Consider the following 57,671-nt stretch of genomic DNA (forward strand, 5'->3'; position numbering starts at 1 on the left):
GCTCGCGCCCCACGAGCTGCAGCGGGATGGCCGCCATGTCGAGCGGCAGGTTGGCCGCCACGAGGAGCAGGCCCCGGTCCTGAAAGTGGGTGATGCCGTAGGGCGACGAGACGAGCACGTCGAAGCCCCGCACCACCTCGGGGAGCCGCGCGGAGACCGACCCCGAGGGGTGGATGGTCAGGCCGCGCCCCACGGCCTCGCCCCCGAGGTCGTGCTCCCAGAGGATGCGAGGGGTGTTGAAGCTCCCGCAGGCCAGCACCACGGTCCGCGCCCGCACGCGAAGGCCCTTGCCGTGCGAGCGCACCACCGCGCCCCGCACCTTCCCCTGACGGATCACGAGCTGCTCGAGAGTGGTCTCGGTCAGCAGCAGCGCCCCCGCGCGCAGCGCCGCGGGGATGAAGGTGCGGTCCATCGACCCCTTGCCCCCCGACGGACAGCCCATGTCGCAGGTGTTCTGGCCGTCGCAACCGGGAGCGTTACGCGGCAGCGGCCCGTGCACGAAGCCGCGCGCCTCGGCCACCCGGGCCATCCGCTCCACGCCGCGCCCCCAGTACCTCTCCGGCGTCGGCGCCACCTCGAGCCGCGTCTCGACCTCGTCGAAGAAGGGCGCCATGCGCTCCTCGGAGAGCTCGGGAAGCCCCTCCTCGACCCACCGCCGATGCACCCACGCCGGCGGACGCAGACAGGTCGCCGTGTTGATCGTCGTGGAGCCGCCTACCGTGCGCCCCGCTGGGACCGGCACGAAGAGGTTGCCGAGGACGAGATTCTGGACGCGCCAGTCGTAGACGGTGCGGAACGCGTGCAGCGCCTGCCCCTTGAAGTCCTGGCGCTGGAAGTAGCGGCCGGACTCCACCACGAGGACGGCGTGCCCCCGCTCGGCCAGCTCCTTGGCCACCACGGCCCCCGAGGCCCCCGAGCCGATCACCAGCACGTCCGTCTCGAGCTCCTCCTCGTCGAGGTCGCAGCCGCGCACCACCTGCTGCGCGAAGCGCGGGGCGGGCTCGGCCTGCCGCGGGGCCTTGTCGTGCGGGACCCCGAAGTGCTCGCAGAGCTCCGGCCCGTCGAAGTAGAAGAGCTTGACCGCCGAGGCGACGAGCCCGAGCAGCGCCCCCACCGGGCCGCCCCCCGCGAGCCACTCGGCGAGCAGGGTCTGCTGCCGGTCGCTCGCGAGCCGCGCGAAACGCTGACCGGTGCGCGCCACCGCCGCGCTGTCGAGGAGCGCGCAGGCCCCGTTGAAGAGCTGCGGAACCCGCGCGTGCAGCGCCCCGAGCTCGGCGTACATGCGCTCGACCTCGGCCTCGGTGACCCCCGCGATCGCGCGGCCGCGCGGCACGATGGCGCGGCAGACGGCGATCGCCGCAGCCGTCGGAGAAGCCGCTTTCGGGAGGGGTTCGGGCATGGGACGGGTCAAACCATATCAGGGGCCTCGGCCGTTGCAAGCGGGCAGACCGCCCGAGGATCAGCCCCAGTGGATCATGGCCGGGAAATAGGGATGCACGAGATCCGCATGCGCGGGGAGCACCCGGAGCGAGTGGCCGTGCTGCCCGCTCATGCGACACGGAATGGCCCCGGCGTAGAGGTGCTCGCCCTCCCCGAGAGACTCGAGGTAGCCCATGGTGATGGCCGACCCCTTCTTGATGCGGCCCTGCCCGTCGAGGGGCCCGTGGTAGAGCTGCACGGCCACTTCCTCGGGGGTGAGCGTCCCGAGGTGGACCACCGCCGTGACCCGCAGCGCCGCCCCCACCTCGAGCTCTCCGACGGTGTCGGAGCGCACCTGCCGGATGGAGATCTCCGCCCAGTGGGCGCGCAGTCGCCCCAGCCACTCGGCGAGGTCGCGGGCCCGTCGCAGGTTGTCCCCCGAGAGACGCAGCATGCGTCGACTCGCCGGATGGTAGAAGCGCTGCATGTAGTCGGCCACCATGCGGTCGGTGTTGAAGGCCGGACAGACGGTGCGGATCGAGCCCTTCATGCGCGCGATCCAACCGCGAGGCAGCCCGTCCCTGCCGCGGTCGTAGAAGAGCGGCACCACCTCCTTCTCGAGCAGGTCGTAGATGGCGTGCGACTCCACCTCGTCCTGCATCTGGTGGTCCTCGTAGACCTCCCCGTGGCCGATGGCCCACCCGTTGTGCGCCTCGACCGCCTCGGGCCACCACCCGTCGAGGATCGACATGTTGATGCCGCCGTTCGGCGGGACCTTCATGCCGCTCGTGCCGCTCGCCTCCATCGGCCGCCGGGGCGTGTTCAGCCACACGTCGCACCCCCGCACCAGCCTGCGCGCCACGTGCATCCCGTAGTCCTCGAGGAAAACGATGCGCCGCCGGAGCAGGGGGTCCCGCGCGTGATGGATCACCTGCCGGATGAGTTCCTTGCCCGCCGCGTCGCGTGGGTGCGCCTTGCCGGCGATGACCACCTGCACGGGTCGGTCGTGATCCCCGACGATGCGCTTCAGTCGCTCGAGGTCCCGGAAGAGCAGATACGCGCGCTTGTAGGTGGCGAAGCGTCGCGCGAAGCCGATCGTCAGCGCCTCGGGGTCCAGCACCTCGCGCGCGTGCTCCACCTCCGCGAGGGGCTCGCCGCGCCGCTGGAGCTGCGCCGCCAGCCGCCGCCGCGCGAAGTTGACCAGCCGCGCGCGCTGCCGCTCGTGGATGCGCCAGAGCTCCTCGTCGGGGATCGCCGCCACGCGTTCCCACGCCGCGGCTCCGGTGTCGAAGTCGCGCCACCTCGGCCCGAGGTACCGGTCGAAGAGCTCCACCATGTCCCCGGAGATCCAGCTCATAGTGTGCACGCCGTTGGTCACCGACGCGATCGGGACCTCGTCCTCGGGCAGGCCGGGCCAGATCCCCGCCCACATCTTGCGCGAGACCTCGCCGTGCAGGCGGCTCACCCCGTTGCTGTAGGCCGCGCAGCGCAGCGCGAGCACGGTCATGCAGAAGGGCTCGGCGGTGTCCCGCGGGTCGATGCGGCCGAGCCCGAGGAAGCCGTCGCGATCCAGCCCGAGCTTGGGCCAGTAGTCGCGCAGGTACTTGTCCACGAGCTCCGCCGCGAACATGTCGTTCCCGGCCGGCACGGGGGTGTGCGTGGTGAAGACGTTGCCCGCGGAGGTGGTGAGCCGCGCCTCGGTGAAGCTCGCCCCCGTCCGCAGCATGACCCGCCGGATGCGCTCGAGGGCCTGGAACGCCGAGTGCCCTTCGTTCATGTGGCAAACGGTCGGCTCGATGCCGAGGAGCGCGAGCAGCCGCTGTCCGCCGATCCCGAGCAGGATCTCCTGCTGCATGCGCATCTCGGTGTCGCCACCGTAGAGCTGCGCGGTGATCTCGCGGTCCGCGAGGCTGTTCTGCTCGAGGTTCGTGTCGAGCAGGTAGATCGGCACGCGCCCCACAGCGAGGTGCCAGACCTGCGCCACGACCGTCCGTCCGGCGAGCTCGACGGGGACCGTGATCGGCGCCCCCGCCTCTCCGCGCACGAGCTTGAGCGGCAGGTTGAAGAAGTCGTTCTCGGGGAAGCGCTCCTGCTGCCACCCGTCCACGTTCAGGTACTGCTGGAAGTAGCCCACGCGGTAGAGGAGGCCCACGCCGACGAGGGGGAGCCCGAGGTCGGAGCTGGACTTGATGTGATCGCCGGCGAGGATCCCGAGGCCCCCCGAATAGATCGCCAGGCTCTCGGTCAGCCCGTACTCCGCCGAGAAGTACGCGATGTTCAGCGGGTCGTCACCGTAGTGCCGTTCGTACCAGGTAGAGGCCTTCTTGTAGCGCTCGAGCTGCTGCGCAACCCGCTGCATGTGCGAGAGGAAGCCTTCGTCGTGGGCCACCTCCTCGAGGCGCTCCTGGCGAATCGAACCCAGCACCCGCACGGGATTGTGCAGCGAGCTCTCCCAGAGGTCGGGCTCGAGGCGCTGGAAGAGCGAGATGGCGTCGTGGGACCAGCACCACCAGAGGTTGAACGCCAGCGTGCGCAGGGGCTCGAGCCTCCCCGGCAGCGCAGGCACGACCACGAACTTGCGAATGGTCGACATGCCTCCTCCCCTCTCCGTCGGGGCGCAGCATGCCAGCCGCGAGGAGGTCGAGCAACCCCCCGCGCGTGCGTGCCACGCCGCGATCAGCGCCGGCGGGCGAAGAAGAGGGCGAGTCCGAGGAGGAGCGGCAGGAGCAGGCCGAGGTCGCGGCCACCGCCTGCGCCGAGACGACAGCCCCCCACGCGGTCGGCGAGGTCCGCCGGCGGGCCGCACACCGCGTCGGCACCGTCGGGGAGACAGGTCGCGCCGGCAGCGCACGCCGCGCCGCTCTTGTTGCAGCGGGCGGTGCAGTACGAGAGGTTCGTGAGCGGGTCCACCAGGCAGAGGCCCGTGCTGCAGTCGTTGGCGGTCTGGCACGCGGCGCCGAAGTCCCCCGCGTCGAGCCGCGGCCGACAGATCCGCTCCACGCAGTGGTAGCCCGCTCCGCAGGCGCTGTTCGCCGTGCAGGCCTGCGTGCAGTACCCGGCCCGCTCCTCCGAGGTGCCGAAGCAGAGCTTGCTGCCGCACTGCTGGCTCTCCGTGCACGCGGTGCCGAAGGTTCCGGCCCCCGCCGAGACGCTGTCGCCGCCGCGCACCCTCACCGTCACGAGCGCCGAGGCGACGCTGCCGCCGTGCGTCTGCACCACCGCCTGAAGGACGCGGTTTCCGCCCCGCAGGGGGCCGATCTCGAACCTGAACGGAGCCTGGCGCTTGCTCGCCGCCACCGTCCCGTCCACGAGGAGGTCCACCCGCAGCAGCGCGGGGCTGCTGGCCAGCACCGAGACCTCCACGCGATCCGCCGCCTCGAACCCGCTCGTGGGGCTCAGAATCAGCACGTCGCCGAGGTCGTGGTCCCCGGCGGCGCGGGGCGCGCGCTCCAGCGCCACCTGGCGGGTGATCCACGCGCGAAAGATGTCCACGCGCATGTCGTTCCCCTCGTCGCCGCAGCTCCCACCCTTGGTGGAGTGCACGCCGAGCAGGATGGGCCGTCCCTCGCGCAGGGCGAAGGTCGGCCCGCCGGAGTCGCCGTCGCAGATGTTTCCGGCGGAGGCCGCCGCGCCGTACACGGTGAAGAGCTGGTCCGTCACGGTCCCGACGGTGTTCGTGGCCCGCCGCTTGACGCCGAAGCTGCCCTGCCCCTCGAGCGGCTTGCCGAACCCCACGAGCACGACGCTCTCGCCCACTCGCGGCGCGCGCGTGGCGAGCTCGACCGGCTCGATCCCGCCGACGTCCTCCATCAGCCGCACCACCGCCAGGTCGGCATCGTTGCCACCCACGTAGCTCGGGTGCATCGTGACGGTCGCCGCGGCGAAGCGGGGCCCTTGCAGACCGGAGGGGTAGAAGACCACCGGCCCCTGCCCCGCCACGCAGTGACCCGCCGTGATCAGCGTGCGGCGCCCGACGAGCGTGGCCGTGCAGCCCGAGTTCGAGCCGGTCCCCGCCACGACGATCGCCCCGACCGCGGCGAAGCCCGACTCCGGCGCACCGTTAACGATGGCCGAGGTACGACTCGTCAACTGGGTCTCGGGGTGCGCGGAGTCCCCCGCGCAGGCCGCCTGGCCGAGCATGAAGGCCGCGGTCAGTAGCCGGAGCATCAGGGGACCGCTGGAGCGTCGCATCGCCCACATAATGGTGCAAAGGTCAGACCAGCCCCCACACGGGTCGCACACCACACTAAGTGCGCAATATTGCTTGTGAGCTTCGGCTCGGTGGCCCATCCCACGCTCCGGCACGACGGCTTCTCCTTCAGCCACCCGTCTCGCGAGTCCCCAGCACCGCCTGCCACCGGCGGGCGCCCATTAGCCGCGCCGCGTTATCGCCCGCGCGCCTTGGCCGGCTTCGTGCGCGCCGGCTCCTTCTTCGCAGGCCTGTTCTTCACGTGGCGTCCGTAGGCCATCAGCGCGATCCCCGCGGCCCCCATGAGCACCGCCGAGTACTGCCCCGGCGTGAAGCCGAGGTAGGTCTTGTCCTCGACCCGCAGGTAGTCGAGAGCGAACCGGACCGGCGCATAGAGCAGCATCATCAGCCCCGGATGAAACCCCGGGAAGGGACGGACCCCCTTCAGGGCGTAGAGCACCCCGGTGAGCACGATGGTGTAGAGCATCTCGTAGAGCCCGAGGTCGTGCTCGGGGAGCGCGCCGCACTTCACGCCCATGAAGAAACTCGTCGGGCGCCCCGGATGGTCGTGGACCACGGTGCAGCCCAGTCGACCGAAGATCCAGCCCGGCATCAGCCCGAAGATGATCGCGTCGGCGTACTCGAGGAGCGAGACCTTCCGGCGCCGGGCGAAGTACCAGTAGGCGCCGAGCAGTCCCCCGACGAAGCCGCCGAAGGAGGAGAGCCCGCTCCAGAAGGCGAGCAGGACGAGCGGGTTCTCCGCGATGCGGTGCGGGAAGTAGAAGACGACCGAGACCCAGTGCGCGACGACGAACCCCACCACGACGGTCCAGACCATGCCGTCGGCGCAGAGGTCGGGGTCGAGACCGGTGGCCTTCGCCCGCCGCCGCGCCAGCAGGTAGCCGACCACGAGCCCGATCCCCACGAGCACCCCGAAGGGCTGAATAGGCACCACGCCGAAGAGCGGCGGGATCTTGACGACGTCGCGTAGACAGGGCAGCACGAGCGGCTCCGACTGAGAGAAGGGCCCGGCGAACGCAAGCCTCCTGCGCCCCGGGCGCGGGTACGGTACCCAGGATGCGACGGGCAGGTCAAGGTGCGCCCGACGGGGTCGCCCGAGGAGCAGCCGCTCGGACGCGGAGCGAATCGCGTTCCGGCGCGGCGCAAGCTGGCAAACGCACGCCCCTCTTTGTAAGCTATGGCCTCGATGCTCAGACACGCTCTCATGGTCGGGGTCCTGGGCGGACTCCTCGTGCCCGCCCCCGCCGTGGCCAAGCCCGCCATCGCCGTGCTCGCCTTCGGCGGCGAGGACGGAGCGAAGGTGCGCACCGGGCTGATGCGGCTGCTTCGCGCGCGGTACAACGTCCTCGATGGACAGGATCTGCTCGACGCGTGCGACGAGCTCGGCATCGCGATGAGCCGCGGGCCCAACCTCGCGCGCGCCGCGAAGCACATCGGCGCCATCGGCGTCGTCGGAGGCACGGCCGCGGGAGGGCGCGCGGCGATCGCCGTCTACAGCGGCGAGACGGGCGAGCCGGTGCTGACCTCGACGCTCCCCTCGAAGAACCTGGCGAAGCTGCTGCAGCCCGTGGCGAAGGCGCTCCGCGGACTCGAGGCGGCGCCGGTGAAGAAGGCCGCAGACCCCTCCCAGCCGATCGACAAGGGAGGAGGAGGCGGCGGCAAGGAAGACGGCTTGACCTTCGAGCCCGACCCCGTCGAGCGTCCCGGCACGGGGACCGGGCAGCCGAAGGCGGGCACGGGCCCGGCCGCCAGCGCGGGGGGACAGGCGAGCGCCGCCGCGAACCCGATCGGGGACGGCTCGTCCTCCTCGGCCGCGCTCGACTACGACCCCGAGACGCCGGGGGGAAAGGGGGCCAAGGGCGGTCCGTCGGGTGGGGGAGCGCAGACTCCGGCGGTGGCGGACAAGCCGTCAGCCGATCGTCCGCTGCGCGTCGCAGGCACCGTCGGCTTCGGCACGTGGATGCGTGACTTCTCGCTGAACGACCCGGTGGGCACCGCGCCCCGCTACAGCTCGGGAGCGGCCTTCGCGCTGCGCGTTGGGGTCGACGTGCGCCCCGTCGCCTTCTTCACCGACGGCTACCCGGCGGGCGTCTTCATCCGGCTGCGCTACCAGGCCGCGCTGGGCCTGCAATCCAAGATCAAGGACGCGGGCGGCGACGGCTTTTCCACCTCCCTCGGCGAGCTGCTCCTCGACTTCGGCTACGACTGGAAGATCATGCAGCAGAGCGCGACCTCGCCGCACGTCGAGGCCGGGATCGGCTTCGGCATGATGAACTTCGGCATCGACTGGAAGACGGCGACGAAGACCTTGCCCGACGCGGCGTACCGCTTCGTGCCCATCGGTGTAGGCTTGAACTGGCCGTTCCTTTCCTTCATGGGGGCGTATGTGCGCGGGGACTACCGCGTGGTCCTCTCGAGCGGCGAGGTCGAGGACGAGAACAACTGGTACGGCAAGTCCGGGACGGGGGGGATCTCGGTCGCCATCGGAGTGACCGGCACCTGGAAGAAGATCATCGGCTCGGTGGAGTACGCGTACACGCGCTACTTCTACGCCTTCAAGGACGCCGTGGCGCGACAGCAGGCGGGCAAGCGCGCAGCCGGCGGCGCGCTGGACCTGCTGCACGGCTTCATCGCGAACGTCGGCTACTCCTACTGAACGTGGAGGCCTTGGCCGCGTTCAACCGCGGAACGACGCGTTTCGGTGACGGCCGGCGACGCTACTCGGCCTCCACGCAGCTCTTACGCTTCGGGTACCGCTCGCAGATCGAGAGCGGCGGCGGGGCGGGGGCCCATTCCGACAGCCCGTCGTAGCCTGGACACTCGCCGTTCGCGCGGCACCAGCGGTTGACGCCCTCGCGGAGCCGGCAGTGCCAGGACTCGGGCGTCGTCGCCTCGGGCGGGGCGGCGTCGAGGCGGCGCGTCCCTGTCGTCGCGCAACGGACCGTCGAGGAGAAGACCGCGCGGCTCGTCTCGCTCACGAAGCAACGATCCGTCGTGGAGCACGGGGCGAAGCGCAAGGGCACGCAGCGCTCGTCCTCCCAGCCCGGTCGCACCGCCTCGAAGACGCGCCCGTCGGCGTCTCCCAAGATCTGCGCGTGGCCGAGGCCGGGGAAAGAGCAGACGTAGGCGCGCCGGGCCGGTTCCTGCTCCTCGCCGCGCAGGGCGGCAAGCGGAGCGAGGAGCTTGTTCTGCACCCAGCCCGACGCGGCGCCGACGACGAACACGAAGCGCCGCGAGGTGTCTCGCCGTAGCCAGTCCAGTACGACCTTGCCGGCCTCGAGCTCCTGCCAGCCCCGCCCCTTCTCCGAGACGCTGTAGACCCAGTAGGTGTCGTAGCTGGGATCGAGGAGCAGCGCGCGATTCACCACCGCGTCCTGGCGCTGGAGCGCCATCAGCATCGGCACGCGCCCGAGGCTGTAGCCGGCCACCGTGACGTTGCGCCTCCCGTGCAGGAAGTCGTCCAGCGCGGGGATGCTCCAGGGTTGCGGGTGGTCGAGAGGCACCCCCTCGCCGTCCACGAGAGGCGCCCCGTCGGGGGCGCGCATCGGCGTGAGCCCCTGGATCATGCGGTACGAGCCGTCGCGGCCGTCCAGCATGCGCGGGGCGAGGAAGGGGATCTCCGCCCGCGCCGCTTCCGCCTCGAGAGGCCGGATCTGCGGGGCCACGACCGCCTCGGTGTTGGCCATGCCGTGGTAGTAGACCACGGCTCCGAGGGGACCCGAAGCCGCCGCGCGGAGCCCTTCGCCCGGTGGGCTCGCCGGCGCCGCGCCGCAGGCTGCGAGCCACGCGAGCGCCGTCGCAAGCCCTCCCACGCCCAGGCAGCGAGCCGACCTGCACGATCGCATCGAACCCTCCTCCGGATCGCACCACGGGACCGCTTCGCCCCGCGCGAACGCAGCCGGTGCCCGGGAGTGCCTACGCAAGAGCAGGGCCAGGGCACCGCCCGAAGGATGTCGAGGCCTTGGAGGGTCATCGGATCGACGCCTCGCCTGGCCAGCGAGGATGCCGTCTCCGAAGGTCGGTGAGCTCGAAAGAGGGGGAAAAGGTCAGCGGGGGGCGGGAGGCGCCGTCGACCCTCGGCGCGGGCTACTTAGGGCTTCACGATCGTCGGCGCGCCATCCTTCACCGCCGTCCCGAAGAAGCTCATCGACTGCTTCTTGCCGTTCGGGTTCTGGAAGATGACGAAGTGGTCGTCGTAGGTCCCGTCGGAAGCGTAGGGCACCATGGCCCCCGTCAGCTTCTTGCCCCCCACCGTGAAGTTCTCCTTCACGGGGGCCTCGATCAACTTGAACTGCGGAGGATTGGGTCCGCAGCTATCCGGCTTGCAGTCCTTCTCGCAGGTCTTGCAGCTCTCGCTCCCGCCGCAGATCCCATCGCCGCAGCGTTCGGCAGGCTGGTTCACCTGCGAGAGCCCCATCACGCGCGTCAACGCCTCGATCGTCACGGGAGGCGTGTAGCTGTCGGAGACGCCGTAGCTCAGGAACACGTGCTTGCCCCCCACGCCCTTGTTCGGGTCCGAGATGATCGAGCGCCCATAGTTGAGCGAGTCGACCTCTTCGAAGAAGAGCTGCAGCAGGTTCAGCAGCGGGTGCGAGGTGCCGACCTTCCCGTCGGCCATGGCGAGCTGCACCCCCGCCGCGATGTTTACCGGCTTGGTCTTGTACATCAGCGACCCGAGCAGATACCCGCCCGCCCCCGAGAGCAGTGTCCCCTGCACCCCTGGCTCGAAGGCCAGGAAGGGCAGCCCCTCGACGGTCCCCTGCGAGTGACCGAAGTAGTAGGCCTTGTCCGTACGCAGCTTCACGACCTCGCCGGTCGGCGAGCTCGCCTTGTCCACCGACAGCGCCCCGAGCACGCGCATGAGCTGGAACTTGTCCGCCGCCGCCTGGTAGACGTTGTCGCGCGCCGCGCGCGGATTCCGCAGGTTGAAGAAGAGCTCGTCCGGCTTGTCGGTGCTCGCGCGCCGCGGACCGTGCATGCCGCCGTCGATGCTGATCACCGCCATCTTCGAGAGGTCGGCTCCTGCGCCGTCCTTCACGTCCGCGAGCGCCGCCGCCGTGCCCCCCTCGATGAAGCTCCGATAGTGTCCCCCCGTGCCGTGTCCGAAGACGACGACGGGCCAGCCCCCCTCGGGCGTCGGCCCCTTCGGGACCGTGAGGCTGAAACAGACCTTCTCTTCGCGGTCCACGGTCGGCCGCCCCTCTCCGTCGTAGACGATCGCCCCACCGTCGGCGATGGCCTTGTACGGCGGCTTGCCCTTCTGGAACACGGGCGTCATGTACGTCCCCTGCAGCTCGTGGAACGCCGGGTCGGCCGCCTTCGGACACGCGTGCGTCGGATCCTTGCCGTCGTCGCAGGGAGACTTGTTCGTGCCGTCGCAGAGCGTCAGCCCTTCCACCTTCGGCGCCGCCTGCGCCTGCACCACGTCGCGGAAGCGCGCCATCCTGGCCTGCGGGTCCATGGTGGTGAAGACCGCCGCGTTGATCACCGACGCGGGGTCGATCGCCTTGTCCTTGAGGAAGGCCCGCAGCGGGGCGTAGGCCTGCCACGCCGCCTTCTCGTCGGCGTCCGTGGGCTCCGTCTCGCCCGACACCACCTTGAAGTCCTTGTCCGCCCCGACCTCCTCACCCTTGCTGTCCTTGACCCCCTTGCGAAGGACCAGCGCATAGGTGGTCTTCGGCGCGAGCGGCACGCCGATCGTGGGGCGCACGGCGAACCAGTTGTCGCAGATGTACTTGCCACGCGAGGTGCTCGCGAACATGAAGAGCCCCACTCCGTTGCCGTAGCCCGAGGAGGCCTTGTCGATGTTGTAGAACTGGATCGTCGGCTTCTCGCCGCTCACGGTGAGCGAGCCAAGGTCCACGGTCTTGCTGAAACGCATGAAGACCGCGGTGCTGAGCCCGAAACCCGTCACGTCCTCGCTGATCGCCTTCAGGTACTCGGCGACGATCTCCCCTAGCTCAGGCGGCAGCGCTTTCGACGGATTCGGGTGCTGCGTCACGTCCACCCGTCCGTTCTTCAGGCGGATGTTGTTCGGGAACGGGAGCTGGTAGAACTCGGCCAGCCCCTGCCCCTTGCGCGGGATCTCGAAGTACGAGCGCAGAGGCCCTGTGTCCTGGTTGCAGCTCACCCCCGCCCAGAAGGACATCGGCGCGCACTTGTCCTGGTAACAGACGAGGCCGAGCGAGCAGTCCATCTGCCCGCCGCAGGCCTCTCCCTTGAGCTTCGTCCCGGGCGCGCCGGGCTTGGCGCACTTCAGGGTGCCCGAGCAGAGCAGCCCCTTGCCGCAGCTCTCGTTCCCCTTGCACTCCTGCCCCTCGCTCGCGTTCCCCGGGTCGGCGCACTTGCCGAACGAGGCGCACACGTACTGCGCCTGGCAATCCAGGTTCGAGGCGCAGCCGTCGTCCTTGCCCTGCGTGCCGGGTTGTCCCGGCCGGGCGCACTTGCTCTCGCCGGAGCAGACGAGCGTGGGAGCGCACTCCGCCGTGGCCGCGCAGCCCTCCCCTTCCTTTCGTCCCACGCCCCCATCTCCGCCGGGCACCGTCTCGGAGTTGGTACACCCCGGAAGGAACTTCGCTCCGGCCCCGACGCACCCTAAAAACACCAATGCCGCCGCAACGCGTTTCATGGCTACGCCCCTTTAAGCTGGATAGGTCGCGGATGATAGCGCAACGCCGGGGCGGGCCCAAGGGCCAGAGCCGAGAGGCGGCGATCGGAAGGGGAGCCCTCTCGGGCCGAGGCTACGGCTGGGGCTTGCCCGCCGAGGCCGGCGCCGGCGTGGGAGCCGTCGCGCGCGGTCCCGGAGCCACGGGTCGGCTCTCGTCGGCCAGCAACTCGGGCTTGGCCTTGAAGGTCCACAGGTTGTTCGCCACGTAGTTCACGGCCGTGGCGAGCGCGATCCCGAAGAGCTGGGCCACGAGGTAATGGAAGCGCAACCCGAGGGTGAGCGCCATCGCGGTGCCGAACTGCACCGCCGAGGCCGCCGAGCAGACGAGGTAGAAGCGCCCGAGGCGGCCGAGGACCTGCCGCTCGCCCTTCGGACGGTCCCGCCAGGTCCACACGTCGTTGAGCAGGAAGTTGGTGAAGATGGAGAGGACGATGCCCAGCGCGAAGGCCGCGGCCTTGCGCCACCCCTCGTCGAGGCCGGTGAAGGCCATGCGATAGCCGAGCCAGGTGAAGACCAGGTTCACCGGCACACCGCTCGCCCCCACCAAGCAGAACTTGATGAAGCGACGCTGCTCCTTGGACAGGAAGCGGTAGACCAGTTTCCGCATGCGCTATCACCTATGGTAGCAGAGCAACGTACGTCGAGCGACTACCTTTAGCAACGATTGCGCAGCGTTGTCTATTCCAAATCCATTTCTCTTGTGGGGGTCCGGAACCTGGGGTTAACTCGGCAGAACCTGGGGAGAATACCCCTCGGCGAAAGGAGTGCCCATGCAGGATCTGCGTCGCCCGGAGCAGCGGTCGGAGCCCGTGACCTGGGAGCCGGCATTGGTCGAACCCACGCCTGCCGCGACGGACCCCGTCGCCCCGTCTCCCTCGGTCGAGACGATCTACGAACGCAACGCCGCCTCTGCCTCCGCCACCGTTCCCGCCGCCGCTCGCGCCGATAAGAAGCGCGGGCTGCCACTCTGGCTCGGCCGCGCCGACGTCCTCGGCACCTTCGGCTTGTGCACCGTCTGGGGCTACGTCCACACCTGGAGCCTGCCCATCCTGCTGCCGCTCACCAAGCGCTACCGGCGCGAACGGCTCATGAGCCGGCTCAACGACATGCCCGGCTGGGCGCGCTTCTGCCTCAAGCACCTGCTGCAGGTGGACGTCACCGTCGTGGGACAGGAGCTCCTGCCCGAGGACGACCGCGGCCACATGTACATCTGCAACCACCAGAGCTACGTGGACATCATCGTGCTCATGGACGCGCTGAACACGACGGCGTTTCTGGCCAAGCAGATGGTGAAGCGCTTTCCCGTGATCGGTCTCGCCGCCTACTCGGGCGGCTCCATCTTCGTGGAGCGCAAGGACAAGGACAGCCGGCGCCGCGCGCTCGAGGCCACGATTCGCATGTGCCGCGAGTCCACCGGGGTCATCGTCTTCCCCGAGGGGACGCGCTCGGCGGACGGCACGATCAGCGGACAGCCCCACCCGGGCGCGATCAAGGCCGCCTACGAGCACGGCATCAAGATCATCCCCATCGGCCTCGACGGCACGACGGACATCTGCCCGAAGTCCATGGACCGCGTGAATCGCGGACGCGACGTGGCGGTGACGATCGGCGCGCCGCTCGACCCGCACGACTACGACAGCGCCGAGGCCTGGGTCGCGGCGGTGTGGGATCGCGTGAGCGCGCTCTACGCGCAGAGCGCCCGTCGCGTCGCGTAGCCGCCGTCCGCCCTCCCGCCTCCGCCGTCGCGTCGCACTCCCCGCCGAGCTGAAGGGACTTCCTTTTCTGGACAGGACCGGTCACGATGATAGAATCCAAGAAAAGCGAGGAATTATAACATGATTCCAGTCCTCCGCGTCGGCCTGGCGCTCTTTCTCGTGGCTCTCGCGCCGCGAGCGGCGGCTGCCCGAGACCTGCAGGGGCCTCGGGTCATCGCCATGGGCGGGTCCCTCCGCGCGGCCGCGGCCGGCACCTCGGCGCTGATCATGAACCCGGCGGGGATGAGCCTCGCTCGCATGTACAACATCACCGCCTTCTACCAGTACCGCGCCTCCGACGCGGCGAACCTGATCAACGCGGCGGTGGTCGACTCGGTCACGGCCCGCCTCGCCGCGGGGCTCTCGTACTCCTTCGCCCGCGCCAACCCCGTGCAGACAGTGGCCCTCGCCGGCGGCAAGCTGCTCACGCTCGACGAGGTCACGAACACGCACGAGGTCGCCCTGGGGCTGGCCTACCCGCTCGGGAGCCTCGCTACGATCGGCCTGACGGCGAAGTACCTCAACCACCAGTCCACCCTGCCGAGCACCGCCCCCGCGGAGCTCGCTCCGGCGGGAATCAGCACCGTCAGCTTCGACGCGGGCGCCATCATCAAGCTCGTCCAGGGGCTGCAGGTGGGCGTCGTGGGCTACAACCTGGTCCCCGTGGACAGCTACAACTACCCCCGGCTGCTCGGCATGGGGGCCTCGTACACCTTCGCGCAGCTCATGACGCTGAGCTTCGACACGGTGTTGAACTTCAACAGCCACCCCGACGGGGTGAAGCCCAGCTTCCACGGCGGCCTCGAGGCCTTCTTCTCGCAGCGCTACGCCTTGCGGGCCGGTGCGGCGCACGACATGGTCCGCGGCACGACCTACGTGACGGGGGGCCTCGGCCTGCTCTCCCAGCGCGTGGGTGCCGAGGTGGGCGTGCGACAGATGGTGAAGGGCGGAGCCGAAACCCTGCTCGCCTTCTCACTCCAGCTCTTCATGCAGTAGCGCAGTGCCTGCTAACGTAGCGGCATGAATCTCCGGGAGCGCTGGCTCGTCCACCGGCTGCAGCAGCGGGATGAGCGCGCCTTCCGCGAGATGGTGCGGACCTACGAGGCCCAGGTCTTCAACCTGGTCTTCCGCATGCTCGGCAACCGGCAAGAGGCAGAGGACCTGGCGCAAGACGTCTTTCTCACCGTCTTCAAGTCCATCGACAGCTTCAGAGGCGACAGCAAGCTGAGCACCTGGCTCTACCGTATCGCCGTCAACACCTGCAAGAACCGCTACAAGTACCTCGCGCGGCGGCGACACAACGCCCTGCAACCCCTCGACGAGGCCAGCGAGCGCGAGGCGGCGGCGCAAGACCAGGGCGGCCCCACGATCCCCTTGCAGGCGCACCTGAGCCGCCCCGATCACCTCGTCGAGGGGCGCGCGCTCGAGGCGGCGCTGCAACGCGAGCTCGAGAATCTGGAGGAAGAACACCGCCTGCTCATCGTGCTCCGCGACGTGCAGGGGCTGAGCTACCAGGAGATCGCAGCCATCACCCAGCTGCCCGAGGGGACCGTGAAGTCGCGCCTGCACCGCGCGCGCATGGCCCTCAAGGAGCGGCTGGAGAAGTACATGTGAGCGGCCCATGGACCATCAGCGCGCAAACGAGCTGTTCAGCGAGTACCTCGAGGGAGAGCTCCCGCCCGAGGAGAAGCAGGCGGTCGAGGAGCACCTCGCCGGCTGCGACACCTGTCGCGCGGAGCTCGAGGCCTTCCGCACGACGCTGCGAGGCCTGTCGGGGCTGCACACCCTGCCGCCGCCGACGGACTTCGCCCATCAGGTGGAGCAGCGCATCCACCGCCGCTCGCGCGGGCGCTTCTTCGGCGACGACCGCACGCTCAGCCGCATCCCCTTCGAGTGGCTCTCCTTCGCGCTCATCGTCTTCGTGCTCGCCATGTACGTTCTGCTGATGCTCGATTCGAAAAAGGTGGCTACCCCGCCGAAGGGGGGCAGCGGGCCCGCCGCGCGGTCCGGTGACGGCGGGAAGGCGACTCCGCCCGCCCCGTGATGGGCCGTCTCGAAACGGTTCGACGGGTAGAGCGGGCGACCAATTGGGGGAGCGAAGGTACGGGAGGGAGGCGGAGGGGCGCGGAGGGCGACTACTTGCGGACCTGGAAGCCGAAGATCTTGTCGTCGGGCATCTTCGCCAGCTCCACGCCGGTGACCAGCATGCCGTCGGTGCGGTGCGCGACGACGTCGAGGAAGTCCACACCCACGTCGTAGTAGCCGTCGTTGCCGTAGTCGTAGACCACGTCGAACTTCAGCAGCCCCACTTGGTCGAGCGGCAGCGTCGAAGGATTGATGATCGCGACGGGCGGCGAGTTGGTGCAGCTATTCTGCACGGTGGCGCCCTGGTACTGCACGACCTTGTCCTTGTAGTAGATGCGGCCCACGCTCCCCGGACCGCCCGGCTTGACTATCTGCGGGTTGTTCCAGAATTTGGACCAATCCTGGTGCGCCACGACGATCTTGGTCACGTTGGCGTGCTTCCCTTCCGCCATGCCGACGGGCGGGTTCACGTAGGTGAAGATCGGGTTCGACACGGTGTACGTGTTGTCCCAGCCCTCGATGATCCCGCGCCCGGGGGAACCGTACGCGAGGTTCACGATGAGGTGCGAAGAGGTCATGCGCGCCTGCACGGCCTCGTCGTAGGCCTTCTGGGCCGCGGCAGCGAGCGTGGCGTCGGTGGCCGCGGACTTGGCCAGCGTGGCCGCCTGCTTCGAGGCCGTCTCGGACTTGTCCGCCTCGGCGCGACAGGTCGGCGCGTCGGCGAGCGTCTGATCGAAGGCCTTCTGCGCGGCGAGGGCCGCCGTCTCGGCCGCTTGCGCCTGGGCCTGGGCCTGGGTGGCCGCCTCGCGCGCCGCCTTGGCCTTGGCCTGCGCCTCGGGGCTGTTCTTCGCCGCCGCCTCGGCCTGGTCCGCCGCATCGGCAGCCGCCTTGGCCGCCACCTTCGCCGCGTCCGCCGCACCGCGTGCGGTCAGGCTGTCCGACTTCGCGCGGAACCACGCGCCGCTGTACTGGATGGTCAGGCCCACCTCGGACTCGCCGTCCACGCCGTCCTTGTGACCGAACGAGTGGTCGAACTTCCCGTTGCGGTCCACGTCCACGATGATGTCGTAGGGGCCGACGTTCTTGCCGGTAGGCTGCCAGCCGAGGTCGGTGGGCTTGATGATGCCGTTCTCCACCTTGGCCACGATGGGGCCGGCGAGCCAGCCCTCCTGGCCGCGCTGCGGAATGGGCTTGTTCTTCCAGACGTCCTGGTCCTTCACGAGGTAAAGGTCCACGGAGGTGACGCCCGTCGGAAACCCGCGCCCGGCGGCGTAGACGGGAGCCGCGGTCTCGCCGTTGTCGGGGAGCGCCCCCACGACGTAGGCGTTGATCGGGCGGCCGTCCGGCTTGGCGCTGTAGACGTGCGGAGGCTGGACCTCGTCGATCTGGAAGCCGTAGCCCTGGATCATGTGCAGCGTCGGCAGCACGGGGACCTCGCCGGAACCGACGAGCTTGCCCGCCTCGAGGTCGTGGATCTTGACCTGCAGGGTGTCCCGCTCCTTGACGCCGTCGAACTCGGTGAGGTCGTGGGCCACCGAAGCGAGCCCCAGCCGACCCATCGTGTCGGTGAGCAGGTCGGCCCGCGCCACCTCCTTACCGGTGTCCTTGTTCACGACGAGGACCTGGTGCATGGCGTTCGCGCGATAGAGGGTGTCCTTCCCGGTCGCGATCTGCAGCGCGCCGCCGCTTCGCAGCACGCCGTCGTCGCCGCCGGAGCTCTCGATCGCCAGCCCGCTGCTGCCGAAGCGTCCCTGGCCGTAGCCCGGGTCGGCCGTGTCAGCGCAGCCGCCAGCGACAAGACCCACGATCCCGATGGCGCGAACGAAGCGGACTGGACGCATGCGGGTTCCTCCTCTTGAGCCTGAGGCTAAGCATTTCCCAGGCCAGATGACCAGCGTTGGCACATGGGGTCGGCAGCCCCAGGGATGGCCCGTCTAAGCGCCTTGAACCAGTGACATCTACGCGGGACGCGGGGCCTTTCCACGATCGTCGGATCCTCGTCCGGACGGGGGGACGACTGTGCCCGAAGTGCCCGGCCCGCTGGGGTCATCCGTCCCCGTCCCGAGAGGGGGAACGGGCCTCCCGGTGGTGGGTAACTATCCTACATCCCCCGGAAATTTGGGAGGCGATCTCTCGCATGGTATCCAGGCTTTCCACCCCCAGAGGAGGGAGCCGACCCGTGCAGATCGCCAACGCAGACCCTCAACGATCAGATCTGGACCTGCAGAGCGCGAACGATCCCCGGGCCATGGCCCTGCGGCTGGTGGGCGCCGGCAAGAAGGTCCTCGTAGCCGGGCTCGTCGAGGAGTCGGTGCTTCGAGCCCTGAAGGAACAGCAGTGCCACCTCGTCGTCGTGGCGAAGGAGCGGCAGGCGGCGACCGCGCTGCGCAAACACTGCGCGACGGTGATTCACGGTGACCTCGCGCAGCTGAACCTCGGGCCGTACCTCCACGGGCGCAAGTTCGACGTGCTTCTGCTTGGCCAGCTCCTGCAGCAAACGCCCGCCGCTGCGACCCTCGTGCGCCGACTGCTGCCCTATCTCTCGGAGCAGGGCGCGATCGTCGCCGTCTTCCTGAACGCGGCGCACGCGAGCCGACGTCTGGCGCTCCTCGCGGGTGAGGCCGACGCGGTGCAGGAGGGGGCCGCGCTCTCGCTCGGAAGCCTGGACGAGATCCGCCGCGGCCTGGCCGAGGGCGGGCTCGCGCTCGACGCCGTGGAGCGGCTCTACAGTCCGCTCTACGAGAAGCCCGTCGGCGACGGAGATACGTGGGACACCGAGAGCATTCCTCCCGCGGTCCAGCTGCTGCTCGAACGTGACCCCGAGGCGTCGGTCGGCTTCTACGTGGCCCGCGCGGTGCGCAACCGGATCGATGCGAGCGTCGAGACGCCGCGCCCGGCTCGTCCCTCGCGCGCTCCGAACGGCCGCCGGACCCTGCTGAGCCGCGCGGAGCAGCAGACGCTCGAGGCGCCGCTGCGTCAGGCCCACGAAACGCGGATGCAGGCCGAGGCGCGCCTCGCCGCCCTCGCGCTCTCGATGCGCGAGACGGAAGAGGAGAGCGTGCGGCTGCGGGGACAGCTCGACGAACTGCACGGCGAGCTCGAGGAGCTCCGCCGGCACGCCGAGCAGCACGCGGGGGCCTCCACGGCGCAGGCGGCGAAGCTCCAGCTCCAGCTCGTGGAGCGCGAGGAGGAGCTTCGGCGACGGGCGGCGGGGCTCGAGGCGCTCGAGCGCGAGCTCGAACGCAGCGTCGAACACGGCGAGGAGGCGCGGAGGGAACTGGCGCACCTCCTCGGCGAACGGGACGGGGAGATCGCGGCGAAGGAAGCGGCGCTCCGCACCCAGCAGGCCGCGGTCGCCGAGCTCGAGGCCGAGCTCGGCCGGCTGCGAGCCCTCGCGCAGACCGACACGGCGGCGCACCTCCGTCGGGTCGCCGAGCTCGAGGAACGCGAGGCCTCCCAGGGCATCGCCGTGGCCGAAGCCGAGCGCCGGCTGGAGGAGCTTGCCGAGCGGCTGCGGCAGAGCGACGCAGCCCGGGACGCGCTCGACGCCGAGCTGCTGCGACGTCGCGAGGAGGTGACGGCCACGGAGGAGGCGCGAGCCGCGCTCGACGCGGCCCTGGCGACCCTCGCAGCGAAAGAGAGCGCTCTCGCGTCCGAGCAACACCGCTCCACGGCCAGCCTCGCGGCCCTCGAGCGTCGGCTGGAGCAGGAGCGAACTGCGGCGGAGCAGACCTCGCTCACCTTGGCGGCGCGGCTCGGCGAGCTGGAGGACCGGCTGCGCGAGGCCGAGGCCGAGCGAGCCGAGCGCGAGGGGGAGCTGGACGGGCTGCGCACCCGCCTCGAGGTCACCCGCGGGTGGCTGGCCGAGCGCGACGAGCAGGTCGCCGCGGTGACGGCGCACCTCGAGCGGACGCAGGGGCACCTCGACGAGACGACCGGAGAGCTGGCCGCGTTCGCCGCGCGTCTGGAGAGCTGCCAGGCCGAGCTGTCGCAGCGCGAAGCGTCGATCGAGGAGCTCAAGGCCCGCCTCGCCGGGGAGCGCGAGCAGGGAGAAGCGGCACGCCGGGCGCTGGCCGAGGCCGAGGGCACGCTGGCCGAGGTCGAGAGCGCGCTGGCCGCGCAGGCCCTCGAGCTCGAGGCGAGCGCATGCGCCCTCCACGGCGCGCAGGGGCAGGTCCGGGCCGAGCAGGCCCGCGCGGCGCTACTGGAGGACGATCTGGAGGCCACGCGCAACGGGGTGGGCCTCGAACGGGCGCGAGCGGAGGCGCTCGCGGCGACGCTCGAGGGGGCCCACCACGAGCTCGCGGCGGTGCGCACCCAGGGGGAAGCCACGACCCTCGCGCTCGAAACCACCCGCGACGAGCTCGCGGCGGCGCGCAACCACGGGGAAGCCACGGCCTTCGCGCTCGAGGTCGCCCGCAACGAGCTGTCGGCAGCGCGCACCGACGCAAACACCACGGCCCTCGCGCTCGAGGCCGCCCGCGACGAGCTGTCGGTCGCCCGCAGCCGCGGCGAAGCGCTCGAGCTGACCCGAGAGGAGCTGACGGCGGCACGCGCCCGCGGCGAGGCCCTCGAAGCGGAGCTTCGCGAAGCCCGCGGCGACCTGGCGCAGGAGCGCACGCGCACCGACGAGCTCTTCCGCCGGAGCTCCGAGCAGGCCGAGGAGATCCGCGGCCTCGAGCAACGACTCGCCCGCGCGGGAGCCGAGGTGGCCGCGGTGCAGAGCTCGCTCGAGGCCCGCGTCTCCTCGCTCCTGACCGACCTCGGCGAGCGCGAGCAGATCCTGAGCGCCCGCGGCGCGCGCGTGCACCAGCTCGAGGAAGAGGCCGAGACGCTGCGCCGGGCCGCGCAGCACATGCGGGCGGTCCTCGAGCTCCACGCCGCGGAGCTCCAGGACGAGCTCTCACGGCTGCGCGGGAGCTTCCTCGTGCGGATCGCCGCGCGGGTGATGGACACGCGCGAGCGGCTGCTGCCCGTGGGGACCCGCCGACGCGCGGCCTACGACCGCCTCGTCGGATACGCTGCGACGGCGACTCCGCCCACGCGCTCGGAACAGCTCAGCCGCTCCGCCCGCCCCCGCGGCGCGTCGCGGCCGGCCTCCTCCACCCCCCTCGACGGTGCGATCTCGCGCGCCACCTCCCTCTTCCGGCAGCCGTCGGCGCGGGCATAGGGACCCCCGGCGCGGGCGCACGGGCCCTACCTGACCGCGCGGCTCACTTCGCGCAGTAGCTGCAGGGCACGCCGGGGACCGGGTTGCACGTACCGCCCCCCGGACAACTCGAGGTGCAGGTGGGCCGACAGAGGCCGGTCTTCGCCGTGGGCGGCGACGCGATGCACACGAGGGTCCCGGCGCACGGGCGGTCCTCGTCGCAGGCCTTGCCCTCGCCTTCGCCCGGCATGCACACGGCCTGGCTTATGACGGTGTTGATGCAGGTCTCGCTATCCTTGCACGGGCTGACCTTCGGATTGCAGTCGGCGCGCGTGCAAGGCGACCGACAGGCGCCCTTCACGCAGAGCAGCGGGGCCTTGCAGGGGCATGGCCCGCCGGGGATCGTCGTGAGCACCGTGCTGTCGGGCTTGACGGGCGCCGCGTCGGCTCGGACGGCGGGCTGGTCGTAGTGCACGGCCAGGTCCGCCGGCGGGACGGCGCGGTCACGGAGCGGCGCCGCGTCGGCCGGAGGAATGGGGCTCGAGCTGCCTGGGCAACCGGCGGTGCAGCTGACGAGAGCGATCCAGAGCCCCGGAGTTCGGAGGAGCGCCGACGCGAGGCGAGAAGGGGTGGGTGAAGGCATTGTCATCCGTTTTGCAATCCACGTTCCGTAGGAGGCCAGTCGACGAGAGCGTGACCACAGCGTGCCACAGCCGGACGAAATGGGTGCAACGCCTCGCGCTTTCCGCCGGATTGGTCGCCCTGACCGCAAGCCAGGGGTGCCAGACCGGCACGGTGGAAAGCGGGGACGCTAGACCCCAGGGCCCCCCTCCGACCTGGAGCGATCAGGGGAGCTGGCCCGATCGGGGGGCGGAGCGAAAGGACCAGAGGCTCGCCGACCGGGATGCCGGGGCGGGGGAGGCCCGGCCGAGGGACCGCGGCGTCCGGGACGCGGGCCGAGCGGACGCACCGACGACGCCCGGGCTGGGCGGACCGTGCCCGTGCAAGGCCCCCTTGCTCTGCGTCTGGAAGACCTGCCACGCCCCCTGCACTCCCTCCGGAGGCTGCGACGAGCTCTCGGGATGCCCGTCGAACCAGGCCTGCATCGCCGTCACCGACCGCCCGGCCGGGACCTACGCCTGCGTCCCCGGGGTCGCGCTCGGTGCCACCTGCGACGCGAACACCTCGTGCCGCAGCGGGACGATCTGCGCCACGGTCTCGGGCAAGCCTTTGCAGTGCACCGCCACCTGCCCGACGCCGGGCGCGGGCTGCGGGCAGGGTGGCCTGTGCATCCCCACCTCCCGCGCGGGCTGCAACCTCTGCGCGCCGCCGTGAGCTCCGTGGGGCATGTTTTGCTTGATCCCCCGGCGAATTGGGGGCATACACGGCGGGCGTCTTACCCAGGCGGCACGTCGAGGGGCCCATGGGCCGCAGAAACATCCTTGAGATTCCGCTGAACGAGCTCGCCGAAGGCGACATCATCTACGATTGGAACACTGCGACCTCAAGTTCCAGGCCCCTCCAGCCGATTAGACTCTTCGACGAAACCCTGCGGGACGGATTGCAGTCCCCCTCGGTCGTAGACCCGCCAATCGGCGAGAAGTTGCGTCTCGTGCACCTGATGGACCAGGTCGGAATCCACCACGTCGACATCGGGTTGCCCGGTGCCGGCCCGCGTGCGCGAGAGGACGTGCGCGCGCTGGCCCGCGAGATGGCCGACGCGAAGCTGGGGATCCGGGGCGCCTGCGCCGCGCGCACCACGGCGGTGGACATCCAGCCGATCATCGACATCTCGCAGGAGGTCGGGCTCGAGATCGAGGTCATGACCTTCATCGGGTCCAGCTCCATCCGGCGCTACGCCGAGCAGTGGGACCTCGAGCTGATGCTCAAGCGCACCGCCGAGGCCGTCGAGCTGTGCCGGCGCCACAACCTGCCGTGCACGTACGTGACGGAGGACACGACGCGCTCTCACCCCGAGGTCCTCGAGACCCTCTTCCGCTGCGCCATCGATAACGGCGCGTACCGCCTCTGCCTGTGCGACACCGTGGGTCACGCCACCCCCGACGGCGTGCGGGCGCTCATCGAGTGGACGCTGCGCCTGACCGCCGAGCACGGCCCTCACGTGGGGATCGACTGGCACGGGCACAATGACCGCGGGCTCGCCCTCGAGAACGCCCTCTGGGCGGCGCAGTTCGGCGCAGACCGGGTGCACGGCACGATCCTCGGCGTGGGCGAGCGCGTCGGAAACACGGCCATCGATCAGCTCCTGCTGAACCTGAAGCTCCTCGGCTGGCACCAGGGGGACGTGAGCAAGCTCGTGCTCCTCTGCAAGACGCTCTCCGCCGCCACCCGAGTTCCCATCCCTTTCAATTACCCGCTCGTGGGCGACGACGCCTTCCGCACGGCCACCGGAGTTCACGCCGCGGCCGTGATCAAGGCCGAGCGCCGGGGCGATAGTTATTTGGCGGACCACATCTATTCTGGAGTGCCGGCCAGCGCGTTCGGCAAGCAACAAGAAATTGCCATCGGCCACATGAGTGGCGAATCCAACGTAGTCTACTGGCTTGGCAAGCGGGGTGTAGAGGCGGCGGACGAGCTGGTGAGACGCATCTTCGACGAAGCCAAGAAGTCCAACCGGCTTCTCACCGACGATGAGATTTGGCAGGTGATCCATGAGTACCGACGCAATCCTCACTAAGAACCGATTCAACGGCGTGAAGGTCTTCTCTGCGACGATGGCGCAGGAGCGGGACCGGCTCGGAGACCGCATCACCGACTGGGTGCGAGAGCATTCGAGCTTCCAGATCGTGGACACGGTGGTGACCCAGTCCTCGGACGAGGCCTTCCACTGCCTGGTCATCACGCTCTTCTACATCGACCCGCAGCACTAGGCCTCGGGCCGGCCTGGCCCTCACGAGGTCTCGAGCGACAGGCCGAGCGTCTGCTGGAGCTGGTGGTAGGTTTCCCCGAGGGCGAAGACCTCGAGGTCGCGCTGGGTACCGGTGTCCCCAGCGCCTGCCACGGCTGCGGGCACGTCGGTGCAGACGAGCAGACCGACGCGCGCGCCGGTGCGGCGCACGCCGCGCATCCACTCGGACAGGTTGATGGGCTCTTTGCGGGCCGTCAGGTCGTCGATCCGGCTGCGCAGCGACGCGAGGTCGACGAGGCCCGAATCCATCACCTCCCTGAGTCGCCCGATCGTGCCGTCGGCGTCCGGAACCTGCAGCTCCGGTCGGCAGTAGGTCAGCGCCCCGAGGAACGCGGCCTTCAGGTCCGTGCCGCGTCGCGTGAAGGCGTGGCGCCGCCCCAAGTCCAGGCTACTGAAGGCGCGCGCCGCCGCGAAGGCGATCGCCTCTTCGCTCGACGACGAGAGGACCTCCGGACTGACCAGCACCTGCGGCTGCGCGTCGGGGACGGGGACCATGAGGGGCAAGTACGCCGAGAGGTAGAGCCGCGGCAAGGGCAACTCGAGCGCCTTCGCCACGTACCGCACCGTCGCGCCGAACGGTTCGGGGAGCCGTTGCGGATCGAGCAGGTCGTCGGAGCGGCAGCCGAGCTCGGTGGCGCTGAGCGGAAAGCGCTCGCACAGCATCGGCGAGAGCAGGGCCACGATCTGCTCGATCGAACGGCTGTCCGACGGGTCGCGGAGGCGGTCGAGTAGGTTCGCCGAGAGGGGCGCACGCGCCCGACGCAGCCGCACCGGCTTGCGCGCCTGATAGACCTCGTACTCCTCCGGGGTCGCGTGGCCGCGCTCGACCAGGATCCCGGCCACGGCGAGCAGCCGATCAGTGTGCCCCGCCGCCAGGTGCAGACGGTAGAGCTCGTGCAGGGGGTCGGGCACCTCGGGGTGTGCGAGGAAGCGCTGCCGCAGCCCTTCGGCCGCCTCGCGCAGATCCACGCGCGCGGCCTCGTCCATCGAAGCGCGCGCCGCGTGCACGCGGACGTCCTCGGGGTTCAGCTTCGCTGCCACCTCGAGGGCCAGTCGCGCGTTCTCCGGTTGCGCCAGCTTGTCTCGATAGAGGTAGGCCAGATCGATCCAGAGCGGAACGGTACGTAGCGGCTCCGTGTCGCGGAGCTGGAAGATCAGGCGCCGGTAGAGCCGTTCGAGCGCGGCGAAATCCCCGAGGCGCGCGAGCACGTCCTTGGCGGCCGCGAAGAGCTCGGCCCGGGTCGGATAATGCCGCAGGGCCTCGAGCAGGAGGGGCGCCGCCGCGTCGTCGTTGCGCACCTCGCGCTCGAGGAGGCCGGCGAGCTCCAGCACCTGCGGCGAATCGGGGGCGATGTGCAGCGCGTGTTGCAGGTGGGGTCGGGCTGCGATGGCCCCCGCCTCCCCCTTTCCCCGCTGCAGGAAGAGGGCCCAGCCGAGATAGGCGTGGTAGTCCGCTTGTTCGGCGTTGTGCTCCACCGCCTGGCGAAAGGCCTCCACCGCCCCGACGAGATCGTGCGTGCGCAGCCGGCTCTGACCGTGCTGGAAAAAGAGCTCCGCGCCGAAGGTGTCCGCCTTCGGCGTGAGCTGCGGCCGCGCCCGCGAGAGGAACTCGTCGTGGCTGCGCCCCTGGAGCCGATCTGGAATCACGCGCGCGGCGGGGTCGGTCGGCGCGAGCTCCGGCGTGAGCTCCCCGAGGGTCAGCCCCGCGAGGTCCACCGCCTCGCCGTCGAGGCCCAGCCGTCGCAGAGCCGCCTGGACCTCTTGCGCGGTGGCCCCCGGGCCAAGCCCGAGCCATTCGTGATAGCTCTCGGGCGACAGACCGGCGAAGAGCTCCTTCAGCTCGCCGAGCGGGGCCACGGGTCCCGACGCGCGGCGCGCCTCCTCGGCCGGAGCCGCGGCGCGTCCGCCGGCCCGGCGCGGCTTCTGCAGCACCGTGGGCTGCGCGGCGGGCACCTCCGGGAACTCCTCCGACGGCGTGGGTTCGAGGGGTCCGGTGGCCGCGCTCGCGCCGAGCAGGGCCGTGGCCTCGGCCTCGGGCTGCTCGAGCTCGAGGTCGTCCACGTTCGCCAGGTGGAGGACCCCCGAGTCATCCGTCCGCGCGTGCACCTCCGGGGGCTGCGGCTCCTCGGCCGACGGCTCGAAGAGCTCGAGGTCCACCGCAGGTACCGAGGGTGCGGAGCGCGTCGGGTCGAGCTGCTTCAGGTCCAGGAGCCGGCTCACGCCGCCCAGATCCTCCTCGACGAACTCGAGCTTCGAGCCGGACGAGTCGGCCGCACCGGTGGCGCGCTCGGTCGGGGCGGCGACCGGGGCCGCGATCGGCACCGGAGGCCGAAAGACCACGAGCCCCGCCAGGCGCAGAGCCTCGACGCGCACGAGCAGCGGGGGCAGGTCCTCCGCGCCGGCCGCGAGCTCGCGCAGCGCGCGGGACGTGCCGCACCAGCCGAGGACCGTGGCCCCGTAGTGCTGCTCGATGAGCGGCCGCAGCCGCTCGCCCGCGGGGGTGAGCGCAAGCGCCTGCTCGAGCGAAAGGCGTCCGAGCTCCTCGGGGCGCAAGAGCCGCCGGAGGGCCGTGAGCACGAGCGGGACGACCTCCACCGGACAGCTCGGCACGCGCGACGAGAAGTCGTCCCCCGGCTCGAAGGAGAAGGTCCCGTCGGGCCACCGGAGCGCGCTCACGAGCTTGATGCCGGTCTGCGCCTGCAGGCCCGCCGCGACCACCTCCGCGGTCGCCAGTCCCAGCGCCGTCAGCACCTCGCCGAGCTTCTTGCCCGAGGTGCGCGCCTGCTTCATGGCTCGCGCGAGGTCGGCCTCGGTGAGCACGCCCTGCTGCATGAGGTGTGCGCCGAGCGTCTCGTTCCGCAGGTTCGAGTCGACGTAGATCGGCCGCCCCTGGAGGATGAAGACCACCTTCCGCACCTTGCCGCGCGCTAGCCGGAGCGTCCCCGTCGCCCGTCGGTCGGCCGCCTGCACGAGCAGCCAGGCCACCGAGGTGGCCTCGAGCGTCCCGTCCGCCTTGGCGCGAAACGAGACCTCGATCGGCGCCGCAGACGTCCCTCCTCCATCGGTCGCCCGCGCCGGAGTCGCGAGCGGCGGACTCGGGGTGAGCTGCACCGCGACCTCGGGCTCGCCGGCCGCGACCGCGGGCGTCGCCAGGACGGATACAGGGCTGGTTCCTTTCAGCCAGCGGCGGCCGATGTCGGGGGTGTCCCGCTGACGTCGCCGCAAAAGCGCTAGCACCTTCCCCGCGAGGTAGCGCAGCGGCACCGGCTTGGTGAGGACCTCGACCCCGAAGCTCTCGCGGAGCTTGACCGCCATCCCCTCGTCCCGATGCACTCCGGTGGTGACGAGCAGGGGCAGGGCTGCCCCCTCGGGGCGCTGGCGGATCGCCTGGCAGAGGGCGAACCCGTCCACCCCCGGCATGGCGAGGTCCGTCACGACGAGGTCGGGCTGCTCGCGATCCAGGACACGCAGCGCCTCGTCACCATCGGCCGCTTCCAGCACGCGCACGCGATAGACCGCAAACGCGGCGTCGTGCGTGAAGAAGGTCGCCAGCGCGCGACGGTCGTCGGCGTCGTCGTCCACTAGCAAGATTTTCAGCGACATGGGCCCCCCATTCTACCGCGACCGCGCGAACAAGCGAGTGTCGATCAGACCTCGTGACAGGCCACCTCGTGCTCCGCGCCGATCGTGCGCAGCGTCGGCGACTCCGCCGTGCATCGGACGGCGCCGCGCGCCCGGTAGAGCGGGCAGCGGGGATGAAACGAACACCCGGGGGGAGGCGCGAGCGGGCTCGCAGGTTCCCCCTCCAGGCGAACGCGCGGACTGGGGAGTTCCCCGCCCGCGGAGGTCCGGCCCGGCAGGCGCGGTGACGCCTGCAGCAGCGCCTGCGTGTACGGATGCAGGGCCCGTCGCCCGAGCTCGGAGGTGGACAGGCGCTCGACGATGCGGCCGAAATAGAGCACCGCCACCTCCTCACAGATGGCCTCGACGAGGGGCAGCTGGTGCGTGATGAAGAGGTAGGTCAGGCCTCGGTCGCGGCGCAGGTCCGCGAGCAAGTTCAGGAGCTGGGCCGAGAGCGAGACGTCGAGCGCGCTCGTCGGCTCGTCGGCCACGAGGAGCCGCGGCGAGAGGGCCAGGGCGCGGGCGACGGCCGCGCGCTGGAGCTGTCCGACGGAGAGCTCGTGGGGGAAGCGTTCTAGAAGCTCTGCTCGCAAACCCACCGGCTCGATGAGGCGCTCGAGCTGGGCCCGGCGCCGCGAACGCTCCTCCTCCAGGCGGTGCACGCGCAGCGGCTCGCGCAGGGACTCGGCGAGCGTCAGGCGTGGATCGAACGAGGCTCCCGGATCCTGAAAGACGAGCTGCAGCTCGCGCCGCAGGGGACGGAGCTCGCGCGCCGAGAGGCGCAGCAGGTCGCGGCCGCGGTAGACCACGCGCCCCCCGGTCGGGTCGACCAGGCGCAGGAGGCACCTGGCGAGCGTGCTCTTGCCGCACCCGGACTCGCCCACGAGGCCGAGGCTGCGCCCCTCCGCGATGGCGAGGTCGATCGCGTGGAGGACCGGCACCGTGCGACGACCCGCCCGGTAGGCGTGCGAGAGTCCGACCGCCTCGAGCAGCGCGCTCACGGAGGTCCCTCCCGGGCCTCGTCGAGCGGGTAGAAGCAGCGCACGCGGTAGCCGGGGTTCGGCTCTTCGAGCAGCGGGGCTTCGGCGCTGCAGCGATCCGCCGCCCGGGAACACCGGGGGGCGAAGCGGCAGCCGGCCGATAGGTGACGGAGGTCGGGCACGACCCCGGGGAGCTCGGCCAGGCGCCTTCTCGGAGCCGCGGGATCGGGGAGCGCCGCCAGGAGCGCCGCGGTGTACGGATGACGGGGCGCGCCGAGCAGCGTGGAGGTGGGCCCCTCCTCGACGACTTGCCCCGCGTACAGCACCAGCACGCGGCTGCAGACCTGTCCCACCACGGCCAGGTCGTGGCTGATGAACAGGAGAGCCAGACCCCGCCGCAGCCGCAGCTCCTCGAGCAGGGCGAGCACCTGCGCCTGCACGGTCGGATCGAGGGCCGTGGTGGGCTCGTCGGCGACGAGGAGCGACGGCCCTCCCGCGAGCGCCACGGCGAGCATGACCCGCTGACGCATTCCACCGGAGAGCTGATGCGGATACGCCGCGAGCTGCGCCTCCGGGGACGGAAGGCCCATCTCGCGCAGGAGCTCCGCGGCCCGTGCGCGCGCGACGCCGCGAGGCGCCCCGAGGTGCGTGCGCAACACCTCTCCCACCTGGGTCCCGACCCGCAGCACCGGGTTCAGCGCGGCCAGCGGCTCCTGAAAGACCAGGCCCACGCGTCCGCCCCGCACGCGCCGAAGCTCCGTCGCGCTCGCCCGCGTCAGGTCGCACCCGTCGAACTCCACCGCGCCGCCCACGATGCGCCCCGGCTGCAAACCCACCAGCGCGAGGGCCGTCACGCTCTTGCCGCACCCCGACTCGCCCACGAGTCCGACGGCCTGGCCGCGCTCCACCGCGAGCGAGACCCCATCCACCGGACGGAACACTCCCTCCTCGGTGGCGAGCTCCACCTTCAGGTCTCGCACGGCCAGCAGCGCCATCCGGCGATGGTAGCCCGCAGCCCGCGCCAGAGCCACCTGCGCCAGAGCCACCAGCGGAGCTCCCTTGCCGCCGCGCCCCTTGCGAGGGGGTCCAACCTGCCCCACCATGTACGGGTGCACCGTCTCCCTCCTCGGCAGGCACTGCTCGTGGCCCTCGCGGCTCTGGCGGCTCTGGTGGTCGCCAGCTGCGCCCCGCACCCCGCTCCGGTCACGCTGCGGGTCATCGACGGGCGCGTCGAGGAGACCTCCTTCGTCAGCCCGACCGCCTACGAGTCTTACCTCCGGGCCCAGCTCGCGCTCCACCGGGGAGACGCCGCCACCGCGCTCCCCTATCTGAAGGTGGCCCTGGCCTTCGACCCGGACTCGGCCTACCTGCACACGCAGCTCGCCCTCGCGCTGGCGAAGCTCGGCCGCCGGTCCGAAGCGCTGCACCGCCTCGGCGAAGCGCTGCGACTTGCCTCCGACTTCCCCGACGCGCTCCTCCTGCAGGGCGACCTCCACCGACGCGCAGGGGAGCTCGCCCTCGCCGAAGGGAGTTACGCGCGCTGCGTGACGGCGAACCCGGCCGAGCCCGCCGCCTACTTGCGCTACGCGCAGCTCCTCGAACGCCGCGGGGCGGTCGAGCGCGCGCGACAGGTGCTGCAGGCGCTCGTGCAGAGATCGCCACACCACCGCGCGGCGCAGCGCTACCTCGCGCGGCTGTGCCTCGGCCAGCTCGACTACCCGTGTGCGGGAGCAGCCTACGAACAGCTCCTCCAGCACGAGAGCGACGCCGATACCTTGATGAGCCTCGCGCACGTGCGCCTCGCGGAGGGGCGCCGGACCGACGCCGTGCGGCTCTTGCGCGAAGCGCTGGACCGGAGCGGTGCGCACCCGGCGGTGGCAGGGCGACTCCTCGAGGTCTTCCAGCACGCCGGCGACAGGCGCTCCGCGACCGACCTCCTGCAGATCCTCGAGCAGGAGGCGGGAGACGACGACGGAGAGCGCGCGCAGCTCGTCGAGCTGATGCTGCAGGGCCGCCACTACGCCCGCGCGCTCGCGCTACTCGAGGAGCGCGGGCCTCGGGACGAGCCGCCCATGCTGGCCGCCCTGCGCGTGGGAGCCCTCGCGGGACTCGGCCGAACGACCGAGGCGCTGAAGCTCGCGCGCTCGCTGCTGACGGGACCGCAAGGGCCGCTCGCCGCGTCGCGCTTGGCACGCCAGCACGACGAGGCGCGGGTACCGGGGCAGGGCGAGGCGATCCTGCGCGAGGGGCTGGCACGTCACCCTAACCACCCGGGCCTCATCGCCGCCCTGAGCCGCAACCTCTCCCGACAAGGAAAACACGCGGAGGCGATCGAGCTCGCACGCCGAGCCCTCGCCAAGGGGCGCGCGCCGCGGGCCCTCACCTTCGCCCTGGCCGCGGCGCTCGAGCAGGCCGGCCAGTGGGTCGAGGCGGTCGCGCTGATCCGAGCCGTCCTGCGCGAAAGCCCGAACGACGCGGCCGCGCTCAACTTCATCGGCTTCACGCTGGCCGACCGCCGCCAGGATCTCGACGGTGCCGAGCGCGCGATTCGCCGGGCGCTGCGTCTGGAGCCAACCGAGGGCTACATCATGGACAGCCTCGGCTGGCTGCACTACCGTCGGGGGCGGCTGGCCGAGGCCGAGCGCGTTCTCACCTTCGCCGTGCGCGTCTCTCCCGAGGAACCCGAGCTCCTCACGCACCTTGGTGAGGTGCACGCGGCCCTCAAGCGCTTGCCTCAGGCCATCGAACTCTTTCGGCGCGCGGCCAGTCTGAGCAAGGATGGTCGACTGACCGCCCGCATCGAGGAACGGCTCAAGGAGCTGCTCCGCGGACGCCTCGGGGCGCGGTAGGCTGCGGGACCGCTCCCCCCCGCACGAGGAAAGGATGACCCCGGCGATGAAGGGCACCGCACGCGTCGCGCTCGCGCTGGTCGGCCTTGGACCGCTGCTCGGCGCTCATTGCCTGACCGTGGTCCGCCCCTATCCCCCGCCGAAGCCCGAGGCGGTGCTCGCGGCGATCGAAGCGCGCGGACGCAGCGTGAGGACCCTTCGCGCCGAGGCGCGCATGACGCACGAAACCGCGCAGGGAAAGGTGAAGGCCACCGTGCGAATGCTCGCCGAGGCCGGCGGCAAGCTCCGCTTCGACGTGGTCTCGCCCTTCGACACGCCGCTCGCCACGCTGGTGGCCGACGGCAAGGAGTTCGCGCTGCTCGACGCGCAGCAGAACCGCCACTTCCACGGGCCGGCCGCGGCCTGCAACCTGGCCCGCCTCCTCCGCGTAGCGCTCGAGCCGAACGACGTGGTGCGGGTTCTCGCCGGCGCCACACCGGTCATAGCGCATCAGCGGCGGCAGCTCGCCTGGGACGACCGCGCCGGGGTCGAGGTGCTCACGCTCCACGGGGCGCAGCACACGCAGCTCATCGAGCTCGAGGCCGGAGTCGAGGGAGGGCGACCGCGGTGGGAGGCCCTCCGCTCCGAGGTCCGTGGAGCGAAGGGGGAGGTCATCCTCCGCATCGTGGCCAAGGAACACCAGACGGTGGGTGGGGTGCGCCTGCCGTCGCTGCTCGAGGTGAGCCAGCCCACCCTGGGCACCTCGCTCGAGCTCACCTTCAAGCAGCAGGAGGTCAACGTCACGCTGCCCGCGGCCGCCTTCGAGCTCCCCGCGGCCGGGGGCCTGCCGAGCCAGCGCGTGGAGTGCCACACCGCGCTCCGAACCCCGTGACGGCATGGCTGCCCCTTCCTCCTCGCGACCGCTCGTGACCGTCCTCGTGGCCCTCGGCTGGACGGTGGGCTCCACGGGCGTGGGCCTGACCGTGAACGCGCTGCGCGGCGATGGCCTGGCGGTGGTGGCTCCGTTCCCCTACGAGCTGGATTGCCCCGACAAGCTGAAGAGCGACGCCTCGCCGATCGCGGCCGCAGAGGCCCGCTCGCTCCTCGCGGCGGGGCGCGCACTGCTCGTCGACGCCCGCCCCGCCGAGGACTTCGCCGCCGGCCACCTGCCCGGCGCCCGCTCCCTGCCCTACAGCTTCGTCACCCCGCTCACCGCCGAGGGGCTCGGGTCCCTGCCGCGCGACCGCGTCTGGCTCGTCTACTGCGACACCCCGGGCGACCGACTCGCCGCGCTGCAGGCCGAGCAGATGCGACGAGCTGGCCACGTCGCGGTGCGCGTCCTCGCCGGCGGGCTGGAGAGCTTCGCGCAGGCTGCCGGAGCCGCACCGCGCGGCGCCGACGCAGGTGGACGGGCGCCGTGACCTCCCCTGCGTCTCCTCCCGCACCGCGAAGCTTCGACCGCGTCGCCCCCTGGGTGGCCTGGGTCTTCCGCGTCGCGCTCGGCGTGGTCTTCATCGCCGCGAGCGTGCACAAGCTCGTCCACCCCGCAGACTTCGCCCGCTCCATCGCCAACTACCGCATCCTGCCCGACGAGCTGGTGAACCTCGCCGCCATCGGGCTGCCCTGGATCGAGGCGCTCTCGGGGGCGGCTCTGGTGCTCGGCCTCTCGGTGCGCGCGAACCTGCTCGTCGTCGAAGGGCTGCTCGCGCTCTTCATCGGCGCTCTCGGCTGGGCGCTCGCGCGACGACTCGACGTGGGTTGCGGCTGCTTCTCCGCGGGGACGGAAGCGCAGGCCATGAGCCGCGGCACGCTCCTCTGGGACGTGGTCTGGTTCGCCATGGGGCTCTTCGCCCTGCGCTACGACCGCGGCTACCTGTCGCTGGCGCTTGTCAGACGGCGGCGCCTGCGCGAACCTTCCGCCTAGCCATGCGCATGCTTCCGCTCGTCCTCGTTCTCCTGCTCCCCGCGATCACGCACGCCGAGGCGATCCCGTGGCAGAAGCTGCCGGACGCGGCCAGGCTCAGCGCCTCGCAGCGCAAGAGCGCGGCCGAGGTGATGGCGCGCGCGAACTGCTACCACGGCTGTGTCGGCACGGTCGCCGAGTGCCTGCGCAAGACGCCCCGCGCGGCCGTCGCCTGGCGCCTCGCCAACTACGTCGCGTTTCTCGTCGGCAAGGGTCTCCGTCCGGCGGAGGTCCACGAGGTGCTCGAGCTGCGTCGCCTCTCCGCCCTCCCGCCGAAGACCTTCCGCATCCCGACCGTCGGAGCGCCTCGCCTCGGCCCGGAGAAGGCCCGAGTCGTGGTCGTCGAGTACGCCGATTTCCAGTGCGCCCACTGCGCGGCCCTCTCGCCCGTGCTCAAACAGGTGATCGCCGGCGAGAAGGAGGCCGCCCTCTACTTCAAGGTCTACCCCATGGGCGCGGGCGAACCCGTGATCGCGGCCCGCGCGGCGCTCGCCGCCCACCGCCAGGGGAAGTTCTGGCCCATGCAAGACCGCCTCTTCGCGGCGGCGGAGGGCCACTCGCAGGCCACCGTCGAACGCATCGCCACGGAGCTGGGCCTGGATCTCACGCGCTTCCGAGGCGACATGCTCGACGCGGGGAAGGCGATCGACCTGCACAAGATCGAAGGCCTGCGGTTCGGGATCAAGGGCACGCCCGCGCTCTTCATCAACGGCAAGCCGTATCGGCTCCGACGCGACGCCCACCACCTGCGCGAGCGCATCCGCGAGGAGCTCGAGCTGCTCGACCCGCCGGCGCGCTAGCCCCACCGCCGAAGCGGGTCTCACCGACCGCAGGTCCGGTACGCGAGCAGCAGCACCGCCCCCACGAGGACCCCCACCGCGACGACCCAGGGGGGAAGCTTCACCGACAGCTCGAACCCGCCTCCCGTCCCCGGCGCGTCTCCGTCGAGGAGCGCGCGTCCCTGGCCCGGTGGCAGGTCGAGCAACACCACGGAGGTCCCGCGCCCCTGCGCCGTGGCGTCCACCTCCGAGGCCGCCGCGTTACCGCAGAAGCAGCATCGCGCGGCCGCTTCCGGATTCCACTGGCTGCAGATGCCGCAGGTCAATGGCGCACCCCACGAAAGGTCGACCTATCGTAGCGCGTCCCGGTGAGCAGGCTCTCGAGCTCGCGCGCCCCCTCGGCGAAGGGCAGGTACCAGAGCTCCACCTCGCGGGTCGCGACCCGCAGGGTCCTCGCCTTGCGCGGCAAAGCCCCGGGCAGAAGCTGCAGCCAGAGCACGTAGGCCAGCCGGCGCGCGTCGTCCGGGCCGAAGAAACAGGCGAAGCGCTCACCGGGCACGGTGGAAACCGCCTCGACGAGTCGAGGCTGCCAGCGGGTCAGGTCCCGTCCGGCGAAATCGAGCCGCGGCGCCTGCAACGCGCCGAAGGCGGGGGCGTAGTACCGCAGCGGCTCGTCGAGCGGAGAGCTCTCCGTCGCCCCGGGAGGCAAGGCGACGCCGAGCACGCGGCGCAGGTCAGAGACCGTGCGCGCCTCGGCACCCCCGTACTGCAGCACGACCTCCACCCGCCAGTACGGCAGCCAGCGCAGGTTCTCGCCGCGGCGCGAGGACTCGGCCGTGTGCGCGACGAAGGGCTCGAGCTCGGACTCCCCGGCCACCCAGAAGCGCCCGCACCCCGTGCAGGGGAAGACGACCCCCGCCCCCCCCGGCGAGAGATCCTCCCCGCACTCGCCGCAGCGCAAGGTGAGCACCTTCAGCGAGGCGAAGCGGGCCGCCGGCGCAGAAGGGCTTTCGGGCCGCTTGGCGGGGCGAGGCGGCGCAAGTTGCTCCGGCAGACCCGTCACGGCGTCCCACAGCTTCCGCGTTCCCTGGGCCTCCCGCAGCCAGAAGGGGTAGTAGAGCAGCGACATGCTCTCGGCCAGCAGGTCGGCCCGCTGGGCATCCAGGCGCGTGAGCCCATCCCGAGGCGTCCCGAGGTCCATCGCCACGGCGAACAGTCGCTCGCGCATCTCCGTGGCCGCCCCTTCCGGAGGGACCACCCGCCCGAGCCGGCTGTGCTCCTCGGCGAAAGGCTCCATCGAGAAGAGCTGCGGGCGCAGGCGCAGGCTCTGCACGCCCAGCGCCACGCTCGCTGCGTCGGGCAAGAGGCGTTCGACGACCCGGCCGCGAAAGAGCTTCTGCGGCCCCGAATCCGTGGAGACCGAGGGCGCCATCTCGGTGGGGTCCTCCCCTCCCGAACCGCGCTCGGGGAGGCCCGAGGTGTCCGGGCGTTCGATGCGCACGCCGAAGTCCCACCCGAAGAGCAGTCCCGTCAGGCGCCAGAAGGGGAGTAGCCAGAGCTCCTCCGCCCCTTCTGGCCGGCGATCCCGAGTCGGGGGAATGACGAATCGCAGGAGCCGGGCGCGTATGAGCGCGAGCAGGGCCGCGTCGCAAAACGGGCACCGGCCCGACATCCGCCCGTCGAGGTAGTAGAAGTTGCCGGCACAGCTCGGGCACTGGAGCCGGATCAGGCGATGCCCCGCGCCCACCACGAGGCCTGCCTGGCAATGCTCGCAGCGGACCTGATCGGCCCCCGCCTCGAACACCACCGGAGCGCCGCATTCGCTGCAAAGGCTGCTGACCGTGCGTCGCTCCGCCCCCGCCGCGCGACCTCCCCGCTCGATCATAGCCCGAAGGCGCGGATCACGAGCCCGCTCATCACCACCGCGAGCCCCGCCAGAGCGTGGCCGTAGCGCGCGAAGGGGCCGAGCCGGAGCGCCCCGAGACCCAGGTGCCCGACGGCCACGAGCAGCAACATCGCTCCGACGGTCACCACGCCGAACACGAGCAGCAGCAGCGCCGCGGCACCCAGACTGTGCTTGAACGCCGCGGCCGTCAGGATCGGGATCAGCGGCTCGCAGGGCCCGAGCACGAAGACGAGAAAGAGGGCCCAGAGCGAGCGTCGATGCGCCACGAGGTGCGGCAGTCCGTCGTGCTCCGCCACCTCGCCCGCGTGGGCGTGCGGGTGCTGGTGCACCGTGCCGTCGGCGTGCGCGTGGACATGAACGTGCCCTCGTCCCGCGACGCGCAGCCCCCATAGCAGGTAGACGAGGCCGAAGCCGATGAGCACGTACGTCGCAAGCTCGCCGCGCACCTCCTGCAGGAGCGCCAGGCTTCCCATGGCCCAGCCCAGGCCGTAGCCGAGGAGAGCGAGCAGGACGGAGGCCAGCACGTGCCCGGCCCCGCAGATTCCCGTCCAGAGGAGGGTCCGTCCGAGGCTCCAGCGTTCCGCGCGCCCCAGCACCACGAACGGAAGGTAGTGATCCACCCCCACCACCGTGTGCACGAAGGCCACGGTAGCCGCGGACGCGAGAAGCACACCGAAAGAGCTGTCCATGGTCGGCCCGAGACCCCAGAGGTTGACGGGACCTCAACCTATCGTCGAAGGAGGGGAGCGGCAAGGTGGAACCCGGGTGACAAGGGCCCGTCGCTCATCCTAGCGGCCTACCTGGTCGCCGCAGGTTCTGCCCAGGCCGCCTGCTCCTCTCGACTGGAAGCCGTTGACCCGGAAGGCGCCCCAGGATAGTATTTCCGCACTCTTTTCAGAGGGGTTGATGACACGGGCCCGAAAGGACAACGTCACGAGTCTGCTGGATGACGTTCCGCCTTTCACTCGCCAGCGCGGTGGCCTGCTGAAGGTGATGAAGGGGCCGGACAGGGGGGAGTCCGTGGTCCTCGGACAGGAGCCAGTGGTCATCGGCTCCAGTCCGAGTTGCACCTTCGTCCTCACGGACAAGACCGTCTCTCGCCAGCACATCCAGGCCCAGTGGGAAAACGGCGGCGTGCTGCTGAAGGACCTGGGCTCGACCAACGGCACCTTCTACGAGGGGTCGCGCTTCAAGGAGATCACCATCGACTACGGCGGCGAGTTCAAGCTCGGCCGCACGGTGATCAAGTTCTTCCCCGAGGAGGAGGTCGTCGAACCGGAGGTCAGTCCGTCGGAGAACTTCGGCTCGCTGGTCGGCCAGGACGCGAAGATGCGCCGGCTGTTCGCGCTGCTGAGCGACATCTCTCCCACCGACGCGACGGTGATCATCGAAGGCGAGACGGGGACGGGCAAGGAGCTCGTGGCCGAGGAGATCCACAGACACAGCCCGCGCAAGGACGGCCCCTTCGTGGTCTTCGACTGCGGCGCGGTGCCGAGGGACCTCATCGAGAGCGCCCTCTTCGGTCACGTGAAGGGCTCTTTCACGGGCGCGGTGGCGGACCGGCGCGGCGCCTTCGCCGAGGCGCACGGCGGCACGATCTTCCTCGATGAGATCGGCGAGCTGAGCATGGACCTGCAGCCCGCCCTCCTGCGCGTCCTCGACAAGCGCGCGGTGAGGCGCGTGGGTGGCAATCAGTACGAGCGCGTGGACGTGCGCGTGGTGGCCGCGACGAATCGCGACCTGCGCGAAGAGGTCGCGCGCAAGAACTTCCGCGAGGACCTCTACTACCGGCTGGCGGTGATTCGCATCACGCTCCCCCCGCTGCGCGAGCGCGGGAACGACATCCCGTACCTCATCGACCACTTCGTGAGGCACTTCTCGCCCAAGGGAGGACCGCTCCTGCGCGTCACCCCGGACGATATGGGTCGTCTCCAGCGCCACGGGTGGCAGGGGAACGTGCGCGAGCTGCGCAACGTGACCGAGCGCGCCTGCGTGCTGTCGCGCGGCGACACCATCAACCTCGACGACGCGCTGATGGAGGAGAACGCGCCCGCCCTCGGCATCCGGACCGACCTGCCCTTCAAGGAAGCGAAGGGGCAGCTCGTCGAGATCTTCGAGCGCGAGTACATCGTGGACCTCATGCGCCGCCACAAAATGAATCTCTCGTCGGCAGCGCGCGAGGCGCAGATCGACCGCAAGCACCTGCGCGAGCTGATCCGCAAGTACGGCCTGGACGCGAAAGAGATCGACTGACGCGACCCGCCGGGCGCCCGACCCGGGGCGAGGCTCAGCTCCCCTTCAGCCGCACGATGGTGTGCTTCCGGGCGCGAATGACCACCTTGATGGGACGCGCGCTGTCGGCCGCGGGGTCGTAGAGAGAGATCTTGTAGCGCCCCGGCCGGAGGAAGGTCGTCGCGCGCGGACAGGCGAGACCCGTGTCCTGGCCGGAGATGAGAAGCCGGCGGCGATCCTTCGCCGCGCACAACAGCTTCAGGCGACCGCGTCCCGGCCCGAGGTAGTACGGCGCGCTCGGGGGGTCGAGCACCACCTCCACGCGCTTCCCCTCGTGCTTCGGCAGCACGAGGCGGCGACGATACATGGCCCGCCCCGGGGCGAGGAGCACCACCACGACCTCGGTTCCCGCCGAAAGCTGCTCCTCGAGCGGCGTCTGGCCGGCGAGGCGTCCGCTCAGGTAGACGCGCGCGCGCGGGGAGCTCTGCACGGAAAGCAGGCCGGGGCGCAGGCCATTGCCCGCCGGAGGCGTTCGCTGAGCCCGGGCGTCCGCGCGCACCGTCAGGTCCGCAGCGCGGCTGTCGGGGGGCAGCCCGCGGTCGGGCGACGGACGCGCGTCGGGCCGGGGGGCGTGGTGCGTGACCGAGGGGCGCTCTGCACGCAGCATCAGCCGCCGCACGAGCAACCCGACAGCGACGAGGAAGACGAGGATCGCAAAGACGAGCAGGAGGTGTGCGGGCGAGAGCCACTGCCGCATCGTCTCGCGGAGCCCGTCGCCGCCTCCGGTGTCCGTGCGGCGAACGCTCGGGGGACCGGCCGACGCCAGCGACGCGTCGTCGAAGGCGTGGAAGCTCGCGCTCTCTCCGACGGAAAGCCCCGCCTGGGCCACCGACGCCTCCTCCACGTCCACCTCGCTCAGCGCGCTCCGTTCCGCGAGGCCTGCCGCTCGCACGGGAAGCACCGGCCCGGCGGCGGGGAGGTCCAGCCCCGGCCACGGCTCGCTCTCCACCGGCTGGAGCGGGCCGCCTCCCGACGGGGACGCGCCGGCGCCGCGCGCGGAGTCCCAGGCGGGGGTGCGACGGCTCTCCGCCGGCTCCTCGGCCGCCGCGCGCCTCGGAGACAGGCTCGCGCGCACCGCACGCGCCGCGTCCTCCTCGCCCGTCCAGCGCTCCGTGCCCACCTGGCTGTCGAGCTCCACCGAGCTGTCCGCCAGATCCTCGGGCTCCACCGGCACGAGGGGCGTGGCCGAGCTCATGACCTTCGGTGGAATGGTCGGCGTCGGACGATAGGGTCGCCTCCCCGGCGGCGGTGGCGGCATCCCCTGCACGAGGGCTGCGACGGGCACCACGGCCGGCCCGAGCAGCGTGTGACCGAGAGGGGGCTCACCCTGCCGCAGCGGCCCCGTCGCGTCGCCGCGCACGGCGCGCGTCTCGTTGGTGTCCGTCGTCTCGATCGCCTCGAGAGCCGACTCCCGATGGTCCTCGGCGGTCGCAAGCGGTTCCTTCGCCAGCGTCAGCTCGCTGGTCTCGGTCGGCAGCCGCACGACCACCGAGGGCAACGCCCGTCCCGCGGGCTCCACGTCCGTCGAATCCTCGCCCCACAGAGTGCCCTGACTGGGCTCCGCGTAAGGGCGCGTCACCTCGGTGACCGTCTTCGGCCGCGCCCCGTCGGAGGGACCACCGCCCACCACCACCGACGCGGCCGCTATCGCCTCGCCAGCCAGGCGCGACCCGGGCTGCGTGGTGGGGTCCTCGGGTCCCGTCTCCTCGTTGGAGCGCGCCTCGCCGATCGTCCCCGACACCTCGCTTTGCAGCGGAACCCGAGGGGCCTTGGCGATGCGCGTCGGCTGCGCCTGGAAGCCCTCGACCTCCTCCCCCTCGCCACGGGAGTGGCCCGCCTCGCTCACCGGCGGCGGAAGGTCGGCGGACGGCTGCGTCTTGTCGGCGCTCTCCCTGATGGCCTGCGTCTGCGCACCGATCCTCAGGAGCACCGGGGGCTCGGTCCGCTCGCGCGAGAGATCGCGCAACGCGTCCGTCAAGTCGAGAGGACTGATGTTGGTCGGCTCGTCGTCCCCGGCGAAGAGCGGCGCGAGCGACGGCAGCCGTTCGGGCCCGGCTGGCGCGCGCGGCACGCTCCCCTCGAGGTCCTTGAGCAGCGAGAGCAGCTCGGCCCGCATCACGCGCGAGCCCGCCTTCGGCACGCTCGCTGCGAGGTCCGCCATCAGGGCGGCGGCGTCGCGGTGCCTTTGGCCGGGTTCCCGAGCCAGCGCGCGTCGGACGACGCTGCGCACGGCCACCGGGATCTCCTCGAGCAGTCCCACCTCCGCATGCTCGACGCGCTCGACGGTCTGCATCAGCGTCTCGCCGGCGAAGAGGCGCCGCCCGGCGAGCATCTCGTAGAGGATCACCCCGACGGCGAAGACGTCCGTGGCCCGCGTGAGCTCGTCGCCGGCGAGGTGCTCCGGCGTGCGGTAGGCCAGGCGCGACCGCATCGACCCGGCCGCGTCGGACAAGATGCCCGGCGGAACGACCCACGCGCCGAAGTCCGCGATCAACACCTCGCCCCGCCGGCTCAGGAGTACGTTCGCGGGCCAGAGAGCGCCGTGGATCACCGCCGTCGCGCGCCCCTCGGCGTGGCAGTGGTGCGCGTGGTCCAGCCCCTGGCAGATCTGCCAGGCCACGTGCACGGCGGCCGAGAGCCCTAGGCCGCTCCCCGCGGGCCGCCGCGCGAGGAGCTGCGCCAGGCTCACCCCGGGGACGTAGTCACTCACCACGCAGACGCGACCCGGCTCCTCGAGAATGTCCTGCACCGCGACGATATTCGGGTGACGGAGGCCCATCGAGAGCCGGACCACGGCGAGCAGGGCCTTCAGCGCCTCGCGGTCCTCGACCAGCTCTGCGCTCAGCACCTTGACGGCGCGCTGACCACCCGAGGGAAGGTGCACCGCGAGGTAGACCTCTCCCAGCCCACCGGCGCCGAGCCAGCGCTCGCAACGATAGGGTCCCACCTGGAAGGGCGCTGAAGGTGATCCAGTCACGGAAGCCTGCATTTTAACACAGGTGTCCGGAGCTCGCCCCTTTGCGCGACATTTTGCCCGCCCCGCCTGTGTGCTACTCTGAGGACGACATGAGTTATGAGGACTCCGGACTGGCGAGCATCGCCGAGTCTCACCTTTTTCGCTCGCTCGACGAGACGGGGCAAAGACGCCTGCTCGCGGCCTGCCGCCGGGTGAGCTTCCAGCCGGGGCAGGTCATCGTGCGCGAGGGGGACCCGGGGGAAGCGCTCTACCTCGTGAAGGATGGATGGGTGCGCGTCCACACCACGCGAGCCGGTCGGGACATCCCCCTGGCCACCCTCGGGCGCGGGGCCTGCTTCGGGGAGGTCGCGCTCCTGAGCGGTCGTCCTCGCACGGCCACCGTGTCCGCCGTGAACCGCTGCACGCTCCTCTGTTTCCAGCGCACCCAGATCGAGGAGGTTCTCGACGCCTATCCCAAGGTACGGCGCCTGCTCGAGAGCATGGTGCTGGGCCGGGCCCGGGACACCATCGAGAAGCTCACTCGACCGAGTTGACGACACCCGCCACGCTCCCCCCGGACCGCACGCCGAGCGCGCTCGAGAGTCGAGAAAGCGCCGGGAGCGACGCAGCAATATTGACTTGCCAGGCCTCCCATCAATAATATGCACAGGATCATTGGCTAAAGGACGATCGTGTCCGCCCGATCGACGCCCTACGCACTCCGCTTCATCTCCGGCAAGTACCAAGGGGGAGAGTTCCCCTTGAAGATGGAGCGCGAAATCATCATTGGCCGCTCCAGTGACCTCGACATGGTCCTGGTGGAGGACATGGTCTCGCGCAAACACGCGAAGATCTCGACCCTCAACGCACAGGTGATCATCCAGGACCTCGGCTCGACGAACGGCACGTTCGTCAACGGAGAGAAGATCAAGCGGGTCCGGCTGCGCGAGGGCGACCGCATCCTGATCGGCACGAGCATCATCAAGCTCGTGACGATGGAAGGGAACGCGGCCGACGTGGAGATGCCCGTCAAGATGGAGCCCCAGGTACCACGCGGCGGCCCCGACCTGACGGGGATTCCGAAGCGCACGGTCTCCGGCGCGCGCTCCATGTCGGGGACGATCGACGAGATCCCGCTCCCCGACCTGCTGCAGCTCCTCTCCACGAGCAAGAAGAGCGGCGTGCTGGAGATCAGCGGGCCCGAGGGCGTGGGACGCATCTACATGCGGAAGGGGCAGGTCTACTTCGCGACGATCGACGAAGCGTTCGACCTGAACCCGCGCAAGGCCGTCTACCGCATGATCGTCTGGCAGAGCGGCTCCTTCGAGCTGCAGCCGCCGGACGACAAGTCCTTCCAGCAAGAGCTCGACGAGGCGACCGAAGGCCTGCTGATGGAGGCGATGCGGCAGCTCGACGAGATCCGCCGCATGGAGGGGGACCTTCCGGCGCGTAGCTCGGCGATCAACCTCGCCAAGCCGCTCGCTGCGCCCCTGCGCGACCTGACCCGCGAACAGCTCGACCTGATCCAGCTCGTCCACAACCACGGGCAGGTGGCGCAGGTGGTCGACAAGAGCCCCACCACCGACCTCGACACCTACAAAGACCTGATCGCGCTGGTCAAGGCCGGCGTGCTGACCGTCGGTAGCTGACCGTCGGTAGCTGAGCGCCCGCGGCCTCCCGACACCTCTCTGCGGCGCTGCGCGGGGTCGCGCTCAGGCGCGGAGCGTGAGCCCCTCGTGGGCGGCGACGAGCTTCACGGCCGACCCGCCGGGCTCGCGGTCCAGGTGCTCGCGCGTGCGCGCGGCCAGCTCGTCGACCTGCCGGTCGGTGTAGTCCTGGTCGTAGTGGAACATCACCAGGTGCCTGACCTGACTGCGGGCCGCGACGCGGGCGGCGATCGCGACGGAGGAGTAGCCGCGGCTCTCGCGCTTCGCCTGGTCCTCGACGCTGTAGGTGCAATCGTGGATCAGGTACGTCGCACCGCGGTAGAGCTCGAGGACGGCGGGGTCGGGTTCGCCGCCCACGTACCCGGCGTCGGGGACGTAGACCGCGGAGGCATCCCCGACCTCGAGGCGATAGGCCAGCGCCGAGATGCGGCCGTGCGGAACCGACCGCGCCGTGACGCTCATGCCGGCGATCTCCATCGCCGCCCCTTCCACGGTCGCGCGGAACTGAATCTCCGCGCCGAGGTTGCGCAGGCTCTGGACCGGCGAGAAGTGAGGGTTCATCTGCCCCTCGAGGATCCCCTCCATCATCTCCGCCGAATCGCTCGGCCCGTAGATGGCGAAGCGGTTCCCCGGCACGTAGACGGGCGCGAAGAAGGGGATGCCCTGAATGTGGTCCCAGTGGGCGTGGGTCAAGAGCAGCGTGGCGCGCCCCCGCCCCTGCCCGAACATCCCGCCCATGAGCGTGCGACCGAGTCCGGTGATCCCCGTCCCCGCGTCGAGGATCACGAGCTGCCCCGAGAGCCCCCGCACCGAGACGCACGACGTATTGCCGCCGTAGCGGTTGAAGTCGCTTCCCGGGGACGGAATGGCCCCGCGCACGCCCCAGAAGGTGATCTCCATCAGCCCTTCACCTCCATCCGCCCCGCCCCTAGCTCGACGACGAGCCCCTCCGCCGCCGCGATCACTGGGAGCGACGTGCTGCGACGGACTCGCTCCAGGATGTCGTCCTGCGCGTCGTCGTGGCGATCCGGATGGTGGTGGAAGAGCGCCAGGCACTTGGCCCCCGCCGCCTGGCACAGCGCCACCGCGTGCTCGGGCGCGCTGTGCCCCCAGTGCGCGCAGGCCTGGTACTCCTCCATCTCGAACATCGTGTCGTAGACGACGAGGTCCGCTCCCCGGCAGAGGTCGATCACCCCGTCGCGCATCTCGGCGAGCTGCACGGCGTCGCTCGCCGACGGCCCCGCCTCGAGGTCCGGGCGCGCCGAGATGAACTCGAAGCCGAGCACGATGCGGTCGAAGGGCGCGGTGTCCGAAACGTAGGCCACCGAGGAGCCTTCAGCGTCGATACGGTAGCCGATCGCGATGTAGGGGTGATTGAGGCGCGCGCACCGCACCCGGCTGACCCCCACCTCGAAGGAAGCCCCCTCGAGAAGCTCACGGTACTCCACGGCGGCCGCCACGTCCTCCATGCTGACGGAGAAGTACGGGTCCTGGGTCTGGCTCTTGAAGAGCGTCTCGAGGTGCACGTCCCGCTGGCGCGCGTAGAGCGAGACCCGGTTTCCCGCCACATAGAGCGGCGCGAAGAACGGCAGGCCCTGGATGTGATCCCAATGCGTGTGACTGATGAGGACGTGGCACCGCCCCTCGCCTCGGCCGAATAGGCCAGCGACGAGCTCCTGACCGAGCTTGCGAATGCCGGTACCGGCGTCGAAGACGAAGACGTTGCCGTCCCCCGGGTCGACCTGCACGCACGAGGTGTTTCCGCCGTACCGGTTGGTGTTGGGACCCGGCACGGGATAGGACCCGCGAACCCCCCAGAACTTCACCTGCATAGCCTAGCCTCGGTGAACGGCCCGGCGAGGCCTAGCCTCGCTAGCACCGCGTTCGAGGGTAGCACGGGCCCCGGAGAGGGCCAACAATGTGGCCGATGACGGGACGCCGCCGGCGCGCGTTTCCGCCGTCCAGGGCGCGCGAGCTCGACGGTGGAGCTGCGTCAGAAGGCGCGACGCGAGTCGAGGAGCAACGTCACCGGGCCGCTGTTCACCAGCGAGACCTCCATCATGGCGCGAAACCGCCCCGTCTGTACGGGAGCGCCGAGCTCGCGGCACTTGCCCACGAAGAGCGCGCAGAGCTGCTCGGCACGCTCGGGCTCGAGCGCGTCGATGAAGGAAGGACGTCGTCCCTTGCGGCAGTCGCCGTAGAGCGTGAACTGACTGACCACCAGCAGGGAGCCGTTCACTTGGAGCAGGTCGAGGTTCATGTTGGCCGCGGCGTCCTCGAAGCAGCGCAGCCCGACGACCTTCTTCGCCAGATAGTCCACGTCGGCCTCGGTGTCGCCCTGCCCGGCTCCGAGGAGGACGAGCAGACCCGGACCGATCTCGCCCACGAGCTCGTCTCCGACGTCGACGCGCGCGGAGCGCACGCGCTGCACCACGGCTCGCATGAGGCCCTACGGTGTCGGGGGAAGGCGGAGCTGTTCGGCCAGCTTGCGCGTGATCTCGAAGTACTGCTCCCTCGGATAGCGCACGTTGAGGATGCAGAACTCCTGCTTGACGAGGCCGACGCAGCCGAAGCAATAGGTGCAGTCCGAGCACGACTCGCTGAGGACGAGGTAGGCCCCGCCCGAACAGCCTCGACAGGCGATGCAGTACGCGCAACCGTGGCAGTTCTCGCACTCCGCGGAGTGGCTGCAGTGACTGCACCCATGGCACCTGTGGCAGTGCGTGCACTTGTAACAGCTGACGCATCCCTGGCAGAAGATGCACGATGCGCACAGCTCGCATTCGCGGCACCCGTAGCAGCCGGGGTTCAGCCGAGCGGCGTCGTGTTCCGCTTGCAGCCGGGCGAGCTCTCTCTCGAAGTCGGCGAGGTCCACGCGGGTCTTCCTCTGGCGGAATGGAGGTCTCAGGGCCTCTGGGCGCAGAAGCGAACCTCTCCGGGGCGCCCCTCGTCGGCATCGAAGGTCACCTCGGCTCCGCCCGTCCCCGTTCGCCGGCACTCGTAGCCGGAGCGGCAATCGCTGTCCGCGTCGCACTTCAGCATGCAGAAGCGCCGCTCGAGACCGCGCTGCGCGCAACGGCCGCTGTCGAGGCAGATCTCGTCGGGCGTGCAGTGGTTCGTCGCCTTCACCTTCGGATCCACTGCGTCCTCGGTCCGCGGATCGCACGCCACCGAGAGGAACTGGGCCGGAAAGAAGCGGATGCAGGCTGCCTCGTTCGGGCACGAGGTGGCGCCGCAGCCCTCCACGGTGCAGTAGCCGCCGCGCTGCGCCGTGTCACAGATCCGGTCGCCGAGCGGAGAGCACTCCACGTTGGCCGCGCACGCGTCGCCGACGGCGTGCCCGCAGGCGGTGGAGACGGCCCAGGCCCCGAGCAGCCCGAGGGTGCCGAGCAACCCGAGGGGCCGACGACGCGCGCGGTCGAGCACGGTCCGTAGCGCGCCGCTGGGTCGGGAGGATCTCGTCATAGGGCGCGCATGGTAGCCAGGGGGCCGCCGCAGCGCAAGGTCGAGGCGAGAGGAGAGGTCGAGGGGGCCGAGGCGGTCCCGCGCCCTCCGCCGACGTGGACCGGCCGGGGCGCGTGAAGTAGACTTAGCAGGTAGCGACTTACACACTTCAGATGCGTCACGCCTCCACGACTCTTCTCCTTGGTCTTCTCGGCTGCGTCGCGGTTGCCTGCGCGGCGCCCGAACCGGCCGTCGCGGTCCGGGAGCGAGCCATCGTTCTAGGGCAGGAGGACCCAGGGCACCCCTCGGTCGGCTGGCTGCGCGTGGACCAAGGCCCCGACCCCACGGGGGGGCGCGTGATCACGGAGTGCACGGGCACGCTCGTCGGGAAGCGCACCGTCCTCACCGCCGCGCACTGCCTCTTTGACGGGAAGCCCCACATCTTCAAGGTCGGCGGCAAGACCTATACGCCGTCGAAGGGAGCCCAGCACCCGAGCTACGACGCGAACGACAAGGAGAACTACCCGAACGACATCGGCGTGCTCATCCTGAGCGCCGAGCCGGGGATCGCGCCCTCGCTCATCTCCCGCGGGGCGCCGAACCAGGGGGACAAGATCACCGTCGTCGGATTCGGCGCGACGAAGGACGACGTGATGGACGTCGGCACCAAGCGGCTGGCGGTGAACTTCATCGCCAAGGTGATCGGCACGCGCTTCGACACGTACGGCACGGGCAACGGCACGGGAGCCCCCTGCAAGGGCGATTCGGGGGGACCGGCCTTCACCACGCCCGGGGGGCAGGAGATCGTCAGCGGCGTGGTCTCGGCGGGCCGCGGCGCCTGCGGCACCGAGGCACGCTACACGCGGGTGGACGCCTACGTGAGCTGGCTCGAGCAGATCTCGGGGGGCGACCTGGCCACGGTGGACAAGCAGGCCCCGCAGGTGAGCATCACGAGCCCCGCGGCGGGCGCGAGCGTGGCGGCCAGATTCATGCTGACCGCCACGGCCACGGACAACGTGAAGGTGACCTCGGTAGTCCTCAAGGCCGACGGCAAGAGCGTCTCGGAGCGTCTCGCCGAGCCCTACCATTTCGACGTCGAGCTCACCGAAGGAAGCCACACGCTGCGGGTGGAGGCCTGGGACAGCGTCGGGAACGTGGGACACGCCGAGATCTCGGTCACCGTGGGAGGCGGTCCACCCGCCGCCGCGTTCGGCGAGAGCTGCAGAGAGCCGGCGGACTGCCAGAGTCGCCTCTGCGCGCAGGACGCGACGGGCCAGCAGTACTGTACGCAGGAGTGCGCCCCTGAGCAGAACAGCTGCCCGTCGGAGGTCGCGTGCGTCGCTGCGGCGGGCAAGAACGTATGCGCGCCCCCGAGCTCGAAGAAGACCGAGCCCGACATGTCCGGGAGCTGCGCGACCGCCTCCTCGTCGGGGCGGCCGAGCGAACGGGTGGGTGGCCCGATGCTCTTCCTCGTGGCCGTGGCCCTCGCCCTCGCCGGCCGGCGCGCGCGCCGGCGCCACAGCTGAGGGCCTTCTACCGCCCGAGCAGCTCCCAGGCCTCGACGCAGCGACGGCGCTCGGCCACGAGCCACTCATCCCCCTCGGCGAGGCGCACGCGATAGGGCTCCACGTCCAGGGCACCCGGGGCGCCGAGGTGCGTGCGCTTGCGCCAGGCCTCAGCAGGGTCGCCCGCCACGGCCGACGCGGGATCGGCGGCCACGTCCTTGTAGGCGCTCCGGAAGGGCTCGCCCCGCGCCACGCGCTCGTAGACCGCGTCGGTGGCGCCGATCGACCGCTGCAACGCTGCCCGACAGCGATCTGGACGCACCTCGAGGCGGCCGAGCACCGGGCGCATGGCCGCGACGAGGTCGCACGCGCCGATGAGTCCGTGGACGAAAGGTTCCTTCGTCAGCTGCAGGTCGCGCTGGTAGCCCGAGTAGAGCGGCCCGAAGATCGCGCCCACCTCGGCGTGCCGGCTGCGCAGACGCGCCGCGTGGGCCCGCACGAGCTCGAGCACGTCCGGGTTGCGCTTCTGGGGCATGATGCTCGAGCCGGTGGTCACCGCGTCCGGCAGGCCCACGTAGCCGAGCTCCTCGCTCGAAAACCAGATCAGGTCGTGCGCGAGCCGCCCGAGGTCCACGCACGGCGCGAGTGCGGCCCCGAGCGCGAGGTACTCGCTCTTCCCGCGGTCGTTCTGCACGGCGAGGGTATTGAGCTGCAACCGCTCGAAGCGTAGGAGGTCGGAGACGAGCTGCCGGTCGAGCGGCAGGGCCACGCCGTAGCCCGACGCGCTCCCGAGCGGGCTGCGGTTCAGGTGGGCGTACCCCTGCTGGAGCCAGGGGAGATCGTCGAGCAGTCCCTCGGCGTGCGCGGCGAAGAAGAAGCCGAGCGTGGCGGGCATCGCCTGACGCGTGTGCGTGTAGCCCGCCACCGAGACCTCCCGGTGTCGCTCGGCCAGCTCGACGAGGAGGCGGATCACCTCACAGAGCTCCGAGGCGAGGTCGAGCAGCGTCTCCCGACCGAAGAGGCGGAGGGCCGCGATGACCTGATCGTTGCGGCTGCGCCCGGTGTGGATGCGGCGTCCCGCGTCCCCGAGCCGCGCGGTGAGCCGGTTCTCGATCGCCGTGTGCCCATCTTCGTCGGAGAGCGCGATGACGAACGTGCCGGCGCGCGCCTCCTCGGCGATGGCCCGGAGCTCGACGAGCAAGGTGGAGAGCTCGGCAGCCGACAGCACTCCGATGCGGGCGAGCATCGTGGCGTGGGCCGCGCTCGCCAGCGCGTCATGCGCCACGAGGACCCTGTCGAGCTCCGGATCCGTGCCGACGGTGAAGCGTGCCACCAGGGCGTCGAGCTCTTCGCCCCGGTCCCACAGGCGGGTCATCGAACCCCCGGCTTGCGGAGGATCAGCTTGTGCGCGCGAAGGCGCAGCCCGTTCAGCTTGATGAACCCGGCCGCGTCCATCTGGTTGTACCCGCCCTCGACGTCCATCGAGGAGAGCTCTCGGTCGTAGAGCGAGCTCGCCGACTCGCGACCGTCGACGATCACGTTCCCCTTGTAGAGCGTCACGAGCACTCGACCGTCGATCAGCTTCTGCGCCTGGTCGAACGCGCCGCGCAGGAAGTCCATCTCGGGACTGAACCAGAAGCCGCAGTAGATGAGCTCGGCGAACTTGGGCGCGAGCGAATCGCGCAGGTGCAGCACCTCGCGATCCATCGCGATCCCCTCGAGGTCGCGCAGCGCCTTGTGCAGGATCGTCCCCCCCGGCGTCTCGTACACGCCGCGCGACTTGATGCCGACGAAGCGGTTCTCCACCATGTCTACCCGGCCGATGCCGTTCTCGCCACCCACCCGGTTCAGGTACCGGTAGAGCTCGAGCGGCGCCGTGAAGCTCGTCTGGTCGTCGAGATTCGTGACCTTCACCGGGACGGCGTCCTTGAACTGGATCTCCAGCCGGCAAGGACGATCGGGAGCGGCGAAAGGGGAGCGGGACTGCGTGAACATCTCGGCGTCGGGAGCGTGGAGCGGGTCCTCGAGCACGCCGGCCTCGTAGGACTTGTGCATCAGGTTCTCGTCGGTGCTGTAGGGCTTCGCGGCGGTGGCCTCGACGGGGATGCCATTCTCCTGGGCGAAGCGAATGAGGTCGCTCCGCCCCTTGAACTTCTCGAGAAAGGCGCGGTCCTTCCACGGGGCGACGATCTCGAGCTGCGGCGCGAGCGCCGCGTAGGCCAGCTCGAAACGCACCTGGTCGTTCCCCTTGCCGGTCGCGCCGTGCGACACGGCGGTCGCCCCCTCGTCGAGCGCGATCTCCACCTGCCGGCGCGCGATGACCGGCCGCGCCAGCGAGGTGCCGAGCAGGTAGCGGTTCTCGTAGACCGCGTTGCCGGCGATGGCCGGATAGATAAAATCGGTGACGAAGGCTTCCTTCAGATCCGCTATGACGACCTTGGTCGCGCCCGTCTTGAGAGCCCGGTCCTTCGCGCGTTCGAAATCATCCTCCTGCCCCACGTCGGCGACGTACGCGATGACCTCGAAGTCTCGCTGCTGCAGCCACTTCAGGATGCACGACGTGTCCAGGCCGCCGCTGTAGGCCAGCACGACTTTCTTTCCCATGGGGTCTCCTTCGAAAAACGCGACCGGCCGAACGGGTCGGCGCCAGGCGCGGGGCCTCTCGGGCCGCTCTCAGCTCTTCCCCGGGATATTCACCTCTTGCCGGAGAAGGTCAACATCAAACGACTGCTTGGCGCGCTGCAGGCGAAGGCGCACGGGAGTCCCCACGATCCCGCGGATGGCCTCGATGGCGTCGTCGAAGCTCATGCGCTCGGTGGTGCGGCTGTCGATGGCCAGGATCAGGTCGCCCGCCAGCACCCCGGCGAGCGCGGCGGGGGAACCGGAGAGGACCCGCATCACGGCCAGGCGACCCTGGTCGCGTTGCAGGACGATCCCCACGCCGGAGAAACGCACGCTGGCCCCGGCGCCGGCCCGCACGGCGAGCTCGACCCGCACCTCGGCCGTCTGGCCGTTGAAGACCGAGACCCCGGGCAGGATGCGCGTGTCGTAGTCCCGGTGCGTGACGGACAGCGAGCGTCGGCCGCGCCCCACGTCCTCGAGCAGAAACCGGCCAGTCGCGTCGGTGAGCGCGGGACGACCCGCCCACCCGGTGTCCATGCGTACCTCGGCCCCCGGGACTCCCGCACCGCGCGGATCTACCACCACGCCGGCGACTCGGCCTCCCTCGTCGAGGACCAGGTTCGCTTGCACCCGGTGACCGGACACGACGGCTACCTGCTCCACCGCGGCGGGCCCGTAGCGCGGAGCGGTCACGACCAGCCGGTAGGCACCGGGCATCACGTCCGCTAGCTCGTAGCTCCCGGAGGCCGAAGCCACCCGCAACCGGCGCGGCGAGCGGCCTGGACCACCCCCCCACCGCGGTTCGAGCGCCACGGTGAAGCTCTGAATGGGTCGGCCCGAAAGCCCGTCGGTGACCTGCCCGAAGACGGCACCGGCGACTTGCAGCTTGAGCACGAGGTTGGTGCTGCCCGGTGCGACTCCGACGCGGGTCACGCTCGCGCCGTCCGCCCCGTGCGCCGTGACGACCAGCGGCAGGTCCGGCACGGCCGGAACGTTGAACGCGCCGTCAGCGTCGCAGGTAGCCCTGAGCGTGGGCGCCAGCGAGACCATGCGTTGACCGGGGCCGCCGGGCCGGACGCTGATGCGGGCCCCGGGGACGGGCTGGTCGTTCGCGTCGACGACGCGGCCGGCGAGGCCCTTGGCGGCGGTGAGGACCAGCCGGAGGTGGTGGTGTCCCCCCGGCCGAACCTCCACCTCGCTCACGCGGCTCGGACCGAACCCCGCGCCCAGGGCCTGGAGCCACTTCCGACCGACCTGCAAGCCGCCGGCGGTGAACTCTCCGCGCGCGTTGACCGCGAGCCGGCGCGAGCCGAGCTCGTCCTGCAGCAGAACCTGGGCCGCTGCCGCCGGCTCCCCGCCGGGACTCACGACCTGACCGCTCACCGTCAGACCGGCACCGAGCACGATCTCGATCCCCGTGAGGTGGGCGCCCCCCCTGACGTAGAAGGGGGTGCTGAGCGCGGCGCCCAGCGCGTCGGCCTCGGCGCGAAGCACGACCTCCCCCGGCGGAACGACCAGAGAGAACCGCCCCTGCGCGTCGGTCTGCACGGCCTCCTCGGAGGGGGGCATGCGGCGAGCGGCCCGGGCTCGCTGCACCCGCACGTGGGCCCCACGCAACACGGTGCGCGAGGCGGTCACGACCCGACCGGCCACCGTCGCGGTGCGGTAGAGCACGAAGTCGAGGCCGGACACCTGCGCCCGCTCCTCGATCGACACCTGCGCCGCATCGGTGGGAGCCACGAAGCCCGGGGCGGTCACCGCCGTCCGGTAGCGACCCCCGCTGAGCTCGATAGCGTAGTACCCGCGCCCGTCGGTGCGGGCGGACGCGCTGGCCCCCGGGGCCATGAAGGCAACCGTCGCCCCCGGGATGGGCTGCCGGCTGTCGGCGTCGGTGACGCGCCCTTCGGCCCGACTCGGCCCGCTGCCGCGCGCGGCCCCGGGCAGACGGGGCAGCTCGGGCGAGCGACGCGCCCCCGGCACGGGAGCTCCTGATCCCCCGTGAGGCGCGGGAGGTTCATCGACGGGGGGAACCCCCGGCAGCGCCCTATATAGAAGGTATCCGGCCACGCCGAGGAGGCCGAGGTATAGAAGCAGTCGCTTGCCACCCATGGGAGCACGACCCGCACGCGGGTCCTCTCCGGATAAACCCCCGCCGGCGTCGGGGCAAGGTCTTTCGCCGGCAACTCCCTCGCCTCCGACGATCGGGGCTCGCGTGCGGAATCCGGGAGAGCCGGACCGGATACCGCACGCGGTACCGCGGCGCGAGCGCAATGTACGTGAAACAACAAGGGGCACGCGCTGGCCCCAGCCTTGCTCTTCCTTAGGTCGTTCGGCGCGGTGCCGAACCTCGCAACGTCCGACAGGAGGAACCCATGGGCACACGCAACGCATCCCCTCTCGCCGCAGCGCTCGCCGTGATCGGTCTCTGCTCCGCCACGGCGTGGGCCGACCCTGCTCCCGACCGAGGCCGGGCCGTCGCCGCGCAGCACAGCCCCGGCGTGGTGAACCTGAACACGGCCACGGCGGAACAGCTCGAGCTCTTGCCCGGCATCGGACCGTCGAAGGCGCAGCGGATCCTGTCCTACCGCTCCAAGCGGAAGTTCTCGTCGGTCCACGAGCTGACGCGGGTGAAGGGGATCGGTCGCAAGACGCTGCAGAAGCTGCGGCCGTATCTCTCGACGCAGGGGCCCACCACGCTGACGAGCAAACCGAAGGCCACGCGAAAGGGATGACGAGCTCGGCCCACCGCGAGGGCGCGGCGACACCTTGCCGTGGCCCATCGCCCTCGCGGCGCGCCCTGGGAGCACCCATGATCGCACGACCGGACCAGAAGCCCGCGGTGCGTCGACCGCAGAGAGGCGCTCGGGTAGACTCGCGCCATGCACGACCTCGCCGGCTTGACCCCCGACCGATGGAAGGACGCGTGCGGAGAGGCCTCCGCACTCCTGCAGGAGATCCTGCGCCTCGACACCACCAATCCCCCGGGGAACGAGCGGCTCGTGGCCAACGCATTGGCGGCGTCGCTCGCCCGGGACGGCGTACAGTGCGAGATCCTCGAGGCCGCTCCCGGCCGGGCGAACCTCGTGTGCCGGCTCTCCTCGGGACGGGAGGAACCGGCGCTGCTGCTCACCGGTCACGCGGACGTGGTGTCGCCGGGAGACCTGAGCCGCTGGACCCATCCTCCCTTCGCCGGGGTCCTGGCCGACGGGATGATCTGGGGACGCGGCGCGGTGGACATGAAGAACATGGTCGCCATGTCGACCATGGTCGTGAAGCTCCTGGCGCGACAGGGGGTGACGCTGAAGCGGGACGTCGTGCTCGCCATCGTGGCCGACGAGGAGGAGGGCTGCGATTGCGGCGCGCGCTTTCTGGTGGAGCGGCACGCCGACAAGGTGCGAGCGGGCTACGCGCTGGGCGAGATCGGCGGGTTCCCGACGCCGGCCGGAACGGCGCGGATCATTCCCGTGCAGACGGCAGAGAAGGGGATGTGCTGGCTGCGCCTGAGAGCCGAGGGCCCCACCGGGCACGGGTCCATGCCGCGCCCGGACAACGCGGTGCTGCGGCTCTGCGACGCCGTGGCCCGGTTGGGAGAGAAACCCCTGCCGCAGCACAACACGCCCGTGGTGCAGAACTTCATCGAACAGGTCGCCGCGCTGCAGAAGCTGCCCGGGCGACTGGTCATGCCCCAGATGCTGAATCCGCGCCTCAGCAACGTGATTCTCAGCCGCCTGTTGCCCGACAAGGAGCAGGGACGCATCTTCGGCGCGCTCCTGCACAACACCGTCTCCCCGACGGTGCTCCGAGCCGGAGAGAAGGCCAACATGATCCCCGGCGAGGCCGAGGCGACCCTGGACGGCCGCATCCTCCCCGGTCAGACGGCCGAGGACCTCTTGCACGAGATCCGCGAGGTCGTGGGCAGCGGCTTTCGCCTGGAGGTCATCCGTACCTCTCCGCCGGTCATCAACCATCCGCCGGACTCGAGCCTCTGGGACTGCATCCGACAGACGATCGCGCGGCACGCCGGCGGCCTTCCGGCGGTGCCGGCGATGATCCCGGGCTTTACCGACGCGCAGTACTTCAGCCGGCTGGGCATTCGTTGGTACGGCTTCTCCCCCTTGTGGCTCGAGGCCTCTTCGGGGCTCCGCTTCGCCGACCTGTTCCACGGCTACGACGAACGGATCCCCGAGGACGGCTACCATTGGGGACTCCGCGCGCTCTTCGAGACCGTCCACGCCTTCTGCGCCGGGGCGGCGTAGGAAGGGGGAGCCTCGACCCCCTCGGGGCCGGAGCCCCGACGGACGGCCCGCGTTCGACTCGCAGGCGCGCTAGAGGTAAGATCGTCGACGGCATGTACGGCCAGTATCAGGTCTTCGAGCGCATCGCAGAAGGAGGGATGGCGGAGATCTACCGCGGCCTGGCGCGCGGCGTGGAGGGCTTCGAACGCCCCGTGGTGATCAAGAAGGTCCACGCCCGATACAGCAGCGACGCGCGCTACGTGGACCTGCTGATCCGCGAGGCGAAGATCACGGCCCGACTGCACCACCGGAACATCGTCCAGATCCTCGACCTCGGCCAGAACGACGACGGCGAGTACTTCATCGTCATGGAGTTCGTGGACGGCCGGGACCTGCGCACCGCGATGGATCACGCGGCGAGAATGCGCCAGCCGCTCAGTCAGGACATGGCGCTCTACATCGCCACGGAGGTGTGCGACGCCCTGCACCACGCGCATCGGCTCGCCGACGCCCAGGGACGGACCCTGAACCTCATCCACCGGGACGTGTCGCCGTCGAACATCCTCATCTCCTACGCCGGAGAGGTGAAGCTCACCGATTTCGGAGTCGCGCGCTACGGCCGGGACGTCTCCCAGGTCGGGTCGCTCAAGGGCAAGGTCGCGTACATGTCCCCCGAGCAGGCGCGCGGCAAGGGGGTAGACCACCGAAGCGACATCTTCTCCCTGGGGGCGGTGCTCTTCGAGCTCGTCGTCGGCCGCCGCGTCTTCCAGGCCAGCACCGAGCTCGAGATGCTCCAGGCGGTCCGCTCGGCCAAGATCCCGCTGCCCTCGTCCATCGCGCCAGGGATCGCCCCCGAGCTGGAGGGCATCCTGCTACGGGCGCTCGAGCCCGAGGCCGCCCGACGCTACCAGGCCGTGGCAGACCTGGGCGCCGCGCTACGTGCCTATCGCATGCGCTCGGCCACGACGCTGGTAGGACCCACCGACCTCGCGTCGCTGCTGGTGCGGCTCTTCGGGGCGTCCCAGGCGAGCCTGCCCACGGTGTCGCAGGTCGCGTTCGCGCTCAACACCGTCGCGGGCTTCGATCTGCCGCGCACGGCGAATCTCCGGTCCGCGGACCCTGGCCGGAGACTCAACGATGCGGTGACTAATCCGGGCATCCCCTCTCCCACGCTCCTCGCGCGGCTGCGCGGAGCGGAGCACGAGCGCGGCAAAGGGGGCGGCAAGGGAGGCGAAGGGCACGCCCTGGCGCGGGAGCTAGGGGCCGGCAAGCGGCCGGGGGGCCTCGCCAGCGTGCCCACCGTGCCGAACCGCCACAGCGTCGTGGAGGTGACCGACGAGGACGTCGTGGACGAGGAGCACCTCCGCGCTGCGCCTGGAGAGGCCAGCGTCGCCACGGTTGCGACGGCCGACCCGGTCCGCCACGCCGCAGAGGTGCTGGACCGCATGGACGACGAGGACGAGCCGACGGAGATGCGCGGACCGCAGCACTCCGGGGGACCCCTCGGCGCGTACCGACCGCCGAGCGTGCCGGTCGACCTCGAACTCGTGAAGCAGATGACGGGCATGCCCCCGTTGCCCGAGGACATCACGGCCGAGACGGACCTGCCGGACCACCTGCGAGACGAGCTCCCGCCCTTCGAGACCGACGAGCTGGCGATGATCCCGCCGCTCCCGCCGGATGCCGCCGAAGAACCACCGACGACGAGCGACGCGGGGATCGTGTGGCCGAGCTCTCCATCGGTCGACACGGAGGACGCCTCGACGCCGGCCGCGACACCCGCTGGGCCCGTCGGCGAATCGGCGCTGCGCATTCTTCCCCCTCGAGCGGCGACGAAACCGCTCCCGCTCCCCGACGAGGCGGTGCCGCTCCCCATGTCGGCCGCGGCCCCCGTGGCCACACCCTTCGTGCAGCCGATGCGCACCTCCTCGGAGGCCGTGCCTCGACGAGGGCTCCGCGCGTGGCTCGTCGTCGCGCCGCTCGGGCTGGCCGTCGGCACGCTGGGAGCGTACGCGCTCGTCCATCGACTCCTGGAGGGCGACGCGCGTACGCGGCTGGTAACGTCAGTGCAGCAACCCGGCGCTGTGGCCGAGGAGCCCGACGCCGCGCCGCCCGCCGTGACGCAGGCCCTGGGCCCGACGAAGGCACTAGGCCCCGCGAAGGCCCCCGCACCAGACGCGGCCGCGGCCGCACCGGACGTCGCCGCCGCCCGAGCCAGCGCGCCCCCTCGGGAGGAAGCGGACGCCCGGTCAGGCGGCCCGAGCGCCTCCCCGGCAACGCGTCGCGGTCGCCCCTCCGGCAAGGGCACGCTGCTCGCCGAGAACGGCAGCGCTCCTGCCACGGGTGCACCCGCAGTCCCGACACGCACGGCGCCCACGCGGCCTTCCACCGAGGGGGCCGTGGTCGCGCTGAAGTCCGCGCCACGCAAGCGGCCCGGAGCGCGGCGCCCGATCGCCGCCGTGCGCCCGATCGCCGCGGCGCGTCCGTCGCGTGGGTCCACTCTGCCGCGGCCGGCGAAGCCGGAGGCCGTCGATCCGGGGGGGGCCGAGCCCAAACCTGCGGGCGCGGGGCGCGTGATCCTGAAGTCCGAACCCTGGGCCTACATCGTCGTGGACGGCAAGGAGACGGGGCGTACCACCTCGGCCACGCCCTTCAGCCTG

Annotated in this window: 45 protein-coding genes (2 of these 45 only partly in view); 21 read left to right on the plus strand and 24 right to left on the minus strand. The window is 70.9% G+C overall.

Annotation, left to right across the window (positions count from 1 at the left end; genetic code table 11):
- From IT371_10405 to IT371_10420, 4 genes are all read right to left on the minus strand, one after another.
- Positions 1–1,399, minus strand: partial view of a GMC family oxidoreductase N-terminal domain-containing protein gene (locus tag IT371_10405; protein ID MCC6748060.1) — the 5' portion only. It extends 530 nt beyond the left edge of the window; only the first 1,399 of its 1,929 coding nucleotides appear in the window; it begins with the start codon at positions 1,397–1,399; the stop codon falls past the left edge of the window.
- Positions 1,400–1,459: 60 nt separating this feature from the next.
- A complete protein-coding gene (gene glgP / locus IT371_10410) occupies positions 1,460–4,012 on the minus strand; it encodes an alpha-glucan family phosphorylase (GenBank protein MCC6748061.1) in 2,553 nt (850 codons plus the stop codon).
- Positions 4,013–4,095: 83 nt separating this feature from the next.
- On the minus strand, positions 4,096–5,610 hold the full coding sequence (locus tag IT371_10415; protein MCC6748062.1) for a S1 family peptidase: 1,515 nt from the start codon (positions 5,608–5,610) through the stop codon (positions 4,096–4,098).
- Positions 5,611–5,804: 194 nt separating this feature from the next.
- Positions 5,805–6,611, minus strand: a complete 807-nt coding sequence (locus IT371_10420) for a prolipoprotein diacylglyceryl transferase (GenBank protein MCC6748063.1) — start codon at positions 6,609–6,611, stop codon at positions 5,805–5,807.
- A gap of 204 nt (positions 6,612–6,815) precedes the next feature.
- On the opposite strand from IT371_10420, the gene IT371_10425 reads away from it, so the two are divergent.
- Positions 6,816–8,285 (plus strand): hypothetical protein, encoded by a 1,470-nt coding sequence (locus IT371_10425; GenBank protein ID MCC6748064.1) that lies wholly within the window; start codon positions 6,816–6,818, stop codon positions 8,283–8,285.
- A 61-nt stretch (positions 8,286–8,346) separates the two neighbouring features.
- Here IT371_10425 and IT371_10430 read toward each other — a convergent pair whose 3' ends face one another.
- The 3 genes from IT371_10430 to IT371_10440 all read right to left on the minus strand — a co-directional run bounded on the left by IT371_10430 (position 8,347) and on the right by IT371_10440 (position 12,903).
- Positions 8,347–9,474 carry a hypothetical protein gene (locus IT371_10430; GenBank protein MCC6748065.1) on the minus strand — a complete coding sequence of 376 codons (1,128 nt, stop codon included), beginning with the start codon at positions 9,472–9,474 and terminating at the stop codon, positions 8,347–8,349.
- A gap of 245 nt (positions 9,475–9,719) precedes the next feature.
- On the minus strand, positions 9,720–12,149 hold the full coding sequence (locus tag IT371_10435; GenBank protein ID MCC6748066.1) for a hypothetical protein: 2,430 nt from the start codon (positions 12,147–12,149) through the stop codon (positions 9,720–9,722).
- A 220-nt stretch (positions 12,150–12,369) separates the two neighbouring features.
- The gene (locus IT371_10440) at positions 12,370–12,903 is read right to left on the minus strand and encodes a GtrA family protein (GenBank protein ID MCC6748067.1); all 534 of its coding nucleotides are present in this window, start codon (positions 12,901–12,903) and stop codon (positions 12,370–12,372) included.
- 163 nt (positions 12,904–13,066) lie between these two features.
- Here IT371_10440 and IT371_10445 point away from each other — a divergent pair, with 163 nt between their 5' ends.
- The 4 genes from IT371_10445 to IT371_10460 all read left to right on the plus strand — a co-directional run bounded on the left by IT371_10445 (position 13,067) and on the right by IT371_10460 (position 16,094).
- Positions 13,067–14,011 carry a 1-acyl-sn-glycerol-3-phosphate acyltransferase gene (locus tag IT371_10445; protein MCC6748068.1) on the plus strand — a complete coding sequence of 315 codons (945 nt, stop codon included), beginning with the start codon at positions 13,067–13,069 and terminating at the stop codon, positions 14,009–14,011.
- A 120-nt stretch (positions 14,012–14,131) separates the two neighbouring features.
- On the plus strand, positions 14,132–15,046 hold the full coding sequence (locus IT371_10450) for a hypothetical protein (protein MCC6748069.1): 915 nt from the start codon (positions 14,132–14,134) through the stop codon (positions 15,044–15,046).
- 24 nt (positions 15,047–15,070) lie between these two features.
- Positions 15,071–15,664 carry a sigma-70 family RNA polymerase sigma factor gene (locus tag IT371_10455; GenBank protein MCC6748070.1) on the plus strand — a complete coding sequence of 198 codons (594 nt, stop codon included), beginning with the start codon at positions 15,071–15,073 and terminating at the stop codon, positions 15,662–15,664.
- Between the two features lie 7 nt (positions 15,665–15,671).
- Positions 15,672–16,094: a zf-HC2 domain-containing protein gene (locus IT371_10460; GenBank protein MCC6748071.1), complete on the plus strand. Its 423-nt coding sequence runs from the start codon at positions 15,672–15,674 to the stop codon at positions 16,092–16,094.
- 91 nt (positions 16,095–16,185) lie between these two features.
- Here the strand turns inward: IT371_10460 and IT371_10465 are convergent, their stop codons facing one another.
- Positions 16,186–17,976, minus strand: coding sequence for a hypothetical protein (locus IT371_10465; protein MCC6748072.1), 1,791 nt, complete (start codon positions 17,974–17,976; stop codon positions 16,186–16,188).
- A 338-nt stretch (positions 17,977–18,314) separates the two neighbouring features.
- Here IT371_10465 and IT371_10470 point away from each other — a divergent pair, with 338 nt between their 5' ends.
- Positions 18,315–21,305 (plus strand): hypothetical protein, encoded by a 2,991-nt coding sequence (locus IT371_10470; GenBank protein MCC6748073.1) that lies wholly within the window; start codon positions 18,315–18,317, stop codon positions 21,303–21,305.
- Between the two features lie 43 nt (positions 21,306–21,348).
- On the opposite strand, the gene IT371_10475 is transcribed toward IT371_10470, so the two are convergent.
- On the minus strand, positions 21,349–21,927 hold the full coding sequence (locus IT371_10475; protein MCC6748074.1) for a hypothetical protein: 579 nt from the start codon (positions 21,925–21,927) through the stop codon (positions 21,349–21,351).
- A 371-nt stretch (positions 21,928–22,298) separates the two neighbouring features.
- Between IT371_10475 and IT371_10480 the strand changes: the two genes are divergently transcribed.
- From IT371_10480 to IT371_10490, 3 genes are all read left to right on the plus strand, one after another.
- Positions 22,299–22,619: a hypothetical protein gene (locus IT371_10480; protein ID MCC6748075.1), complete on the plus strand. Its 321-nt coding sequence runs from the start codon at positions 22,299–22,301 to the stop codon at positions 22,617–22,619.
- A gap of 88 nt (positions 22,620–22,707) precedes the next feature.
- Complete coding sequence (locus tag IT371_10485) at positions 22,708–23,982, plus strand: 2-isopropylmalate synthase (GenBank protein MCC6748076.1); 1,275 nt, start codon at positions 22,708–22,710, stop codon at positions 23,980–23,982.
- Positions 23,957–24,175, plus strand: coding sequence for a hypothetical protein (locus tag IT371_10490; GenBank protein ID MCC6748077.1), 219 nt, complete (start codon positions 23,957–23,959; stop codon positions 24,173–24,175). The genes IT371_10485 and IT371_10490 overlap by 26 nt, the downstream gene beginning before the upstream one ends.
- Before the next feature lie 20 nt (positions 24,176–24,195).
- On the opposite strand, the gene IT371_10495 is transcribed toward IT371_10490, so the two are convergent.
- The 3 genes from IT371_10495 to IT371_10505 are packed head-to-tail and all read right to left on the minus strand — an operon-like array spanning position 24,196 to position 29,809.
- Positions 24,196–27,816, minus strand: coding sequence for a response regulator (locus tag IT371_10495; GenBank protein ID MCC6748078.1), 3,621 nt, complete (start codon positions 27,814–27,816; stop codon positions 24,196–24,198).
- Positions 27,817–27,860: 44 nt separating this feature from the next.
- The gene (locus IT371_10500; protein ID MCC6748079.1) at positions 27,861–28,835 is read right to left on the minus strand and encodes an ABC transporter ATP-binding protein; all 975 of its coding nucleotides are present in this window, start codon (positions 28,833–28,835) and stop codon (positions 27,861–27,863) included.
- Complete coding sequence (locus tag IT371_10505; GenBank protein MCC6748080.1) at positions 28,832–29,809, minus strand: ABC transporter ATP-binding protein; 978 nt, start codon at positions 29,807–29,809, stop codon at positions 28,832–28,834. The genes IT371_10500 and IT371_10505 overlap by 4 nt, the downstream gene beginning before the upstream one ends.
- A 114-nt stretch (positions 29,810–29,923) precedes the next feature.
- On the opposite strand from IT371_10505, the gene IT371_10510 reads away from it, so the two are divergent.
- Genes IT371_10510 through IT371_10530 form a run of 5 tightly spaced genes read left to right on the plus strand, consistent with a single transcriptional unit; the run spans position 29,924 to position 34,405 of the window.
- Positions 29,924–31,663 (plus strand): tetratricopeptide repeat protein, encoded by a 1,740-nt coding sequence (locus IT371_10510; GenBank protein ID MCC6748081.1) that lies wholly within the window; start codon positions 29,924–29,926, stop codon positions 31,661–31,663.
- Between the two features lie 46 nt (positions 31,664–31,709).
- A complete protein-coding gene (locus IT371_10515; protein ID MCC6748082.1) occupies positions 31,710–32,534 on the plus strand; it encodes a DUF4292 domain-containing protein in 825 nt (274 codons plus the stop codon).
- Between the two features lie 4 nt (positions 32,535–32,538).
- A complete protein-coding gene (locus IT371_10520; protein MCC6748083.1) occupies positions 32,539–33,063 on the plus strand; it encodes a rhodanese-like domain-containing protein in 525 nt (174 codons plus the stop codon).
- Positions 33,060–33,566: a DoxX family membrane protein gene (locus IT371_10525; protein ID MCC6748084.1), complete on the plus strand. Its 507-nt coding sequence runs from the start codon at positions 33,060–33,062 to the stop codon at positions 33,564–33,566. Before IT371_10520 ends, IT371_10525 begins: the two co-directional genes overlap by 4 nt.
- A gap of 2 nt (positions 33,567–33,568) precedes the next feature.
- Complete coding sequence (locus tag IT371_10530; GenBank protein MCC6748085.1) at positions 33,569–34,405, plus strand: thioredoxin domain-containing protein; 837 nt, start codon at positions 33,569–33,571, stop codon at positions 34,403–34,405.
- Between the two features lie 20 nt (positions 34,406–34,425).
- On the opposite strand, the gene IT371_10535 is transcribed toward IT371_10530, so the two are convergent.
- From IT371_10535 to IT371_10545, 3 genes are read right to left on the minus strand one after another with little or no spacing between them, the layout of a single operon-like run.
- Positions 34,426–34,710: a hypothetical protein gene (locus IT371_10535; GenBank protein MCC6748086.1), complete on the minus strand. Its 285-nt coding sequence runs from the start codon at positions 34,708–34,710 to the stop codon at positions 34,426–34,428.
- Positions 34,707–36,269 carry a hypothetical protein gene (locus IT371_10540; protein ID MCC6748087.1) on the minus strand — a complete coding sequence of 521 codons (1,563 nt, stop codon included), beginning with the start codon at positions 36,267–36,269 and terminating at the stop codon, positions 34,707–34,709. Before IT371_10540 ends, IT371_10535 begins: the two co-directional genes overlap by 4 nt.
- Positions 36,266–36,961, minus strand: a complete 696-nt coding sequence (locus IT371_10545) for a sulfite exporter TauE/SafE family protein (protein ID MCC6748088.1) — start codon at positions 36,959–36,961, stop codon at positions 36,266–36,268. The genes IT371_10540 and IT371_10545 overlap by 4 nt, the downstream gene beginning before the upstream one ends.
- Positions 36,962–37,196: 235 nt before the next feature.
- On the opposite strand from IT371_10545, the gene IT371_10550 reads away from it, so the two are divergent.
- Positions 37,197–38,543: a sigma 54-interacting transcriptional regulator gene (locus IT371_10550; protein ID MCC6748089.1), complete on the plus strand. Its 1,347-nt coding sequence runs from the start codon at positions 37,197–37,199 to the stop codon at positions 38,541–38,543.
- Positions 38,544–38,577: 34 nt separating this feature from the next.
- On the opposite strand, the gene IT371_10555 is transcribed toward IT371_10550, so the two are convergent.
- On the minus strand, positions 38,578–41,559 hold the full coding sequence (locus tag IT371_10555; protein ID MCC6748090.1) for a serine/threonine protein kinase: 2,982 nt from the start codon (positions 41,557–41,559) through the stop codon (positions 38,578–38,580).
- A gap of 89 nt (positions 41,560–41,648) precedes the next feature.
- Here IT371_10555 and IT371_10560 point away from each other — a divergent pair, with 89 nt between their 5' ends.
- Both IT371_10560 and IT371_10565 read left to right on the plus strand, forming a co-directional pair.
- Complete coding sequence (locus tag IT371_10560; protein MCC6748091.1) at positions 41,649–42,092, plus strand: cyclic nucleotide-binding domain-containing protein; 444 nt, start codon at positions 41,649–41,651, stop codon at positions 42,090–42,092.
- 213 nt (positions 42,093–42,305) lie between these two features.
- Complete coding sequence (locus tag IT371_10565; GenBank protein ID MCC6748092.1) at positions 42,306–43,187, plus strand: DUF4388 domain-containing protein; 882 nt, start codon at positions 42,306–42,308, stop codon at positions 43,185–43,187.
- Between the two features lie 63 nt (positions 43,188–43,250).
- On the opposite strand, the gene IT371_10570 is transcribed toward IT371_10565, so the two are convergent.
- The 5 genes from IT371_10570 to IT371_10590 form a co-directional block, all read right to left on the minus strand.
- On the minus strand, positions 43,251–44,105 hold the full coding sequence (locus IT371_10570; protein MCC6748093.1) for an MBL fold metallo-hydrolase: 855 nt from the start codon (positions 44,103–44,105) through the stop codon (positions 43,251–43,253).
- Positions 44,105–45,037: an MBL fold metallo-hydrolase gene (locus tag IT371_10575; GenBank protein ID MCC6748094.1), complete on the minus strand. Its 933-nt coding sequence runs from the start codon at positions 45,035–45,037 to the stop codon at positions 44,105–44,107. The genes IT371_10570 and IT371_10575 overlap by 1 nt, the downstream gene beginning before the upstream one ends.
- A gap of 161 nt (positions 45,038–45,198) precedes the next feature.
- The gene (locus IT371_10580) at positions 45,199–45,648 is read right to left on the minus strand and encodes a D-tyrosyl-tRNA(Tyr) deacylase (protein ID MCC6748095.1); all 450 of its coding nucleotides are present in this window, start codon (positions 45,646–45,648) and stop codon (positions 45,199–45,201) included.
- Positions 45,649–45,654: 6 nt separating this feature from the next.
- Entirely contained in the window at positions 45,655–46,080 is a 426-nt protein-coding gene (locus IT371_10585; GenBank protein ID MCC6748096.1) for a caib/baif family protein, read from the minus strand.
- A gap of 29 nt (positions 46,081–46,109) precedes the next feature.
- Positions 46,110–46,670 carry a hypothetical protein gene (locus IT371_10590; protein ID MCC6748097.1) on the minus strand — a complete coding sequence of 187 codons (561 nt, stop codon included), beginning with the start codon at positions 46,668–46,670 and terminating at the stop codon, positions 46,110–46,112.
- Between the two features lie 302 nt (positions 46,671–46,972).
- Between IT371_10590 and IT371_10595 the strand changes: the two genes are divergently transcribed.
- On the plus strand, positions 46,973–48,175 hold the full coding sequence (locus IT371_10595) for a trypsin-like serine protease (protein MCC6748098.1): 1,203 nt from the start codon (positions 46,973–46,975) through the stop codon (positions 48,173–48,175).
- Between the two features lie 7 nt (positions 48,176–48,182).
- Here the strand turns inward: IT371_10595 and argH are convergent, their stop codons facing one another.
- The 3 genes from argH to IT371_10610 all read right to left on the minus strand — a co-directional run bounded on the left by argH (position 48,183) and on the right by IT371_10610 (position 52,756).
- Positions 48,183–49,529, minus strand: a complete 1,347-nt coding sequence (argH, locus tag IT371_10600; protein MCC6748099.1) for an argininosuccinate lyase — start codon at positions 49,527–49,529, stop codon at positions 48,183–48,185.
- Entirely contained in the window at positions 49,526–50,758 is a 1,233-nt protein-coding gene (locus IT371_10605; protein ID MCC6748100.1) for an argininosuccinate synthase, read from the minus strand. The genes argH and IT371_10605 overlap by 4 nt, the downstream gene beginning before the upstream one ends.
- A 69-nt stretch (positions 50,759–50,827) precedes the next feature.
- Positions 50,828–52,756, minus strand: coding sequence for a carboxypeptidase regulatory-like domain-containing protein (locus IT371_10610; protein MCC6748101.1), 1,929 nt, complete (start codon positions 52,754–52,756; stop codon positions 50,828–50,830).
- Between the two features lie 392 nt (positions 52,757–53,148).
- Here IT371_10610 and IT371_10615 point away from each other — a divergent pair, with 392 nt between their 5' ends.
- From IT371_10615 to IT371_10625, 3 genes are all read left to right on the plus strand, one after another.
- On the plus strand, positions 53,149–53,508 hold the full coding sequence (locus tag IT371_10615) for a helix-hairpin-helix domain-containing protein (GenBank protein ID MCC6748102.1): 360 nt from the start codon (positions 53,149–53,151) through the stop codon (positions 53,506–53,508).
- 147 nt (positions 53,509–53,655) lie between these two features.
- Entirely contained in the window at positions 53,656–55,032 is a 1,377-nt protein-coding gene (locus IT371_10620) for a M20/M25/M40 family metallo-hydrolase (protein ID MCC6748103.1), read from the plus strand.
- A 92-nt stretch (positions 55,033–55,124) separates the two neighbouring features.
- Positions 55,125–57,671, plus strand: the 5' portion of a protein-coding gene (locus IT371_10625) for a protein kinase (protein ID MCC6748104.1). The gene runs 114 nt beyond the window's last position; the window shows 2,547 of its 2,661 coding nt (coding positions 1–2,547); the start codon lies at positions 55,125–55,127; the stop codon falls past the right edge of the window.

It is taken from the genome of Deltaproteobacteria bacterium, assembly GCA_020848905.1.
GTDB lineage: Bacteria > Myxococcota_A > Polyangia.

Bases quoted from the DNA above. Each gene is read 5' to 3' on its own strand.
- glgP (MCC6748061.1), bottom strand. From the start codon at position 4,012: ATGTCGACCATTCGCAAGTTCGTGGTCGTGCCTGCGCTGCCGGGGAGG.
- IT371_10415 (MCC6748062.1), bottom strand. From the start codon at position 5,610: ATGCGACGCTCCAGCGGTCCCCTGATGCTCCGGCTACTGACCGCGGCC.
- IT371_10425 (MCC6748064.1), top strand. From the start codon at position 6,816: ATGCTCAGACACGCTCTCATGGTCGGGGTCCTGGGCGGACTCCTCGTG.
- IT371_10430 (MCC6748065.1), bottom strand. From the start codon at position 9,474: ATGCGATCGTGCAGGTCGGCTCGCTGCCTGGGCGTGGGAGGGCTTGCG.
- IT371_10440 (MCC6748067.1), bottom strand. From the start codon at position 12,903: ATGCGGAAACTGGTCTACCGCTTCCTGTCCAAGGAGCAGCGTCGCTTC.
- IT371_10445 (MCC6748068.1), top strand. From the start codon at position 13,067: ATGCAGGATCTGCGTCGCCCGGAGCAGCGGTCGGAGCCCGTGACCTGG.
- IT371_10450 (MCC6748069.1), top strand. From the start codon at position 14,132: ATGATTCCAGTCCTCCGCGTCGGCCTGGCGCTCTTTCTCGTGGCTCTC.
- IT371_10455 (MCC6748070.1), top strand. From the start codon at position 15,071: ATGAATCTCCGGGAGCGCTGGCTCGTCCACCGGCTGCAGCAGCGGGAT.
- IT371_10460 (MCC6748071.1), top strand. From the start codon at position 15,672: ATGGACCATCAGCGCGCAAACGAGCTGTTCAGCGAGTACCTCGAGGGA.
- IT371_10465 (MCC6748072.1), bottom strand. From the start codon at position 17,976: ATGCGTCCAGTCCGCTTCGTTCGCGCCATCGGGATCGTGGGTCTTGTC.
- IT371_10475 (MCC6748074.1), bottom strand. From the start codon at position 21,927: ATGCCTTCACCCACCCCTTCTCGCCTCGCGTCGGCGCTCCTCCGAACT.
- IT371_10485 (MCC6748076.1), top strand. From the start codon at position 22,708: ATGGGCCGCAGAAACATCCTTGAGATTCCGCTGAACGAGCTCGCCGAA.
- IT371_10490 (MCC6748077.1), top strand. From the start codon at position 23,957: ATGAGTACCGACGCAATCCTCACTAAGAACCGATTCAACGGCGTGAAG.
- IT371_10495 (MCC6748078.1), bottom strand. From the start codon at position 27,816: ATGTCGCTGAAAATCTTGCTAGTGGACGACGACGCCGACGACCGTCGC.
- IT371_10505 (MCC6748080.1), bottom strand. From the start codon at position 29,809: ATGGCGCTGCTGGCCGTGCGAGACCTGAAGGTGGAGCTCGCCACCGAG.
- IT371_10515 (MCC6748082.1), top strand. From the start codon at position 31,710: ATGAAGGGCACCGCACGCGTCGCGCTCGCGCTGGTCGGCCTTGGACCG.
- IT371_10520 (MCC6748083.1), top strand. From the start codon at position 32,539: ATGGCTGCCCCTTCCTCCTCGCGACCGCTCGTGACCGTCCTCGTGGCC.
- IT371_10530 (MCC6748085.1), top strand. From the start codon at position 33,569: ATGCGCATGCTTCCGCTCGTCCTCGTTCTCCTGCTCCCCGCGATCACG.
- IT371_10540 (MCC6748087.1), bottom strand. From the start codon at position 36,269: ATGATCGAGCGGGGAGGTCGCGCGGCGGGGGCGGAGCGACGCACGGTC.
- IT371_10550 (MCC6748089.1), top strand. From the start codon at position 37,197: ATGACACGGGCCCGAAAGGACAACGTCACGAGTCTGCTGGATGACGTT.
- IT371_10560 (MCC6748091.1), top strand. From the start codon at position 41,649: ATGAGTTATGAGGACTCCGGACTGGCGAGCATCGCCGAGTCTCACCTT.
- IT371_10565 (MCC6748092.1), top strand. From the start codon at position 42,306: ATGGAGCGCGAAATCATCATTGGCCGCTCCAGTGACCTCGACATGGTC.
- IT371_10570 (MCC6748093.1), bottom strand. From the start codon at position 44,105: ATGGAGATCACCTTCTGGGGCGTGCGCGGGGCCATTCCGTCCCCGGGA.
- IT371_10575 (MCC6748094.1), bottom strand. From the start codon at position 45,037: ATGCAGGTGAAGTTCTGGGGGGTTCGCGGGTCCTATCCCGTGCCGGGT.
- IT371_10580 (MCC6748095.1), bottom strand. From the start codon at position 45,648: ATGCGAGCCGTGGTGCAGCGCGTGCGCTCCGCGCGCGTCGACGTCGGA.
- IT371_10590 (MCC6748097.1), bottom strand. From the start codon at position 46,670: ATGACGAGATCCTCCCGACCCAGCGGCGCGCTACGGACCGTGCTCGAC.
- argH (MCC6748099.1), bottom strand. From the start codon at position 49,529: ATGACCCGCCTGTGGGACCGGGGCGAAGAGCTCGACGCCCTGGTGGCA.
- IT371_10605 (MCC6748100.1), bottom strand. From the start codon at position 50,758: ATGGGAAAGAAAGTCGTGCTGGCCTACAGCGGCGGCCTGGACACGTCG.
- IT371_10615 (MCC6748102.1), top strand. From the start codon at position 53,149: ATGGGCACACGCAACGCATCCCCTCTCGCCGCAGCGCTCGCCGTGATC.
- IT371_10620 (MCC6748103.1), top strand. From the start codon at position 53,656: ATGCACGACCTCGCCGGCTTGACCCCCGACCGATGGAAGGACGCGTGC.